General features: G+C 28.6%; 56 protein-coding genes and 1 other RNA gene (2 of these 57 cut by a window edge). 50 read left to right on the top strand and 7 right to left on the bottom strand.

What is annotated here, in order from left to right; all coding sequences use genetic code 11:
• The 7 genes from addA to Q3287_RS07715 all read left to right on the top strand — a co-directional run.
• Positions 1 to 1107, top strand: the end of a protein-coding gene (gene addA, locus Q3287_RS07745; RefSeq protein WP_407963807.1) for a helicase-exonuclease AddAB subunit AddA. The gene continues 2718 nt to the left of window position 1, outside the view; the window shows 1107 of its 3825 coding nt (coding positions 2719–3825); the start codon falls outside the window, past its left edge; it ends in the stop codon at positions 1105 to 1107.
• Positions 1108 to 1151: 44 nt separating this feature from the next.
• The gene (locus Q3287_RS07740; protein ID WP_054269957.1) at positions 1152 to 2363 is read left to right on the top strand and encodes an exonuclease SbcCD subunit D; all 1212 of its coding nucleotides are present in this window, start codon (positions 1152 to 1154) and stop codon (positions 2361 to 2363) included.
• Entirely contained in the window at positions 2350 to 5877 is a 3528-nt protein-coding gene (locus tag Q3287_RS07735; RefSeq protein ID WP_407963806.1) for an AAA family ATPase, read from the top strand. Before Q3287_RS07740 ends, Q3287_RS07735 begins: the two co-directional genes overlap by 14 nt.
• Before the next feature lie 129 nt (positions 5878 to 6006).
• Positions 6007 to 7260, top strand: coding sequence for an HlyC/CorC family transporter (locus Q3287_RS07730; RefSeq protein WP_054269593.1), 1254 nt, complete (start codon positions 6007 to 6009; stop codon positions 7258 to 7260).
• Between the two features lie 150 nt (positions 7261 to 7410).
• Positions 7411 to 8463 carry a sporulation integral membrane protein YtvI gene (gene ytvI, locus Q3287_RS07725; protein WP_054269594.1) on the top strand — a complete coding sequence of 351 codons (1053 nt, stop codon included), beginning with the start codon at positions 7411 to 7413 and terminating at the stop codon, positions 8461 to 8463.
• A gap of 89 nt (positions 8464 to 8552) precedes the next feature.
• Positions 8553 to 9779, top strand: coding sequence for a peptidase T (gene pepT, locus Q3287_RS07720; RefSeq protein WP_407963805.1), 1227 nt, complete (start codon positions 8553 to 8555; stop codon positions 9777 to 9779).
• A gap of 204 nt (positions 9780 to 9983) precedes the next feature.
• The gene (locus Q3287_RS07715) at positions 9984 to 11036 is read left to right on the top strand and encodes a cell wall-binding repeat-containing protein (RefSeq protein WP_407963804.1); all 1053 of its coding nucleotides are present in this window, start codon (positions 9984 to 9986) and stop codon (positions 11034 to 11036) included.
• Positions 11037 to 11208: 172 nt separating this feature from the next.
• On the opposite strand, the gene yfcE is transcribed toward Q3287_RS07715, so the two are convergent.
• The gene (gene yfcE, locus Q3287_RS07710) at positions 11209 to 11778 is read right to left on the bottom strand and encodes a phosphodiesterase (protein ID WP_407963803.1); all 570 of its coding nucleotides are present in this window, start codon (positions 11776 to 11778) and stop codon (positions 11209 to 11211) included.
• A 24-nt stretch (positions 11779 to 11802) separates the two neighbouring features.
• Positions 11803 to 12603, bottom strand: coding sequence for an NAD(+)/NADH kinase (locus Q3287_RS07705; protein ID WP_054269598.1), 801 nt, complete (start codon positions 12601 to 12603; stop codon positions 11803 to 11805).
• Positions 12604 to 12740: 137 nt separating this feature from the next.
• Between Q3287_RS07705 and Q3287_RS07700 the strand changes: the two genes are divergently transcribed.
• The 12 genes from Q3287_RS07700 to Q3287_RS07645 all read left to right on the top strand — a co-directional run bounded on the left by Q3287_RS07700 (position 12741) and on the right by Q3287_RS07645 (position 24272).
• Positions 12741 to 13601: an ABC transporter ATP-binding protein gene (locus Q3287_RS07700; protein ID WP_054269599.1), complete on the top strand. Its 861-nt coding sequence runs from the start codon at positions 12741 to 12743 to the stop codon at positions 13599 to 13601.
• Positions 13601 to 14287 carry an ABC-2 transporter permease gene (locus Q3287_RS07695; RefSeq protein ID WP_407963802.1) on the top strand — a complete coding sequence of 229 codons (687 nt, stop codon included), beginning with the start codon at positions 13601 to 13603 and terminating at the stop codon, positions 14285 to 14287. The genes Q3287_RS07700 and Q3287_RS07695 overlap by 1 nt, the downstream gene beginning before the upstream one ends.
• A gap of 51 nt (positions 14288 to 14338) precedes the next feature.
• A complete protein-coding gene (locus Q3287_RS07690) occupies positions 14339 to 14881 on the top strand; it encodes a hypothetical protein (protein WP_407963801.1) in 543 nt (180 codons plus the stop codon).
• An 87-nt stretch (positions 14882 to 14968) separates the two neighbouring features.
• Positions 14969 to 15436 carry a YbaK/EbsC family protein gene (locus Q3287_RS07685; RefSeq protein WP_407963800.1) on the top strand — a complete coding sequence of 156 codons (468 nt, stop codon included), beginning with the start codon at positions 14969 to 14971 and terminating at the stop codon, positions 15434 to 15436.
• A 716-nt stretch (positions 15437 to 16152) separates the two neighbouring features.
• Positions 16153 to 17289 (top strand): acyl-CoA dehydrogenase, encoded by a 1137-nt coding sequence (locus Q3287_RS07680; RefSeq protein ID WP_054269603.1) that lies wholly within the window; start codon positions 16153 to 16155, stop codon positions 17287 to 17289.
• Between the two features lie 55 nt (positions 17290 to 17344).
• Positions 17345 to 18127: an electron transfer flavoprotein subunit beta/FixA family protein gene (locus Q3287_RS07675; protein ID WP_054269604.1), complete on the top strand. Its 783-nt coding sequence runs from the start codon at positions 17345 to 17347 to the stop codon at positions 18125 to 18127.
• 18 nt (positions 18128 to 18145) lie between these two features.
• Positions 18146 to 19156: an electron transfer flavoprotein subunit alpha/FixB family protein gene (locus Q3287_RS07670; protein ID WP_054269605.1), complete on the top strand. Its 1011-nt coding sequence runs from the start codon at positions 18146 to 18148 to the stop codon at positions 19154 to 19156.
• Between the two features lie 18 nt (positions 19157 to 19174).
• On the top strand, positions 19175 to 19972 hold the full coding sequence (locus Q3287_RS07665) for an enoyl-CoA hydratase-related protein (protein WP_407963799.1): 798 nt from the start codon (positions 19175 to 19177) through the stop codon (positions 19970 to 19972).
• A 99-nt stretch (positions 19973 to 20071) separates the two neighbouring features.
• Positions 20072 to 20917, top strand: a complete 846-nt coding sequence (locus Q3287_RS07660) for a 3-hydroxybutyryl-CoA dehydrogenase (RefSeq protein ID WP_021383883.1) — start codon at positions 20072 to 20074, stop codon at positions 20915 to 20917.
• Between the two features lie 81 nt (positions 20918 to 20998).
• Positions 20999 to 22174, top strand: a complete 1176-nt coding sequence (locus tag Q3287_RS07655) for an acetyl-CoA C-acetyltransferase (protein WP_054276199.1) — start codon at positions 20999 to 21001, stop codon at positions 22172 to 22174.
• A 177-nt stretch (positions 22175 to 22351) separates the two neighbouring features.
• Positions 22352 to 23254 carry an RluA family pseudouridine synthase gene (locus tag Q3287_RS07650; protein WP_054269608.1) on the top strand — a complete coding sequence of 301 codons (903 nt, stop codon included), beginning with the start codon at positions 22352 to 22354 and terminating at the stop codon, positions 23252 to 23254.
• 13 nt (positions 23255 to 23267) lie between these two features.
• Positions 23268 to 24272 carry a nucleoid-associated protein gene (locus Q3287_RS07645; protein WP_054276200.1) on the top strand — a complete coding sequence of 335 codons (1005 nt, stop codon included), beginning with the start codon at positions 23268 to 23270 and terminating at the stop codon, positions 24270 to 24272.
• 140 nt (positions 24273 to 24412) lie between these two features.
• On the opposite strand, the gene acpP is transcribed toward Q3287_RS07645, so the two are convergent.
• Complete coding sequence (gene acpP / locus Q3287_RS07640; protein ID WP_003418905.1) at positions 24413 to 24640, bottom strand: acyl carrier protein; 228 nt, start codon at positions 24638 to 24640, stop codon at positions 24413 to 24415.
• A 171-nt stretch (positions 24641 to 24811) separates the two neighbouring features.
• Between acpP and Q3287_RS07635 the strand changes: the two genes are divergently transcribed.
• The 5 genes from Q3287_RS07635 (at position 24812) to ccpA (ending at position 27399) form a co-directional block, all read left to right on the top strand.
• Positions 24812 to 25237, top strand: coding sequence for a hypothetical protein (locus Q3287_RS07635; RefSeq protein WP_054269610.1), 426 nt, complete (start codon positions 24812 to 24814; stop codon positions 25235 to 25237).
• A gap of 47 nt (positions 25238 to 25284) precedes the next feature.
• Positions 25285 to 25491, top strand: a complete 207-nt coding sequence (locus tag Q3287_RS07630) for a hypothetical protein (protein ID WP_054269611.1) — start codon at positions 25285 to 25287, stop codon at positions 25489 to 25491.
• Positions 25492 to 25709: 218 nt separating this feature from the next.
• Positions 25710 to 25889 carry a hypothetical protein gene (locus Q3287_RS07625; protein ID WP_054269612.1) on the top strand — a complete coding sequence of 60 codons (180 nt, stop codon included), beginning with the start codon at positions 25710 to 25712 and terminating at the stop codon, positions 25887 to 25889.
• Positions 25890 to 25923: 34 nt separating this feature from the next.
• Positions 25924 to 26130, top strand: coding sequence for a hypothetical protein (locus Q3287_RS07620; RefSeq protein ID WP_054269613.1), 207 nt, complete (start codon positions 25924 to 25926; stop codon positions 26128 to 26130).
• A 246-nt stretch (positions 26131 to 26376) separates the two neighbouring features.
• A complete protein-coding gene (gene ccpA, locus Q3287_RS07615; protein ID WP_054269614.1) occupies positions 26377 to 27399 on the top strand; it encodes a LacI family transcriptional regulator CcpA in 1023 nt (340 codons plus the stop codon).
• A gap of 121 nt (positions 27400 to 27520) precedes the next feature.
• On the opposite strand, the gene Q3287_RS07610 is transcribed toward ccpA, so the two are convergent.
• Positions 27521 to 27919, bottom strand: coding sequence for a hypothetical protein (locus Q3287_RS07610; RefSeq protein WP_054269615.1), 399 nt, complete (start codon positions 27917 to 27919; stop codon positions 27521 to 27523).
• Positions 27920 to 28130: 211 nt separating this feature from the next.
• On the opposite strand from Q3287_RS07610, the gene Q3287_RS07605 reads away from it, so the two are divergent.
• The 3 genes from Q3287_RS07605 to cdeC all read left to right on the top strand — a co-directional run bounded on the left by Q3287_RS07605 (position 28131) and on the right by cdeC (position 30745).
• The gene (locus Q3287_RS07605) at positions 28131 to 29048 is read left to right on the top strand and encodes a hypothetical protein (protein WP_074179590.1); all 918 of its coding nucleotides are present in this window, start codon (positions 28131 to 28133) and stop codon (positions 29046 to 29048) included.
• 115 nt (positions 29049 to 29163) lie between these two features.
• Positions 29164 to 29344, top strand: a non-coding RNA gene (ssrS, locus tag Q3287_RS07600) — 6S RNA.
• A gap of 183 nt (positions 29345 to 29527) precedes the next feature.
• Positions 29528 to 30745: an exosporium morphogenetic protein CdeC gene (gene cdeC / locus Q3287_RS07595; protein WP_054269617.1), complete on the top strand. Its 1218-nt coding sequence runs from the start codon at positions 29528 to 29530 to the stop codon at positions 30743 to 30745.
• A gap of 100 nt (positions 30746 to 30845) precedes the next feature.
• Here the strand turns inward: cdeC and Q3287_RS07590 are convergent, their stop codons facing one another.
• Both Q3287_RS07590 and Q3287_RS07585 read right to left on the bottom strand, forming a co-directional pair.
• Positions 30846 to 32168, bottom strand: a complete 1323-nt coding sequence (locus Q3287_RS07590; RefSeq protein WP_407963798.1) for a polysaccharide biosynthesis protein — start codon at positions 32166 to 32168, stop codon at positions 30846 to 30848.
• Positions 32169 to 32218: 50 nt separating this feature from the next.
• Complete coding sequence (locus tag Q3287_RS07585) at positions 32219 to 33013, bottom strand: histidinol-phosphatase HisJ family protein (protein WP_167640111.1); 795 nt, start codon at positions 33011 to 33013, stop codon at positions 32219 to 32221.
• Positions 33014 to 33122: 109 nt separating this feature from the next.
• Between Q3287_RS07585 and Q3287_RS07580 the strand changes: the two genes are divergently transcribed.
• The 9 genes from Q3287_RS07580 to Q3287_RS07540 all read left to right on the top strand — a co-directional run bounded on the left by Q3287_RS07580 (position 33123) and on the right by Q3287_RS07540 (position 40411).
• Positions 33123 to 34568, top strand: a complete 1446-nt coding sequence (locus Q3287_RS07580; protein ID WP_407813296.1) for a PLP-dependent aminotransferase family protein — start codon at positions 33123 to 33125, stop codon at positions 34566 to 34568.
• Positions 34569 to 34595: 27 nt separating this feature from the next.
• Positions 34596 to 34805: a DUF896 domain-containing protein gene (locus Q3287_RS07575; protein WP_054269620.1), complete on the top strand. Its 210-nt coding sequence runs from the start codon at positions 34596 to 34598 to the stop codon at positions 34803 to 34805.
• A 19-nt stretch (positions 34806 to 34824) separates the two neighbouring features.
• Complete coding sequence (locus tag Q3287_RS07570; RefSeq protein WP_054276205.1) at positions 34825 to 36219, top strand: aminopeptidase; 1395 nt, start codon at positions 34825 to 34827, stop codon at positions 36217 to 36219.
• A gap of 183 nt (positions 36220 to 36402) precedes the next feature.
• Complete coding sequence (locus tag Q3287_RS07565) at positions 36403 to 37155, top strand: GntR family transcriptional regulator (protein WP_054269622.1); 753 nt, start codon at positions 36403 to 36405, stop codon at positions 37153 to 37155.
• 24 nt (positions 37156 to 37179) lie between these two features.
• Positions 37180 to 37593, top strand: a complete 414-nt coding sequence (locus Q3287_RS07560) for a PTS sugar transporter subunit IIA (protein ID WP_054276207.1) — start codon at positions 37180 to 37182, stop codon at positions 37591 to 37593.
• 3 nt (positions 37594 to 37596) lie between these two features.
• Entirely contained in the window at positions 37597 to 38340 is a 744-nt protein-coding gene (locus Q3287_RS07555; protein WP_054276208.1) for a BtpA/SgcQ family protein, read from the top strand.
• Positions 38340 to 38810 carry a PTS sugar transporter subunit IIB gene (locus tag Q3287_RS07550; RefSeq protein ID WP_054269625.1) on the top strand — a complete coding sequence of 157 codons (471 nt, stop codon included), beginning with the start codon at positions 38340 to 38342 and terminating at the stop codon, positions 38808 to 38810. The genes Q3287_RS07555 and Q3287_RS07550 overlap by 1 nt, the downstream gene beginning before the upstream one ends.
• A 16-nt stretch (positions 38811 to 38826) precedes the next feature.
• Entirely contained in the window at positions 38827 to 39585 is a 759-nt protein-coding gene (locus tag Q3287_RS07545) for a PTS sugar transporter subunit IIC (protein WP_054269626.1), read from the top strand.
• Entirely contained in the window at positions 39569 to 40411 is an 843-nt protein-coding gene (locus tag Q3287_RS07540) for a PTS system mannose/fructose/sorbose family transporter subunit IID (RefSeq protein WP_054269627.1), read from the top strand. Before Q3287_RS07545 ends, Q3287_RS07540 begins: the two co-directional genes overlap by 17 nt.
• A gap of 188 nt (positions 40412 to 40599) precedes the next feature.
• Here the strand turns inward: Q3287_RS07540 and Q3287_RS07535 are convergent, their stop codons facing one another.
• The gene (locus Q3287_RS07535; protein ID WP_054269628.1) at positions 40600 to 41505 is read right to left on the bottom strand and encodes a selenium metabolism-associated LysR family transcriptional regulator; all 906 of its coding nucleotides are present in this window, start codon (positions 41503 to 41505) and stop codon (positions 40600 to 40602) included.
• 362 nt (positions 41506 to 41867) lie between these two features.
• Between Q3287_RS07535 and Q3287_RS07530 the strand changes: the two genes are divergently transcribed.
• The 14 genes from Q3287_RS07530 to Q3287_RS07465 all read left to right on the top strand — a co-directional run.
• The gene (locus Q3287_RS07530; RefSeq protein ID WP_407963797.1) at positions 41868 to 42602 is read left to right on the top strand and encodes a hypothetical protein; all 735 of its coding nucleotides are present in this window, start codon (positions 41868 to 41870) and stop codon (positions 42600 to 42602) included.
• A 254-nt stretch (positions 42603 to 42856) separates the two neighbouring features.
• Complete coding sequence (locus tag Q3287_RS07525) at positions 42857 to 44038, top strand: molybdopterin molybdotransferase MoeA (protein ID WP_407963796.1); 1182 nt, start codon at positions 42857 to 42859, stop codon at positions 44036 to 44038.
• A gap of 23 nt (positions 44039 to 44061) precedes the next feature.
• Entirely contained in the window at positions 44062 to 44595 is a 534-nt protein-coding gene (gene mobB / locus Q3287_RS07520; RefSeq protein ID WP_407963795.1) for a molybdopterin-guanine dinucleotide biosynthesis protein B, read from the top strand.
• A gap of 117 nt (positions 44596 to 44712) precedes the next feature.
• Positions 44713 to 44988, top strand: coding sequence for a PTS sugar transporter subunit IIB (locus tag Q3287_RS07515; protein ID WP_021383888.1), 276 nt, complete (start codon positions 44713 to 44715; stop codon positions 44986 to 44988).
• Between the two features lie 240 nt (positions 44989 to 45228).
• Positions 45229 to 46929: an ABC transporter ATP-binding protein gene (locus Q3287_RS07510; RefSeq protein WP_054269632.1), complete on the top strand. Its 1701-nt coding sequence runs from the start codon at positions 45229 to 45231 to the stop codon at positions 46927 to 46929.
• A gap of 361 nt (positions 46930 to 47290) precedes the next feature.
• A complete protein-coding gene (locus tag Q3287_RS07505; RefSeq protein ID WP_054269633.1) occupies positions 47291 to 48478 on the top strand; it encodes a hypothetical protein in 1188 nt (395 codons plus the stop codon).
• Between the two features lie 62 nt (positions 48479 to 48540).
• A complete protein-coding gene (locus tag Q3287_RS07500; protein WP_054269634.1) occupies positions 48541 to 49704 on the top strand; it encodes a M20 family metallopeptidase in 1164 nt (387 codons plus the stop codon).
• Positions 49705 to 49855: 151 nt separating this feature from the next.
• Positions 49856 to 50659: a zinc transporter ZupT gene (gene zupT, locus Q3287_RS07495; RefSeq protein ID WP_054276210.1), complete on the top strand. Its 804-nt coding sequence runs from the start codon at positions 49856 to 49858 to the stop codon at positions 50657 to 50659.
• Between the two features lie 105 nt (positions 50660 to 50764).
• On the top strand, positions 50765 to 51316 hold the full coding sequence (locus tag Q3287_RS07490; protein WP_407963794.1) for a DUF2812 domain-containing protein: 552 nt from the start codon (positions 50765 to 50767) through the stop codon (positions 51314 to 51316).
• 255 nt (positions 51317 to 51571) lie between these two features.
• Positions 51572 to 52285, top strand: a complete 714-nt coding sequence (locus Q3287_RS07485) for a LytTR family DNA-binding domain-containing protein (protein ID WP_223152867.1) — start codon at positions 51572 to 51574, stop codon at positions 52283 to 52285.
• On the top strand, positions 52279 to 53658 hold the full coding sequence (locus Q3287_RS07480; RefSeq protein WP_407963793.1) for a GHKL domain-containing protein: 1380 nt from the start codon (positions 52279 to 52281) through the stop codon (positions 53656 to 53658). Before Q3287_RS07485 ends, Q3287_RS07480 begins: the two co-directional genes overlap by 7 nt.
• A gap of 199 nt (positions 53659 to 53857) precedes the next feature.
• Positions 53858 to 56230, top strand: coding sequence for a formate C-acetyltransferase/glycerol dehydratase family glycyl radical enzyme (locus tag Q3287_RS07475; protein ID WP_054269639.1), 2373 nt, complete (start codon positions 53858 to 53860; stop codon positions 56228 to 56230).
• A 14-nt stretch (positions 56231 to 56244) separates the two neighbouring features.
• A complete protein-coding gene (locus tag Q3287_RS07470; RefSeq protein ID WP_054276215.1) occupies positions 56245 to 57147 on the top strand; it encodes a glycyl-radical enzyme activating protein in 903 nt (300 codons plus the stop codon).
• A 20-nt stretch (positions 57148 to 57167) separates the two neighbouring features.
• Positions 57168 to 57671, top strand: the 5' portion of a protein-coding gene (locus Q3287_RS07465) for a helix-turn-helix domain-containing protein (RefSeq protein WP_054269641.1). The gene runs 48 nt beyond the window's last position; the window shows 504 of its 552 coding nt (coding positions 1–504); its start codon is at positions 57168 to 57170; its stop codon lies off the right edge, out of view.

Raw genomic sequence — 57671 nt, 5'->3', positions numbered from 1 at the left:
TTATATGTTGCATTTACAAGAGCAAAAGAAAAATTGATTATAACAGGTTCTACTAGAAATGTACAAGATAGTATAAAACGATGGGCAAATGGAATTGAAGGTCTGGATACAATATCACAATATGAGATACTAAAAGGTAAAAATTTTCTGGATTGGATAATGCCTTGTGTATTAAAACATAAAGACTTATCTAATTTATTGGAAGATGTAGGTTTAGATGCAGTCTTTAATGTTGACCATAATTCAAAATGGTATGGAAGACTATGGAATAAGAATAATGTCTTAATAGAAAGAAAAACTAATGAAGAAAATGAAAGTATTGAAGAAATCCTTGAAAAGATAGATGTAGATAATCCTGATAGCAATTATTATACTGAAATAGAAGGAAAATTAAATTATGTATATCCATATGAGTTTAGCACAAGAAAACCTGCTAGTATATCTGTTACAGAAATAAAAAAAATACAAAACAACTATGAGGAAGAGTTAATAAATACTATATTTGAACAAAAAGTAACACTAAAAAAACCTCTATTCATTCAAAATGATGAAGAAAGAGAAAGGATTAATGGAGCAGAAAGAGGTACTATAGTCCATTTGGTTATGGAAGTTTTAGACTTAAAAAAAGTAAATAGTGTAAATGATATAAAGTCACAAATACAAGGATTTATTTCAAAAGGTGTAATAACAGAAAAACAGGCTAGTATAGTAAATCCATATAAAATATATAAATTTTTTGCTTCAAATATAGGCAAAAGGATGCTGAATGCTGAACTTATAAATAGAGAAAAATCCATTTATGCACAAGTGAATATGAAAGATATTTATATTTATGAAGAATTAATAAAAAATGATGATAAAAAACTCTATGATAAAGAAAGTGTCATGTTAAGAGGTATAGTTGATGCTTATTTTGAAGAAGATAATCAAATAGTTTTAGTTGACTATAAAACAGATTTTGTAAATGAAGAAAATATAAATCAAATAATAGAGAAATATAAAAAACAATTAGATTTATATGCAGATGTTATTGAAACTTTAACAGGGAAGTCAGTAAAAGAAAAATGTATATATTTATTTGGTGTTGATAAAGCTGTTTGTTATTAGTTTTTTTATATAAATTAAACATAAAGATAGAGGAAGGGGAAAAAATGAGATTTATTCATACATCAGATTGGCATCTAGGGAAATCCCTAGAGGGCCATTCTAGAATTGAAGAGCAAGCAAAGTTTTGTGAGGAATTTATAGAAATAGTAGAATCAAATGAAATAGATATGGTTGTAATTGCTGGAGATATATATGATACTTCTAATCCTCCTGCACAAGCAGAAAAACTGTTTTATCAAACTGTTTCAAAACTTGCTAATAATGGGCAAAGGTGTGTATTAATAATTTCAGGAAATCATGATAATCCAGAGAGACTTTCTGCAATAACACCTTTAGCACATGAACAGGGAATACTTATATTTGGTTATCCATCAAGTGCTACAACAAAAGCTAAGTATAGAAACTTTGAAATAACAGATGCAGTACAAGGATGCACAACACTAAATATAAATGGTGAAAGTGTTGTAATTGCTACCTTACCTTATCCAAGTGAAAAAAGATTGAATGAAGTTTTTTCGAGTGAAGATGATTTGGAAAAACAAAAAACTTATTCTGAAAAGGTAGGCAATATATTTAAAAATCTAGAAGAAAACTTTAGAAGTGATACTATAAATATAGCAGTATCACATATATTTGTAATAGGTGGAGAGAGTACTGAATCAGAAAGACCAATACAACTAGGAGGAAGTTTTTTAGTTGAAAGAAAAGATTTACCAGAAAAAGCTCAATACACTGCATTAGGTCATTTGCATAAACAACAAAAAGCTTCTGAACGTTTAAATGCATATTATTCAGGTTCTCCACTTCAATATAGTAAAGATGAAAGAGCATATACTAAAGGTGCATATATAGTGGATATAAAGGCTGGTGAAAAACCAGTAATTGGGGAAGTATACTTTAATAATTATAAACCTATAGAAGTATTTAAATGTAATGGTATAGAAGAAGCTTTAGAGATATGTGAGCAAAATCAAAATAGAGATATTTGGTCATACTTTGAAATAAATACTGATGAGATAATATCACAGAATGAAATAAAAAAAATGAAGGAATTATTAAAAGACATAATAGAAATAAAACCAATAATAACATCTTGCTATGAACAAGAAAGTGTAGATATAAAAGAAAAGTCTATGGCAGAGTTATTTAAAGAATTTTATTCTTTTAGTAGAGGTGTGGAGCCAAAAGGGGAGCTTATGGATTTGTTTCTAGATATAATAAGTGAAGAGGGTGAATCAGCAGATGAGACCAATTAGGTTAGAAGTTACAGGACTTAATAGCTACATTGATAAACAAGTTATAGACTTTGAAAAGCTAATTGAAAGAGGTTTGTTTGGGATATTTGGAACTACTGGAAGTGGAAAATCTACAATTTTAGATGCAATAACCATTGCTATGTATGGAAATATCTCCAGAAATACAAAAGAATATATAAATAGTGTATGTGATAAGGCAATTATATCATATGAATTTGAGATAGGAAGTAAAAATACTAGAAGAAGATATATTGTAGATAGAACTATTGCTAGAAGCAAAACAGGAACAAAGACTTCTAATGCTAGATTAATAGAGATATTGAATGACAATACTAAAAATGTTTTAGCTGATAAGGTTGTGGAAGTAAATGAAAAGGTAGCTCAAGTTGTAGGTCTAACAGCTAATGACTTTACTAGGTCAGTAGTTTTGCCACAAGATAAATTTAATGAGTTTCTGAGATTGTCACGAGCAGATAGAAGAGACATGTTAGAGAGAATTTTCAATCTTGAGAAATATGGAAGAAGTCTTGGAGAAAAAGTAAAAAAGAGAAAAAACCTACATTTACAAAATTTGAAAGATTTAAAATCAAAATTAAGTCAATATGATGGAATTACAGAAGAAGTATACAACAATATAAATCAAGAATTAATAGAATTAAAACAAGCTGAAAAAGAGAAAAATAAAGCTTTGGATTTAGCTCAGAAATCTTATGAAGAGAGTAAAGCAGTATATGAAGAACAATTAAAACTAGAGAAAAATGAGATTAGAAAAGATGAACTTAATTTAAAAAGCAATGAGATAAAAGAAAAGACAAGTGTTGTAGAAAATGATAATAATGCAAGAAAAGTAGACCCATACATAGGCTCTGTTCAAAATCTAGAAAAAAAAATAAATGAAGATAACTTTACTGTAAGTAATTTAGAAAAGAAATTAGTGATACTAAATCAGGAACTTGAGGTCATAAAAAATAGATATGAAAAAATAAGTAGAATTAAAAATGAAGAGGTTCCTAAATTAAGTGAAGAAAAGATAAGGTTGCAACAGGCAATAAGATTAGAAGAGGAGTTAGTTTTATTAGATAAAGAGTTAAAAGAGTTAAAAGAACATGGTGTTAATTTAAATAAGAATAAAGTAGAATTAGAAAAAGTAAAACAAGAGGCTGAATCTAGAAAAGATGCAGTAATTAAGTCCATAAAAGAAGTTGAAGGAAAAATCGATAAAGTAAATATAGGTGCTGAATTAAAACAAAAGATATTTTTAGCATATGAATATGAGAAAGATTATAATAAAGTCTTAGAAGAGAAGAATCAAAAAGTAAATAAACTAGAAGAAATACTTAAAGAGACAGAAGACATAAATTTAAAAATCAGATATATCGATAAAGATAAAAATGATACAAAACGTAATTTAGAAAATTTATCTCTTCACTTAGATGTTCTTCTTAGAAAATGTCCTGGTAAGAGTGCAGATTTACTTTTAAAATCTGAATATGTAACTGAATTAAGAAATAAAGCAAACAATACTAAAGAAAATGAAATTAAGAAGAACAATATACAAGATGAATTAAAGATAGTACTAGAAAGTAAGTTTAATACTGAAAGAGAAATAAATTTACTAAATGAGAAGCTTGAAAATAATAGAAAAAATAGAGAAGACTTAGAAAAAGAACTAGAAGAGTTAAAATATTTAAATTTAGCATCAGAGCTTAGACGTGAGTTAAAAGAAAATACGCCATGCCCAGTTTGTGGGTCAAAACATCATGAAAACCATAATATAACTAAATATGATGAGAATATAGCTTTTGTCAAAGAAAAACTAGAAAAACAGGAAAAAGAAAAATTAAGTATAAGACGCAATATAGAGGAATTAAATGCTAAAGTAAGTGGATATTTATCTGTAGAAAAAATGAAAACTAAAGAATTGGAAGATGTAAAAGGAAAACTAGGTGATATTCCATCTAGTCAATTGTTAAAAAAGCTTGATGACGAACAAAGAAAACTTGCTTTGCTTAAATCTAACATTCAAGAATGGGAGAAAGAGAAAGAAGATACCGAAAATAAGATAACATTAGTTAAAGAAGAGAAGAATAAAGTTGAAAAAGAAGAACTAAAAATAAAAGAAAGCTTGAATAACTATAAGAAATTAACGAGAGACTTAAATACAGAGATAGAAAGTCTAGAAAATAAATGTAAAAAACTAAAACAGGAGTATATAGGATTAAAGACGATTACTAAAGTTTCTAATCTATCATCAAAGGTAGAAGAAATAAGAGAAAATGAAAAAAAATTAGAATTACTAAGCACTGGATACTCCAAATTATTAAAAAATAGAGATTCATTAGACCTTAAAATAAGAGAAAATCAAAGTAAACTACATGAGATAGAGATAGAGTTAATAAGAGCTAGAGAATTATATGTAGAAAAAAAAGTGCATAGAGAAAATAAGTATAAAGAAGTTATTAACATAACTAAGGGTGATTTGGCTAAAAATCTTTTACATAATGTTGAAGAAAATATATGTAAGATATTAGAACAAGAAGAATCAAGTAGAAAAAAATTAGAAGAGCAAAGATTAGAGTATGAAAAAAATATTGCTGAAAAACACAATATAGATGGTAGACTTAAAACAGCTAGAGAACAATATAAAGAACAAAAAGTAATATTAAATGGATTATTAGCAGAAAATAAATTTGAAAGTATATATGCAGTAAAAAGAGCTTTATTAGATGGCGATGAAATAAAAAAATTAATTGAAGAGATATTAGAATATGAAGAAGAACAAAAATTATTGACATTTAAAATAAAATCATCAAAAGAAAAATTAAATGGTAGGACTGTAAAGAAGGAATACTTTGAGCAATTAAAAGACGAGATTTATAATCTAAAAGTTGAGATAGGTAATATATCAAAAGATATTGGAGCTAATCAAAATAAGCTAATAACATTAAAAGACTCTTTAGATAAGATAAATGATTTTAATAAAGAACTTAAAGTAGTTGAACACCAGGTAGATTTATTAGAGGAATTAGATAAATGTGTGCAAGGAAACAAGTTTGTAGAATATGTTTCTACAAACCAATTAAAATATATCGCTTTGGAAGCATCAAAAAGATTAGAAAGAATAACAAAAGGAAGATATGCACTTGAAATTGATTCGACGCTGAATTTTGTAATGAGAGATAATTTTAATGGAGGAGAAAGAAGAAGTATTGATACCCTATCTGGTGGAGAAACATTCTTAACTTCTCTATCACTAGCACTTGCTCTTTCATCTCAGATACAATTAAAGGGAAGTGCACCTCTAGAGTTCTTCTTTTTAGATGAAGGTTTTGGCTCACTAGATAGTGAACTTTTAGAAATTGTTATAGAATCATTGGAAAGATTGCATAGTAATAATCTAAGTGTGGGTATAATAAGTCATGTCGAGGAACTTAAAAATAGAGTTCCTGTTAAGTTAATAGTTTCATCTAGTGAGGCTGGAGTAGGTTCACAAGTAAAAATTGAATATAGTTAAAAACATATGTTAATTGAATATATTATCTAATATTTCCAAAAAATATATAATTGTGATATAATTAAAACTAATATTAAAGTTATTTATAATTAATATTAATATAAAAACATGTAATTAGGAGTGTGGTAAGTGTTGGAATCGCCCAATAATTTGATTCAGATTATATTTTTAATAGTATTACTTATGGGGTCTGCATTTTTCTCAGCATCTGAAACGGCTTTAATGTCATTGAGTAAAATCAGAATCAGATATATGCAAGATGAAGGAGTTAAAGGAGCTAAGTTAGTAAGTTCATTAATAGAAAGTCCAAATAAACTTTTAAGTTCTATATTGGTTGGAAATAACGTCGTAAATATAGCAGCAACATCCATATCAACATCTTTATTTATAGGATTAATGGGAGAAAAAGGAGTGGCACTTGCTACAGCTGTGATGACAGTGTTAGTATTAATATTTGGTGAAATTACTCCAAAGACAATAGCAGCAAGTAATTCAGAAAAGGTTTCTCTATTAGTATCCAAACCTATAAAAGTAATTATATTTATATTAAGACCAATAGTATGGATATTTAACATAATCACAAGTGTTATATTTAAATTATTCGGTATAACAAATAAAGGAGCCAAATCATTCATAACTGAAGAAGAATTAAAAACCATGGTAAATGTAAGCCATGAAGAAGGCGTCCTTGAAATGGAAGAAAGAGAAATTATAAACAATGTATTTGAATTTGGAGATATGCAAGCTAAAAATGCAATGATACAAAGAATAGATATGGTAGCTATAGATATGGAAGATAGTTATGATGAGATAATACAGGTATTTAAAACTGAGAAATTGAGTAGAATGCCCGTGTATGAAGAGACTATAGATGATATTGTAGGAATACTTAATATAAAAGACATTATATTTTTATCAGATGAGGAAATAGAATCATTTGACATTAAAAACTATATGAGAGAGCCTTTTTTCACATATGAATTCAAAAAAATAACACAACTTCTTGAAGAGATGAAACTTGAAAAAAGCCAAATGGCCATAGTTGTAGATGAGTATGGTGGAACATCTGGTCTTTTAACTATAGAAGATTTAGTAGAAGTAATTGTTGGTGATATAGAGGATGAATATGATGAGGAAGAAGATGAAATACAAGTTATAAAAGAAGATGAGTATATTGTAGATGGAAGTACTAAAATTGGTGATGTTAATGAACTTATTGGTGTAAACTTAGAATCTGAAGAATTTGATTCTATAGGTGGTTTTATAATTGGACACTTGAGCAGATTGCCAGAAGAGAATGAAGTAATTGAAGTCGATAATATAAGATTTTGTATAGAGAGCATAGAAAAAAATAGAATTAAAAAAATAAGAATATATACATAATGTAATAATGTTCTTAAATTTATTATGAGTGCATGTAATGTAAAAGTTAAATTTTATATTGCATGCACTTATTTTTATTTTATATTCAAATAAAACTAGTATGAAATGGACAAAATAAAAATATAAATTAGAAGAAAGGAGATTTTTAAGATGAGCATACTAGAAAATAATTTCTTATATAAATTAAAAAATAATACCATCTTTTTTTGTATATATACATTGTTATTTGTTTTTCTTTATAAAGCTTTTCCATACATAGCCCCATTTTTTTTAGGTGGTATAATAGCACTTATGATTAATCCTATATCACAAAAGTTAGAAAATAAATTTCACATAAATAAAGGTGTATCTACGTTGGTTTTAAGTTTTCTTGCAGTTGCTATAGTTAGTACAGTTACTACAATAATAGTAATAAACTCAGTAAAAGAACTAATGGGATTTTTAAATAATGTATCAGCTAATCCTGAAGATATAAGCAATACTATTATGTATTTCTTAAATAAAGTAAACGACTTCATGAAAACATTTCAAGAAATAGCTAATTTTGATGTAGAGCAGTTAGTAAATAAATTTAGTGGTGAAGTGATGCAAATTACAAAAAATCTTCTTACAAGTATCCTTGGATTAGCCACTTCCATCCCATATATTATAATATTTATAATTACTTTGTTTATTGCTACATATTTTATAGCAAAAGATTTAGATAAAATTGAAAATAATTTTTATAATATGTTCACTACTGATGTCAGAAAGAAAGTAAAAAATGTAAAAAAAGAAGCAGGTCTTTCTCTTGTTGGATATATAAGAGCTTATACAATACTCATGGCTATAACATTTTTTGCAATTTGGGGAAGTTTTGCTTTATTTGGATTAAAATATGGTTTAATAGTAGGATTTGTGGGAGCTTTAATGGATTTAATTCCATTTCTAGGTATTATAACAATATACCTTCCAGTAATAGTTTACTATTTTCTTATAAAAAATTATTTTATAGCTATAAGTATGACTATAATATTTTTTATCTTATCTTTAATTAGAGAAATACTAGAACCTAAACTAGTATCTGTAAATGTTGGATTAAATCCACTGGCTACACTTGCTGCAATTTTTATTGGAATCCAAGTAAAAGGAATAATTGGCGTAATTTTTTGTTTGGGTTTGGTGTGTATGCATGATATACTTAAGAAGGTGGATATTTTTTAATTATAATAACTTAGAACTTTTTTTAAATAAAAATTTATTCACTAATAAATAAAAAATTTCATTAATAGTATAAGAAAGAGGGTATATACGTGAAACAAAAAGTAGTAGAAAGATTTTTAAAATACGTATCATTTGATACAACATCCAATTCTCAATGTGAAAATTGTCCATCTTCAGAAGGTCAAAGAGTTTTAGCTAAGTATATAGTTGAAGAGCTAAAATCAATGGGTATTGATGATGTAAGTTTAGATGAAAATAGTTATATAATGGCTACTTTAAAGGGAAACACTGATGGTGTGGATACTATAGGGTTCATATCACATTTAGATACAATTGAAGATGTTAGTGGAAAAGATATTAAACCAAGAATAATTCAAAACTATGATGGAAAAGATATAGTTTTAAATGAAGAATTAAATGTTGTTACGTATATAAGTGATTCTCCAGAGTTAGAAGAATTTAAGGGAGATGATTTAATAGTTACTGATGGAACAACTTTACTTGGTTCTGATGATAAAGCTGGTATAGCTGAAATAGTAACTGCAATAGAATACTTAATAAATCATCCAGAAATTAAACATGGAGATATAAAAATAGGATTTACACCTGATGAAGAAATTGGTAGAGGTGCTGATTTATTTAATGTTGAAAAATTTGGAGCAAAATATGCATATACTTTAGATGGAGGAATAGTTGGAGAGCTTGAATGTGAAAACTTCAATGCAGCAAATGCAACTATTACTATACATGGTAGAAATGTTCATCCAGGGTCAGCTAAAAATAAAATGGTAAATGCTATACATATAGCTGCTGAAATATCAGAAATGTTTCCAGCAGATGAAAGACCAGAAACAACAGAGGGATATGAAGGTTTTTGGCATCTAAATTCTATAGGTGGAAATGTTGAAAATGTAAGTATGGCTTATATTATTAGAGACCATTGTAGAGAACAGTTTGAACAGAGAAAGTCTATTATGATAGAAAATATAGAAAAAATAAATAAAAAATATGACAATAGAGTAGAATTAGACTTAAAAGATTCTTATTATAATATGAAAGAAAAAATTGAACCAGTTATGTTTATAGTTGATATAGCTAAAGATGCTATGGAGGAATTAGGTATAAAGCCACGTCTAGTTCCTGTAAGAGGAGGAACTGATGGAGCAAGATTATCTTTTAATGGATTACCTTGTCCAAATATATTTACTGGAGGATTAAACTTCCATGGTAAAAATGAATGTATACCAGTTAGTTCTATGGAGAAAGCTACTCAATTAATTATAAGAATAGCTGAAAAATATGCTGAAAGAGTTTAGTTAAAAGTATTTAAAAACTAATCATTTAAAGTTATAATAGCTATATCATTCTTTATAAGTCAAACTGATTATGAGTTTGTATTGTATTTGAGATGATATAGCTATTTTTGTAATTAGTTTTATAAAGGATAATTATTTTTAATTGTGTGTATCGATAAAAGGTACAGATAGCAATAAGTATTAATATTAAAAGGGGGAATTATATTGAAAATTAAATCTAAAAAAATAATAGCATTTGCACTTGTAGTGGGAATTATGATGCCAAGTTGTGTATATGCAGACATCACTGATAAAAATCAAAATACACAGACAGGTATGAATCATTATCTTAAAAACAGAAAGTCTCCAAAGGGAGAGACCTTAATTGGTGAAGATAGATTTGATACGGCCATAAAAATATCTCAAAGTGGATGGAATAATGGTTCAGAGAGAGTATTTCTAGTTAATTCAAATTCATTGCCAGATGCATTGGCTTCAACTCCTTTAGCTAGTAAGTTGGATGCACCAATACTACTTACTAATAAAAATAGTATGCCAGATAATGTTACAGATGAAATAAAAAGACTTAATCCAGAAGAAGTTATTTTAATCGGAAGTGAAGGAGCTATTTCATCGAGTGTAAAAGAATCTCTTGAGGACATAGGAGTGTTAGTAAGCAGAATTGGTGGAGCAGATAGAGAAGAGACTTCATTACTTCTTACTAAGCAACTGGATGATACAGGAGATTTAGGTGTTTCAAAAGTAGCAGTAGTTAATGGATACAATGGGTTAGCAGATGCAACTTCAATATCAAGCCCAGCAGCAAGTGATAATATGGCTATAATATATACAAGTAAAGATAGTATAAGAAGTGGAGCAAAGAGTTTTATTACACAAAATTCAAATGAGACTTACATAATAGGTGGAGAATATAGTATAAGTAAAAACCTTGAGGGACAATTAGCCAATTCAGAAAGGCTAGCAGGTACAGATAGAAAAGATACAAATGCCAAAGTCTTAGAAAAGTTTTATGGAAAATTAAGTAAAGTTAATAATATGTATTTTGCAAAAGATGGAAGTGGAAGAGAAGCTGATTTAGTTGACGGACTTGCTGCTGGAGTATTAGCATCAAAGACAAAATCACCTGTAATCCTTGCAAGTGGAAGTTTAAGTAGTGCGCAGAAAAGTTTTATAAAAAAAGTAAAGGCTGATAAATTTGTGCAAGTTGGTGGAGGTAAGAATAGTAAACCATATACAGAAGCATTAGAATTACAGTAATACAGATAAATCAATGACAACATATAATAAAAACAAGTAAACTAAGTTAGATTTAATTAGAGGTCTAGGATATTATCTTTAAAGTTCTAATTAAGATATAAATAGCAGAGTTTACTTGTTTTTTTTGTTCATTTAAAAGAATTAAGTTTGATTTATTTTTATTGAAAGTTTATTATTCGTTAATATTTATTATATTTCCAGTATTGATGTCAACTAAGTTGATATCAAGTTCAAGTTCATCTTCATCATCAGTTTTTATAATATCTATAATTGCTACAGAGTGGCTTCCATCTTTAGGAATAGAAGTACTTCCTGGATTTATAACTATTAAATTATCATCCATATATAGTTTCTTTATATGGGTATGACCTAAAACCAATATGTCAGCACCCATTTTTTTTGCCTTGTCAATAATTTCTTCTTCTGATTCTGTATAGCCATGATTTAATATAATTCTAATTTCACCAAATTGACTCATGACATAAGGACTTTGAATAGGATGTTCTATTACCATCTGGTCAACATCTGCATCACAGTTTCCTTTTACAATCATAATATTTTCTAACTTATTTAATACTTCGATAAATTTTTTAGGATTGTATCCTTCTGGAATCTCATTTCTAGGTCCATGATATAGGACATCTCCACCATGTAAGAGAATGTCACAATCAGATAATACATTTAATGCTTTTTCAAAGTAAAGCAAGCTACCATGAGTATCACTCATTATTCCTATTTTCATATTTAAAATCCTCCTAATTGCAGTCTATAAAAATTTTTCAGATACTCTATGCCAAAACTCATAATTTGACATCCTAAGTAATTTTATTTTTGCATCAGATATACTAACTTTTATATTTTCGATTTGTCTAAATCTGTGTTCAACTCCATCAACTACAATTAATACTGAATCTTCAAATCTGTATTCTGGTGCAATTTTTATAATAGATTCATTTGAACATATTATACTTGATGTAAAACACCTATATGCGTTGGTGTTTATTGGGTGTAAAGGTGTAATCTGCATAAGTTCAAGATTTATATCAACAATACTACCTCCGGCAGAATAGTTATAGGCTGTTGAACCTGTGGAAGTAGAAATAATCATACCATCTCCACTAAAATTTTGTATGTGTCTATTATCAAGGTTTAAATTTAGGTGTATAGTCCTAGACTTGTCCCCCCTTATAACAACCTCATTTACAGCAAGCATGTTAGAGCCACTAGTAGTTGTGTATACTTCAGCATTAAGAAGTGACATTTCTTGAATAATATAATCTTTTTTTAGATAAGCTTCAATAAAGTTATCGATTTTATCTGGTAAAATATCAGGAAAAAAACCTAGATGTCCTGTATTTATACCCATTATAGGAATTTCAGGAAAATCGAAATCTCTAACTGTCCTTAAAAAAGAGCCATCACCGCCAATTGATATAATGAGCTCTGTATCTGGATAAACATCTGAATACACTTCAAAACCAGCATTGGTAAGTTTTCTAGTTAAGAGTTCTTTAGTCTCAAGGGACTTATTTAATTGGTTTGTATTTATAGTTATAATTCTTTTCATATATTCACCTCTTCATACTTTGTATTATAACATAGTTTTATAATTCTTAATTTATAAATTTATAAATGACCTAGCTTGTTGTGAATGTGTTAAAATATGTATAGGCGGGTATAAAAACATACATAAGAGGTGACGATGTGTTTGAAGTAAAGAATATCACAAAAAAATTAGGTAAATTCAAGTTGAATGATATAAACTTGAAGCTAAATGAAGGGGATATTGTCGGCATTATAGGTCCAAATGGCTCAGGGAAGACGACTTTAATAAAAATTATAATGGGAATTATTGATGCAGATGAAGGAGAAATTAAACTTTGTGATGAGACTATTGACGATTCTCCAATAAGTTTTAAAAACAATATTGGTTTTGTATATGATTCTTTACAATTTTATCCACACTTAAAGGTTAAAGAATTTAGAAGAATAGTATCATTGTTTTATAGTGATTTTGATAGAGAAAGATTTGATGAATATCTTAAAAAATTTGACATAGAAGAAAATATGCATATTAAGAATTTATCTAAAGGTCAATCTGAGAAACTTATGTTGTCAAATGCACTTAGTCATAATGCTAAATTATTGATTTTGGATGAGCCAACTGCTGGAATAGACCCAATTGTAAGGTCTGAAATAATGCAGTACTTAAAAGATTTCGTAAAAAATGGAAACAGCAGTGTAATAATTTCTACTCATAACACTGATAATTTAATTAAAGTTGCTGATTATCTCGTTTTCATAAACAAAGGAAATCAGATTTTTACAGTTAAGAAAGATTTAATAGAACAGGAATATAAAATAATTAGAGCAAATAAAGCAGAATTAGAAGAAATTAAAGAAAATATAGTTGGGGTAAAAGAGTATAAATATTATAATGAGGCACTTGTTAAAGTTGGAGACAGTTTGAAAATAAAAAGTTTGTTGGTAGAAATTGATAAGCATAAGGTCAAAAATCCTACTATAGAAGAACTAATGTATTATTATGTAAATGAGGTGAAATAATGTTTAATTTAATAAGGAAAGATTTAATAATAGGAATTAGTTCAGATGGTATACGGAATTTAAAGTACATAGTATTATTTTTTGTTTTTTATTTTTTCCTTAATTCAATTTCATATTATACAGTAAGTATTGTTGTGAGTTATCTAATGTTTATAAATACATTTGAGTGTGATTATGAAAATGATTCAAGGATTTTTATAAGAAGTATGCCAGTTAGTATAGAAGATATAGTATACTCAAAATATTTATTAGGTGTGGGTTTAATAATTTCTGTAACAATAGTTGTGTCTTTAATAAGCAAATTGACATCACTAGTATTTTTCAGAAATATGGTTTTAAATGATGTATTTTTCTCTATAAATATATTCTTAGCAATTTTAGCGATTTTACTTCCTTTAATTTTTAAATTTGGATATGGCAAAATGAAAGTTTGTAGTCTAATAATAAGTATTTTAATCTACTTTGCATATGGGGGTCTTTTAAAGATGATTAGCATGGTTGTATATCAAGTAAAGCATTTTAATTATAGTAAAATTGGAGGAGTATATCTTTCAAATTATGTAACTGATATGGTTAATACTAAATACATAAACCTGTATAGCATTACGTTTTTAACAATAATAATTTTTATAATATCGATGTATTTTTCTATTAAGATTTCAAAAAAGAATAAGTTTAATTATTAAAATTTAAATTAATATTATAGCACAATAGCACAAAATATAAGGAGACTAGAAATGAATAAGTTTATAAAGGTTTCATTTTTTATTTTTGGGATTTTTACACTATTCATAGCTATAAATAAATTAGTATATAGAGATATGGTAAGTGTCAAAGATTATGAAATAAATCATTTAGAGGAAATTGGTTTTGATTTTGATAGCAGGAGAAGTAGAGATGTTGGTACTATTGTAAGATTTAAAATAAGTAATAATAGTAGATATAGTTATAGGCTAAGAAGTGCTAAAATGAAGTTTGAAAACTGTGTAGAAAATAAAAAAGGAATAAATAAATGTTCTTCATATGTAAATATAGATTTATCTAATGAAAAAAATTCTGTAACTGGAAAAACTCTAAAATATGGAATAAAGCCAAACAATCAAGGTTATGTTGACTTTATAATTCCAAAAGGGTTAAGTTTTGATTATAGATACTTTAATCAGTCTGGCATGAGTGTCGAATATAAGGGAGAATACATTGTCGATATTCCAATGGCAGAAGGTTTATATTTAGTAGTTGGCAAAAATAATGATGTATGGAACTCTACTATTATGGAATAATTTTTAAAAATTGAAAAATCAACCAATCATATATATAATTAAGAATAATATGAGGTTTATAAACATTCAGATTAGGAGGGGTATTTGATGTCAATAAGTAATGTAAGAGAGTATTTTAAAGGATTTGGAAGAGAAGAAAGTATATTGGAGTTTGAACAATCTAGTGCTACTGTAGAGCTTGCAGCTGAAGCAGCAGGTGTTATTCCAGCAAGGATAGCTAAGACACTTTCATTTAAGATAGGTGATGATGCAATATTAATTGTAACAGCTGGAGATGCTAAGATTGATAATAAGAAATATAAGGCTGAATTTAGTTGTAAAGCAAAGATGTTAACACCAGAAGAAGTGCTAGAGTTTACTGGACATGCTATTGGAGGTGTTTGCCCATTTGGTTTAAAGAATCCTTTAAAAGTTTATTTAGATGACTCAATGAAAAGATTTGATACAGTGTTCCCTGCATGTGGAAGTAGTAATTCTGCAATAGAACTTACTTGTGATGAAATGGAGAAGTTTTCTAATTGTGAAAAATGGATAGATGTTTGTAAGAATTGGTAAAAAATATAGTAAATTATAGTAGAAGTTTGTAAAAAACTATCCCTGTATAAATCGTATACAGGGATAGTTTTTTTGGTGAAATATTTATAAATCTAATGGGAAAATCTAATTTAAACTAATAATCCAAAATAAAGTTAAAAAATTCTGATTTTTCTTCTAAATTAAAAAAAAATGACAAAAAAATGGAAAAAATGTAGTAAATATTGTTAAAAAAATAATTAGAAATTATTGAAAAATTATCCTTTGAGTGATACTATTATAAATGTAAGATATTTAAAAAACAAAATAATCATAAAAAAGCAAGATTATTTAGCTCTATTAAAATAATTTTGATATGAGAAAAAAATTTTATATGGGTTAAAAATAGTAGTGAAAGTAGCAATGTATATACTCTTTACTATTGAAATACCCTAAAAGTAAATATCATAAACAAATTATTTTATCTATGACCATTGTGAGAGAAGTCTTATTTTAGCTTGAAATTTCACAAAATTCCAAAAAGCGAGATTTTTTTTAAGTGTAGTTGATTTTAAATTAACAATTTATAATTAAATTAATGTCATAATTGGTTAGTATAATTGCATATAAATATAGAGCTGACTTTAATTAAGGTTATAAATTTCTCGACGTATGTTCAAATACTTTATTATAGATGCTGCCGAGATTTTAATTAATAAATGAAAATAAAATATTTATAAAATACTGAGGAGGCTATTATGGATTTAAATTCTAAAAAATATCAGATGCTTAAAGAGTTATATGCAAGCTTCGCTGAAAATGAAGTTAAACCTTTAGCAACAGAACTTGATGAAGAAGAAAGATTTCCATACGAAACAGTGGAAAAAATGGCAAAAGCAGGAATGATGGGTATACCATATCCAAAAGAGTATGGTGGAGAAGGTGGAGATACTGTAGGATACATAATGGCAGTTGAAGAATTGTCTAGAGTTTGTGGTACTACAGGAGTTATCTTATCAGCTCATACATCTCTTGGTTCTTGGCCTATATATCAATATGGTAACGAAGAACAAAAACAAAAATTCTTAAAGCCATTAGCAAGTGGGGAAAAATTAGGAGCATTTGGTCTTACTGAACCTAATGCTGGAACAGATGCGTCTGGACAACAAACAACTGCTGTTTTAGATGGAGATGAATACATACTTAATGGCTCAAAAATATTTATAACAAATGCAATAGCTGGTGATATATATGTAGTGATGGCAATGACTGATAAGTCTAAAGGGAACAGAGGAATATCAGCATTTATAGTTGAAAAAGGAACTCCTGGATTTAGCTTTGGGGTTAAAGAAAAGAAAATGGGTATAAGAGGTTCTGCTACTAGCGAATTAATATTTGAAGATTGCAGAATACCTAAAGAAAATTTACTTGGAAAAGAAGGACAAGGATTTAAGATAGCGATGTCTACTCTTGATGGTGGTAGAATTGGTATAGCAGCACAAGCTTTAGGTTTAGCACAAGGAGCTCTTGATGAAACAGTTAAATATGTAAAAGAAAGAGTACAATTTGGTAGACCACTATCAAAATTCCAAAATACACAATTCCAATTAGCTGATATGGAAGTTAAAATACAAGCGGCTAGACATCTTGTATATCAAGCAGCTATAAACAAAGATGAAGGAAAACCTTATGGAGTAGAAGCAGCGATGGCAAAACTATTTGCAGCTGAAACAGCTATGGAAGTTACTACAAAGGCTGTACAACTTCATGGTGGATATGGATACACTCGTGACTATCCAGTAGAAAGAATGATGAGAGATGCTAAGATAACTGAAATATATGAAGGAACTAGTGAAGTTCAAAGAATGGTTATTTCAGGAAAATTATTAAAATAGATAAATACAATATACACAATAGGTCGATATTAAAATAGATATGGAGGAAGGATTTATGAATATAGTCGTTTGTATAAAACAAGTTCCAGATACAACAGAAGTTAAACTAGATCCTAATACAGGTACTTTAATTAGAGATGGAGTACCAAGTATAATAAACCCTGATGATAAAGCAGGTCTAGAGGAAGCTATAAGATTAAAAGAAGAAATGGGTGCTCATGTAACTGTTATAACAATGGGACCTCCTCAAGCAGATATGGCTTTAAAAGAAGCTTTAGCAATGGGTGCAGATAGAGGAATATTATTAACAGATAGAGCATTTGCAGGTGCTGATACTTGGGCGACTTCATCAGCATTAGCAGGAGCATTAAAAAATATAGATTTTGATATTATAATAGCTGGAAGACAGGCTATAGATGGAGATACTGCACAAGTTGGTCCTCAAATAGCTGAACATTTAAAACTTCCATCAATAACATATGCTGAAGAAATAAAAACTGAAGGTGAATATGTATTAGTAAAAAGACAATTTGAAGATTGTTGTCATGACTTAAAAGTTAAAATGCCATGCCTTATAACAACTCTTAAAGATATGAACACACCAAGATACATGAAGGTTGGAAGAATATACGATGCATTTGAAAATGATGTAGTAGAAACTTGGACTGTAAAAGATATAGAAGTTGACCCTACTAATTTAGGTCTTAAAGGTTCTCCAACTAGTGTATTTAAATCATTTACAAAATCAGTTAAACCAGCTGGCACAATATACAATGAAGATGCAAAAACATCAGCTGGAATTGTAATAGATAAATTAAAAGAGAAGTTTATCATATAATTTAAGGGGGGATAAAGAATGGGTAACGTTTTAGTAGTAATAGAACAAAGAGAAAATGTAATTCAAACCGTTTCTTTAGAATTGCTAGGAAAGGCTACAGAAATAGCAAAAGATTATGATACAAAAGTTTCTGCATTACTTTTAGGAAGTAAAGTAGAAGGTTTAATAGATACATTAGCACACTATGGAGCAGATGAAGTAATTGTAGTTGATGATGAAGCTTTAGCAGTGTATACAACTGAACCATATACAAAAGCAGCTTATGAAGCAATAAAAGCAGCTGACCCAATCGTTGTACTATTTGGAGCAACTTCAATAGGTAGAGATTTAGCTCCTAGAGTATCTGCTAGAATACATACAGGACTTACTGCTGACTGTACAGGTCTTGCAGTAGCTGAGGATACAAAATTATTATTAATGACAAGACCTGCTTTTGGTGGAAATATAATGGCAACAATAGTTTGTAAAGATTTCAGACCTCAAATGTCTACAGTTAGACCAGGAGTTATGAAGAAAAATGAAATCGATGAAACTAAAGAAGCTGTAATCAATCGTTTTAAAGTAGAATTTACTGAAGCTGACAAATTAGTTCAAGTTGTAGAAGTAATAAAAGAAGCTAAAAAACAAGTTAAGATAGAAGATGCTAAGATACTAGTTTCTGCAGGACGTGGAATGGGTGGAAAAGAAAACTTAGACGTACTTTATGAATTAGCTGAAATCATAGGTGGAGAAGTTTCTGGTTCTCGTGCCACTATAGATGCAGGATGGTTAGACAAAGCAAGACAAGTTGGTCAAACTGGTAAAACTGTAAGACCAGACCTTTATATAGCATGTGGTATATCTGGAGCAATACAGCATATAGCTGGTATGGAAGATGCTGAGTTTATAGTTGCTATAAACAAAAATCCAGAAGCTCCAATATTTAAATATGCTGATGTTGGTATAGTTGGAGATGTTCATAAAGTACTTCCAGAACTTATCAGTCAATTAAGTGTTGCAAAAGAAAAAGGTGAAGTTTTAGCTAACTAATTTCTTGGGGAGGATATTATGAGTACAAGTGATGTTAAAGTTTATGAGAATGTAGCTATTGAAGTAAATGGAAATATATGCACAGTGAAAATGAATAGACCTAAAGCCCTTAATGCAATAAATTCTAAAACTTTAGAAGAACTTTATGAAATATTTGTAGATATTAATAATGATGAAACTATTGATGTTGTAATATTGACAGGGGAAGGAAAAGCATTTGTAGCTGGAGCAGATATTGCATATATGAAAGATTTAGATGCTGTAGCTGCTAAAGATTTTAGTGGCCTAGGAGCAAAAGCTTGTGGAGAAATAGAAAATAGCAAAAAAGTAGTAATAGCTGCTGTAAATGGATTTGCTTTAGGTGGAGGATGCGAACTTGCAATGGCATGTGATATAAGAATTGCATCTGCTAAAGCTAAATTTGGCCAACCAGAAGTAACTCTTGGAATAACTCCAGGATATGGAGGAACTCAAAGACTTACAAGATTGGTTGGGATGGCAAAAGCAAAGGAACTAATCTTTACAGGTCAAGTTATAAAAGCTGATGAAGCTGAAAAAATAGGGCTAGTAAATAGAGTAGTTGAGCCAGAAGTTTTAATGGAAGAAGTTGAAAAATTAGCTAAGGTAATAGCTAAAAATGCTCAACTTGCAGTTAGATACTCTAAAGAAGCAATACAACTTGGTGCTCAAACTGATATAAATACTGGAATAGATATAGAATCTAATTTATTTGGTCTTTGTTTCTCAACTAAGGACCAAAAAGAAGGAATGTCAGCTTTTATTGAAAAAAGAGAAGCGAACTTTATAAAAGGGTAAAAAATCTAATTAAAAATATATTTGCTGTTAACTAGATTAAATAAATATTTTAATCTAGTTAGCAGAATATAAATACTAAAATAACAGGAGGTTATAACTATGAAATTAGCTGTAATAGGTAGTGGAACTATGGGAAGTGGTATTGTACAAACTTTTGCAAGTTGTGGTCATGATGTATGTTTAAAGAGTAGAACTCAAGGTGCTATAGATAAATGTTTAGGCTTATTAGATAAAAATTTAACTAAGTTAGTTACTAAAGGAAAAATGGATGAAGCTACAAAAGCAGAAATATTAAGTCATGTTAGTTCAACTACTAACTATGAAGACTTAAAAGATATGGATTTAATAATAGAAGCATCTGTGGAAGATATGAACATAAAGAAAGATGTTTTCAAATTATTAGATGAGTTATGCAAAGAAGATACTATTTTAGCAACAAATACTTCATCTTTATCTATAACAGAAATAGCTTCTTCTACTACTAGACCAGATAAAGTTATAGGAATGCATTTCTTCAATCCAGTTCCTATGATGAAATTAGTTGAGGTTATAAGCGGTCAGTTAACATCAAAAGTTACTTTTGATACAGTATTTGAACTATCTAAGAGTATCAATAAAGTGCCAGTAGATGTATCTGAATCTCCTGGATTTGTAGTAAACAGAATACTTATACCTATGATAAATGAAGCTGTTGGTATATATGCAGATGGCGTTGCAAGTAAAGAAGAAATAGATGAAGCTATGAAATTAGGAGCAAACCATCCAATGGGACCACTAGCATTAGGTGACTTAATAGGATTAGACGTTGTTTTAGCTATAATGAACGTTCTATATACTGAATTTGGAGATACTAAGTATAGACCACATCCACTTTTAGCTAAAATGGTTAGAGCTAACCAGTTAGGAAGAAAAACTAAGATAGGATTCTATGATTACAATAAATAAGAGGTTAGAAATTTAAATAGCATTGTTTAAGAAATAATTTCGGAAATCTGATAAAAATCTAATTTAATGGGGGTAATGAATATGAGAGAAGTAGTAATTGCCAGTGCAGCTAGAACAGCAGTAGGAAGTTTTGGAGGAGCATTTAAATCAGTTTCAGCAGTAGACTTAGGAATAACAGCTGCTAAAGAAGCTATAAAAAGAGCGAATATAACTCCAGATATGATAGATGAATCACTTTTAGGAGGAGTACTTACAGCTGGTCTTGGACAAAATGTAGCGAGACAAATAGCATTAGGTGCAGGAATACCAGTAGAAAAACCAGCTATGACTATAAATATAGTTTGTGGTTCTGGATTAAGATCTGTTTCAATGGCATCTCAACTTATAGCATTAGGTGATGCTGATATAATGCTAGTTGGTGGAGCTGAAAACATGAGTATGTCTCCTTATTTAGTACCAAGTGCTAGATATGGTGCAAGAATGGGTGATGCTGCTTTTGTTGATTCAATGATAAAAGATGGATTATCAGACATATTCAATAACTACCACATGGGTATTACTGCTGAAAATATAGCAGAACAATGGAATATAACTAGAGAAGAACAAGATGAGCTAGCTCTTGCAAGCCAAAACAAAGCTGAAAAAGCTCAAGCTGAAGGAAAATTTGACGAAGAAATAGTTCCAGTTGTTATAAAAGGTAGAAAAGGCGACACTATAGTAGATAAAGATGAATATATAAAAGCTGGTACTACAATGGAGAAACTTGCTAAATTAAGACCAGCATTTAAGAAAGATGGAACAGTTACTGCTGGTAATGCATCAGGAATCAATGATGGTGCTGCTATGTTAGTAGTAATGGCTAAGGAAAAAGCTGAAGAATTAGGAATAGAGCCTCTTGCTACTATAGTTTCTTATGGAACAGCTGGTGTTGACCCTAAGATAATGGGATATGGACCAGTTCCAGCAACTAAAAAAGCTTTAGAAGCTGCTAATATGACTATAGAAGATATAGATTTAGTTGAAGCTAATGAAGCATTTGCTGCTCAATCTATAGCTGTAGTAAAAGACTTAAATATAGACATGGCTAAAGTTAATGTTAATGGTGGAGCAATAGCTATAGGGCATCCAATAGGTTGTTCAGGAGCAAGAATACTTACTACACTTCTATATGAAATGAAGAGAAGAGATGCTAAAACTGGTTTAGCTACACTTTGTATAGGTGGTGGAATGGGAACTACACTAATAGTTAAAAGATAGTTCTAAATTATAATCTTTTAAAATTAAATATTTAAACATGAATGTAACCTGTAAGAGTAACTATTCGTTATTCTTACAGGTTTTTATAGTTAAAAATAATTATTATCTATTAAACAAAAATAGTGTAAAATATATAATATCATGATTTTGAAGATATAAAAGAAAGTAGGTAAAGGATTGTTTAAAAAAGAAAATCAAAGATATAATATAATATCATATACAAATGAAGAAGAAATGACTTTAAAAGAAGTTTTATTGGACAAACTGAATTTCTCAGTTAGGTCATTATCAAAAATGAAGAGAGAAAAGAGTGTTCTAGTAAATGGAGTATATAAAAAACCAAGCATAAAAGTATATTGTGGTGATTTGATAGAGGTAAAAATAGAAGAAGAAAAAGCAAAATTTGAACCTCAAGATTTAAATTTGCAAATAATATATGATGACTTTGATATAATCATGGTAAATAAACCTCCATTTATGGTAGTTCATCCAACCAAAAGCCACTATGATAAAACAATAGCAAATGGTGTCAGTTACTATATAGATAATCAAAAGGAAAATGTAAAAATACGATTTGTAAATAGGTTAGATATGAATACATCAGGACTTGTCATAGTAGCGAAAAATGCTTATGCACATCACACTTTGTCTATAGCAATGAGTGAAAATAAGGTTAAAAAAACTTATATAACAGTAGTTGATGGAATTATAGAAGAAGATGAAGGAACTATAAATGAGCCGATTTATAGACAAACAGAGGACTCCATAAAGAGAATAATAGATGAAAGAGGACAGGTATCTATTACTCATTATAAGGTGATAGAGAGATTAAAAAATGCAACTGTACTAGAAGTAAGTTTAGAAACTGGTAGAACACATCAAATAAGGGTTCATATGGCTCATATAGGGCATGGAATAATAGGTGATGAGTTATATGGTTGTGTAGATGAAAATCTTATAGATAGGCAAGCACTTCATGCTTATGAGTTGGAGTTTGAGCAACCAAGAACAAAAGAAAAATTGAAATTTAAAGCAGATATACCAAAGGATATGAAAGAGTTAATATCGAAATTAAGATAATGGGGTGATATATATGATAATACATAAATTTATAATACATGTTTTAGATAAAAATAGTGATGTTCCAATATTAAATGATTTTGAAGGCAAGGTTAATCAAGAAGTGGATGGATTTTTTCAAAAAGCTATAAAGAGAATTGCGAAAGATGAGGATTTAAGAAAAGGTATTTTTAAAGATTATAATGATAATTTAATTAAGAATTGTTGCGAGCAAATAATATATGATGAAAGTTCTTTTTTAAAAAATTCTAAAGAAATTGCATCTTACTTGTTTGATGTTATGAAAATCAATGCTGCATTAGAATCTTGTGATTTGGCAATTTGTTTATATACTATTAAAGATGAAAAGAGTGTAGCTATATTAAAATTAGATTATAAAAAATTGTATACTCATTCAATTGAATTTGTAGATGATAAATTCAATATTCAAATGGTTTCAAATGAAATTGGTATTCCAGAGACTCTAAGACAAAAACAAGGAGCTTTAATTAGTTTAAGTGGAATGAATGATGAGTTTCATCTAAGACTTTTAGATAAAGATGCAGAAAAAGAAGGGTCAGAATCAAAGTTTGTTACAGAATTTTTAAATGCTAAAAAAATTGATGACGATAAGTATAAAACAAAAGTGTTTAAAAACACAGCTGAAAATTGGATAACGAATGCCCTTAGTAATGATATAAAACAAGCAGAGGATGTAAGAAGTATATTAAACTATACATTAAAGGAAAAACATGAGGTTGATATAAATGACTTTGTTGATAATTCAATTAAGGATGAGGAGCTAAAGGATAGCTTCAAAGAACATATGGAAGAAAAAGGTCTTGATGAAGGTTTTAGTATAGATAAGAAATGGGTTGAGAAAAAGCTTAAAAAAAGAAGTATAAAAACGGATAATGGGTTTGATATAAAAGGAAATTTAACTGATTTTGAAGACCCAATGAAATATACTGTAAAACAAAATCAAGATGGAACCATAGATATAGTAATAAAGAATGTAACATTTTATGAAGAAAAGTAACTTTAATTTGAGTAATTTATATATGAAAATTGAATATTTTCTATAATTGTAAATAAACGTAATATAGTCTGTGTAAACTTCGATATAAATTATTATATAGAAGTTTACACAGACTATTTATATTTGTAGACAAAACAATATTATTTGTTTTCTTCGATATATTTACATATATCACCGATACATTTAAAATTCTCAGCTTCTTCGTCTGGTATTTCTATTCCAAATTCGTCTTCAAGGGCCATTATAATTTCAACAGCATCTAGTGAATCAGCTTCTAAGTCATCCATTAAAGACGCTTCCATAGTTATCTCATCTAAATTGTCTACCCCTAATTGTTCTGCTATTATTTCTTTTATTTTTTCAAACATTTTAAGCCTCCTAAAGCAGTTTTAATTAATTTTAATGTTAGTTTAATATAATATCGAGAATTTTTCAATATGGAATCCATAAAAAATAATAAAATTTTATAAAGGTAGTAATAAAGTATTATTTGATGAATAAACTTTATTGATAACAAATATAACTTAGGAGGAAATGCTATGAAATATGTAGGACTATTACTAGCATCAGTAGGAATGTTTTTACTTATAGCAGTAAATTTTTATTATAATTCAATAACTTTAGATATGCAACGTATAGAGGATTATGTAATGGAAACCAATTTAATCCTTGAAGATGTAGCTGAAAAAGAAAGCTATGTATCTAATGAAAAAGAAGATTACATATCAAGATTAATGCATGTGAAGAAAGGGATAGAAAGTTCAAAAACATCCTTCTTGATAGAAAGATATAAAGAGTACAAAGTAAAATCAATAGAAAGTTTAATTTATACTATATCAGAAGAAAAAAAAGACTATCTAGATGAAGTTGATAGATACAATAAACTGGGCGAAAAAGAAATAAATAAACTAATCAATAAAAACTTTTTAGAAGTAACTTATCTGTCTATTACTACATATATTTAATTAAAGAGACAGAACTTAGTCTCTTAATGATTCAAGGAGGATTAGTTATGACAAAATTAGAAGACAATATGGAACGTTTCTTTGGAGGATGCGAAGGTTTTTTTAGTAATAAAATGTTGATAATAATAGTTGTAGTATTCTTATTATTATGTACAGACATTTTAGAAGACTTATTATGCGATGACAATATATGGATATGGGTTATACTAATAGTATTGTTGTTATTTAACTTCGATGATGGTTGTTGTTGCTAAAAAATATTGATTATTAAATAGGCAAAGCCAGTAACTTATACAAGTTGTGGTTTTGCCTTTTTTAGTTTAGATTATAAGATGAATGTACAAACCTTACTTTTTTAGGATGAGAAAAAATTAAAAAAATAATGAAAATACATTAGCAAAATGGAAACCAAATGCATAGTATATGTTAGGAGCGAAAAGCTCAACAAAATATCAACAGGAGGTAACGTGGAATGTTAGATAGATTCTTTGGAGAAGAAGGATGTTTTGGTGGAGGAGGATGGTGGATAATAGTACTATTCTTCCTATTCTTAGCTTTTGGAGAAAGCTGGGCAGAATTTGACATAATGGCATGGATACCATTCCTAATAGTTTTATTAATACTTTGCTGCTGTGGTGGATGCTTAGAGTAAAGATAGTAGTTACTAAAAAAAGGAGGGCTTTGTTATGTTAGATAGATTTTTTGGAGAAGAAGGATGCTTTGGTGGAGGAGGATGGTGGATAATAGTACTATTCTTCCTATTCTTAGCTTTTGAAGATTGCTGGAGAGATATTGACATAATGTCATGGATACCTTTCTTAATACTATTATTAATAACTTGTTCATGTGGTGGATTCTTTGATGGTGATGGAGGCTGTGGCTGCGGTTGCTAATACTAATATCATTAAAGTGGAAAAATGCTGGTATAAAATACCAGCATTTTTTTATTTTGTTTTTTAATATGATTTAAATTAATAATGAATATTATTAAATTTGTTGAATATAGGGTATAATATAAAATATAATGTATTTAAATGTACTTGCTTTTATGGTAAAATAAAAACTTATATAAATATAGTTAAAATAGGAACCTTCATAAATTTGGTTCAGTTTTAGATAAATTTAGTAAAATAAGGAGGATGAAGATGAAAGGCAATATAACGATAAAAGATGTTGCTAAACAAGCAGGCGTGTCAATATCTACAGTATCTAGAGTTATAAATGATTCAAAACCTGTGACTGATGAAGTCAAACAAAAAGTTTTAGAGGTTATAAAAGAAACTGGATATATACCAAATCCGCTTGCGAGAAGTTTAGTAACTAAGAAGAGTCAATTAATAGGGGTAATAGTTCCAGAAGTTTCAGATTCTTTTGTTAATGAGGTATTAAATGGGATAGAGGAAGTTGCTAAAATGTATGATTATGACATCCTTTTAGCTAATACATACTCTGATAAAGAACAAGAACTTAAGAGTATAAATCTATTGAGAGCAAAACAAGTGGAAGGTATAGTTATGATTTCATGGGTGGTTGAACAAGAACACATCAACTATATACAAAATTGTGGTATACCAGCAACATATATAAGTAAAACTGCTAGAGATTATGATATATATACAGTAAGTACTAGTAATAAAGAGGCTACTTTTGATATGACAGAACATCTTATAAAGAAAGGTCATGAAAAGATAGCTTTTATAATGACGAGTAAAGATGATACTGTTTTAGAGATGGAGAGACTCTCAGGTTATGAGAAAGCACTTTCAAATAACAACATAGAATTAGACCAGAGTTTAATTAAATATGGTGGAACTGATTATGAAAGTGGATACAACAGTATGAAAGAATTATTAGATGATGGAATAATACCTCACGCAGCTTTTGTAACAGGTGATGAGGCCGCTATAGGTGCTATAAATGCTATCTGTGATGCTGGATATAAAGTTCCAGAAGATATATCAGTTGCAGGATTTAATGATGTTAAGATAGCTAAAATGTATAGACCTAAACTTACTACAGTATATCAACCTTTATATGATATGGGAGCAGTAGCAATAAGAATGGTTATAAAATTAATAAATAAAGAAATAATTGAAAATAAAAAAATAGAATTACCTTATAGAATTGTTGATAGAGAAAGTGTTATAGAAAGAAAAAAATAAAACTATTAAAGTAAATCAGGTAGCGCTTAAAGCACTACCTGATTTTTTATGTCAATAATATCAAATTTAAGAATAGTTTAAAAAAATAATTGTTTTAATATCTAAATGGTTTACTTTTTATTTACTCATGAGGATTGGATTTCTTAGTTTTCTTAAATAAACCTTTAGATTTTTTTTGTTGACCATTTGGTGTATTTTTTGGTGCAGGTGAACTTGGTTTACCTTTAGTAGGTTTAGTTTTCTTAGTCTTAGTTGCCTTAGTGTCTCTTTGAGTTTCTGCATCTGAGATTTTTTCCATTATATTATCTAATTTTTTACGTTGATTTTCATCTAAAAATGCTTTGAATTTTGATACTACTTCATCTCTTCCATCCAAGTTTTTACCTATCTTTATAAGTTCCTCCATAAGTTCGTTTTCTGACTTTCCTTTGTAATTATCAGCAATCTTTTCTATCTTATCCTTGTCAATATTTTTTTGTTTAGCCATTTTTTCTAATGACTCTGTATCTAATTTTTTCATAAAAAAACCCCTTTCTATAAATATATATTGAATTATATTCATACTATTTATATATAGAAATAATATTGAAGTGGTGAATTGTGAGTGATATATAATATAAATAAAAATTCTTATAGATAATATATATGCACTGAGCTTTAAAAATGGAACATTAAAATATGAAAAACATACTTTAATATAGGGCAATTATATAATATAAGGGGGAATTGTCTTGAATAATTTACTATTTTTGATTGGAGTGATTGCATTGAGTAATGGTAATATCTCTATATTTGATGATAAAAATAAATCAAAAGGAAATAATAGAGTTAGAAAAAACAAAAAAAATGCAAATGATAAACTATCACAATCTACACATGGAAATTTAAGGTTTGATGCAAATGATATAAAAAGAGGTTTAAGGCTTATGGATTTGAGTGAAGAAGATTTAGAAATGGGAATGGAAATAATAACTAGAACTAAAAAATACATGTCAAGAGATGAAAGAAAAATACTAATAAAAATAGAAAGTGTTTTAGACTTAGTTAGAGGCATAAAAAAATTAAATAATATAGATTTAGTAGATACAGAAGATGAGACAGATTTTTTCAGAAAAATGGATAGTGATGATAAAAAGAATATGATGATAAAAGAAATTATAGATGTATTCCCAGAAAAGAGAAAAAATTCAGTTGAAAAAGCTATAGGAATGAAAAAGAAAATAGACTTATTTGCAGAATTATTTTTGCCAGATGACTTTGGAGAAGGTGGATTCAGTCTAAGTTCTTTGGCAAATATAAATAATCTAGGAAGCATGAGTAATCTTAAATTGCTTGGTAGCCTTTTAAGAGGTGATGATAATAATGAAGATGAAGATAACAATGAAGAATTAGATTATGAGGATGAGGAATCAGATTATGAAGATGAAGAAGATTGTGAGAACGAGGAATCAAACTATGATGAAGAGCTAATAGACGAAAATGAAATATATGATGAAGAATTAATTGAAGATGAGGAAACATACTCTGAAGATGTCGAAAATGATGAAGATATAGTGCATGATGAAGAATTATATAATGTAAATGAGCAAAAATCTGAGCGTAATTATAATGAAAAAAATACTAAGAATAGAACTAAGAGAAAGAGATAATTTAACTAACTACATAAAGAGAAAAGGAAGAAAAAGTAAGACTAGAATAAGTTTATCTTAATTACTATATAAAACCACTTTAAAAAATTCGAAATTTATTATATAATAATAGTATGAAATCCTGAAACATACGATAAGGCTTTTTTAAATTCAACCTACAAATGAAATACGGGAGACCGTGTCTAGTAAATTATAACATGCCTGTTTAGTTTGGACGTTAAAAGTTACTGGCAAGTCACCCACCTGGGAGTGCCTAGGGTGTGAATTTACTTAGCCACCGGTGTTTCGGGACAAAAAAAGTGCTACTATTTCAAATAGTAGTACTTTTTTTATTAAAATGCATTTTTCTACTAAATATATCTAATTATTGATAAATTTAAAAAGCGAAGTAACAATTAAGTTTATAAGAGCATAGTATTAATTAGGCTTCAAAAAGCCGAAGACTTAATTACAATAGCTTACAGGGAGGGCAATGAAAAATGCAAGATTATAAAAAAAATAAAAGAAGAATGATAAATCAGCCAATGCCTACAATTAGTGAGGAAGAAGTGTATACAGAGGAAATGAGTTCAGAAGATATGAGAGGATTTAAAAAATCTCATCATCACAATAATGGATGTAATAATGATAATAAGTGTGAATGTCATGATGATTGCAAACCTAATCCATGCAATCCATGCAAACCTAACCCATGCAATCCATGCAAACCTAATCCATGTGATGACCATTGTGAATGCCATGACCATTGTAAATGTGATTGTGAACCATGCCAAATGGATTCTGATGAATGTTTTGAAAACAAATGTGGACCAGATTGCTGTAATCCTATATCACCAAAAAATTTCTCAGTATCAAATGCAGTGCCATTTGCAATAGAGGCTAGTAGAATATTTGATACTATGCAATTCCAAACATTTACAGATGCAACTGGACCAAATGGAGAGCCATTAACTTTTGAAACAGAAGTAGTAGAAGTATTTGGTTCAGTTCCAAGTGCAGGTCAAGCAAGTGTAACTATAGAAAAAATATGCTTAAGTAATGATGGAATAGTTATAGACACAGGAATGACAACTTTAGAAGATTTCGATTTAGACCCATTAGGAGATATAGTAGGAAGAAACTGTGAAACAACTTTTGAATTTGCAGTATGTGGTGAAAGAAACGCTGAATGTTGTAGACAAGGAAAAGGCAAATCAGTAGCTTATAAACAAAGAGGATTAACTGTAGCAGTTCGTAATTTAGTATTAGAACTAAGAGGTAGATGTGGATGTACAGAATTCGTTGCATTAGCTTTCCCAGCAGTCAGAGCAGGAGGTGGATGTAAGAGAAGAGTTGATTATGTAGAATTTACTTTTAACACACTTTCAGCACCAATATGCTTACCAGCTGACGGAAGAGCTGTTACTCTAAGACAAGAATATCAAACTAACTTAACTGTAGATTGTATAGGAAAATCTATATTAAAATTAGAATGTAATGAATGTTGTGAACCTTTCTATGAATTAATAATACCAAATGATATAGATTTAGTACTTTGCTTACAAGAAACAGTTAGCACATTAATAAGTGAACAAATAGTAGTTTTAGCATCACCAAATCCAATCCAACCAAGACTTGTTGATACTTTCTCTAAAGTATGTGATTTTTCGCAATGTGGACCTCATCATGGAAGTGGAAAGCCTAGTTGCCACAGATAGATAGGTAGATATATAGACAGTTTAAATTATAAATAAAAATCATCTTAAGGAAGGCTACCAATGTAAATTATTTACTTTGGTAGCCTTCACGTTTTTATAACTAGTGTATAGATTTTAGTGATTTAAAAAGTACTATAGTATGTAATAGACAAGTAAATATTGATACTATTGTCATTGTGTATATGTATGCATAGATATTAAGTCCAGGTATAGGAAGAAATACGTATAGAGCCACAAGTTGAATTAACATACCAGTGATAGTATTTATACTTGAAGCCAACTCTTTTCTTATTGAATGTAAAATGCCAGACAGAGTTTGGTTTAATGACATAAATAGTGGAACTAAAAACATAGCTTTTAAATATTCTCCAGCAAGTTTATTTTTAAATACTAGTACACACAAATCTTTTCCAAAGAAATAAAAAAATATTGATGATAGTATACCTACAAACAAAGTTAGAAGTACAGAGTATTTGATTTTTTTCAATACACTCTTACGTTTTCTTAAAGCCATTTCTTGAGATATAGTAGGTATCAAGTTTACAATAAGTGCTGAACCAACAGTAAAAGGTAAAAATATAAAAGGCATTACCATTCCGCTGACAACACCATACATACTTAATGACTGCTGATAAGTAATTCCTGATAATGCTAATCTTGATGGTATCATCATAGAGCTGATAGACTGTAAAAGTATGTTTGACATTCTATTGCAAGTTATGGGAATGGACATTTTTAATGTTTCCATTGAAGAATTATAAAAATCTTTAATACTTATAATATACCTATTGTCAAATGATGAATCTCTCCATAAGCAAATAAGCATGAATATAATATTACTCAATTCACCAATCGATATACCTAATAGGGCAATATAACAATTCATAGATTTATTATTTATGTACATAACCAGTAAAAAAACGAATAAAATTTTACCAATTTGTTCAATAATTTGTCCAATAGCAGGGATTTTTACATTCTTTATACCATAATAATATCCTCTTAGTACATTTGAAAGAGTTATTATAACTATCGCAGGACAAACTGCTAGTATAAATAGATTTAATTTGGCATCTTTTAAAAACTTAAGTGATAAAAAAGAACTATTAAAAGATGCAACTATAGATATAACTAGCGCTACGAAAAATGATATATATAAAGTTGATATAAATAAAGCATTAGTGTTGTGTCTATCGTTTAAAGCTTTTCTCTTTGCGACTAAACAACTGAGTGCAGTAGGTATGCCTGTTGTTGTAACAGCTAAGCAAATCATTAAAAAGTTAAAAATCATATGGTAAATACCTAGACCTGTTTCGCCTAAAGCCCTTGATAAGAATATTTTATATAAAAAGCCAAATATCCTTACAATAAAATTAGATATAAATAGAATAACTGTTGATAGTACTAAATAAGGTACTTTCAAAAAAATCACCTCCTTATCTTTTAAATATATTCACAAGGAGGCGTAAAAATTTATAATTTTATAAATTCTGGTTTCAATTTATTAAATTTAGATACATATTTAAAGCCCATATTTTTTAGCAGTGTATATATGTAATCGAATTCATAGGCAATTTGACTTACATGATGTGAATCTGAACCTGTAGTTATGATTTCTCCTCCTAAGTCTTTATACATTTGAAGGATATATCTAGATGGAGTCAAATCTGGAAGGTTGTATCTGTAGCAAGATGTATTTATCTCAATACCTTTACCATCATAAATAGCTTGTTTAAGAATTTCCTCAATTATATCAGAAAACAATCTATCATCTAAAATAGTATCATAAGGAGCATATCTTTTAATTAAATCTAAGTGACCTAAAATAGAGTAATCCTTGTAATTTTTAACAATATTATATAAGTAAAGGTAGTAATTTTCATAAACTTCATGCTGAGTTTTATCTTTAAAATAGCTACCAAGATATAAGTCCATTGTATCTATAGCATGGATAGAACATATTATAAAGTCTAATGGATATTGATTGGCTTCTTTTCTATAGGTATCCATTAATTGAGTCTGAACTCCAAACTCAATTCCCTTTTTTATTGATATTTTATCCTTATATTTATTTTGAAGAGTTTCTAGACTTTTAAAATAATCTTCATAGACAATTGAGAAAGAATCATCAGCATAAACATCATAATCAACATGGTCTGTGAAACAAATTTCATTTAAACCAAGTTCAATAGATTTTTTTATCATTTCTTCCATTGTAGATTTTCCATCAGTAGAGAAACTTGAGTGCATGTGATAGTCATAAAACATAAATATTTCCCCTTTTTATAAAAATTTTGGTATTATATATACATACTAAATAATATCAAATATATGGGAAAGCATCAATAAAATATAAATACAATGAGCGGTGATAAATGTGGAAAAATACAGAATAGATTTAAGTGAAAAGAAGTTAACTAAATATATACAGATATTTAATCATATAAAAGAATTGATAATAGATAAAGAGTTAGTTGAACATGAAAAACTGCCTCCAATAAGAAAACTATCAGAATTTCTACAAGTAAATAATACTACTATAGTTAAAGTATATGAGCTTTTAGAGAATGAAGGGTATGTATATAAAATTGTAGGTAGTGGAACATTCGTGTCAAGTTCAAATTCTTATAAAAGTGGTGTAGACAACAGAAAAAATAAAAATATTGTACAAAGAGATGATTTAATTCATTTTGACAATGGAAATCCATCTAATGATATGTTTCCTATTGATTCATTTAAAAATGCTGTAAATATGGCATTATCTAAAGATGGCAGTTCGATATTTGATTATGATGAAGGTCTTGGCTCTGAAGAATTAAGAGAAAAGATGGTAGAGTATCTAAGTGATGGAAGTATAAAAACGACTAAAGAAAATATTCAAATAATATCAGGTGCTCAACAGGGTATAGATATAGTTTGTAAAGGGCTTATAAGTTATTCAGATGTTGTCTTTATGGAGGAACCTTCTTATAATGGAGCGATTGAAGTGTTCAAAAGTAGAGGTGCAAAAATAATATCTATACCTATGTTAGATGATGGAATTGATATAGGTATTTTAAAATTAAAATTGGAAAAAATAAAACCAAGACTTATATATATTATGCCTAATTTCCAAAATCCAACAGGAATATCTTATTCAACATATAAAAAAAAGAAGTTAATAGAACTGGCAGAAGAACATGATTTTTATATAATTGAAGATGATTTTATAAGTGATTTTACATTTGAATCAAAAGACAATAGGACTGTTAGAAGTTATGATGACAAAAATAGAGTGGTGTATATAAAGAGTTTTTCAAAAATACTTATGCCGGGTCTTAGGATAGGAATTGTAGAAATGCCAAATGAACTGCTAAAAAAAGTTTTATGGGCTAAATACTCTTCAGATATATCAACACCAGGCCTTATTCAAAAATCAATGTATTACTATATGGAGAATTTTGATTGGAAAATTTATTTAAGCCATATAGAGAAGATATATACTGATAAGTACAAATTGGCAAAAAGCTTGATTAATAATAAATTGAGTGGTAAATTAAAAGTTAGAAAATCTTGTGGAGGAATAAACTTTTTTTTAGAATTACCAAGAGGATATACATCCCAAGCATTTACAAGCTTTATGTTGAACAAGGGTGTGTCTATGCTTCCAGGAACTTATTTTTTTGACAATTTAGTAGATGATAGATTTTTTAGGATAAACATAGCTCGTCCAAGCATGGAAGAGTTAGAAAAAGGAATAACCATAATCAGTGATAATATAGATGAATTTTTTTGTGAATATAAAAACAAGTTAGATATAAAAAGCAATAAATTATTTTATTAAATAAATAGAAGTCTTTAGGAGGAAAACATGTTTGACAAAAAGAAATTAGATAGGATTAATGAATTAGCAAAAAAAAATAAAGAGGGAGTTCTTTCAGATGATGAAATCAAAGAAAGAGAACTTTTAAGAAAGGAATACTTAGAAAATTTTAGGGCACACTTTAAATCAAGACTTGACAGTGTCAAGGTGGTTTCACCAGAGGAATATGAACAATATATGAAAAATAATAAAAATTAAAACTTAATAGGAGGAAAACATGAACTTAAAGCATGAATTTAAGAATGCATGGGATGTTGAAAGAAAAGAAAATGCTATTGAACAAGTTATGCAATATTCTCGCAATTATATGGATTTTTTAAGTAAATCAAAAACTGAAAGAATTTCAGTAAAAGAAATTATAAAATTAGCTAAAGAAAATAATTACATTTCAATAGATGAAGCTATGGAAAAAGGAAGTATAGGTAGTGGTGACAAAATTTATGTTATAAATAAAGACAAGGCAGTAGCACTTTTTGTAATAGGCAAAAATTATATAGAAAAAGGTATGAAAATTATAGGAAGTCATATAGATGCTCCAAGATTGGATTTAAAACCAAATCCACTATATCAAGAAGGAAATCTAGGTTTTTTTAAAACTCATTATTATGGAGGAATAAAAAAATATCAATGGACAGCTATTCCTCTTGCTTTACATGGTATAGTTATATTAAATGATGGAACGAAAGTTGACATATCTGTTGGAGAAGAAGAAAGTGACCCAGTATTTTGTGTAACTGATTTATTAGTTCATTTAGCTGGAGACCAAATGCAAAAGAAATTATCTGAAGGAATTAGTGGTGAAGCTTTAAATATATTAATTGGTAATATGCCTTTAAATGATGAAGAAAAAGAGCCTATAACAGCAAATATATTAAAGCTTTTAAATGAGAAGTATAGTATAGTTGAAGAAGACTTATTAAGTGCTGAAATTGAAGTAGTTCCAGCTGGGAAAGCTAGAGATTTAGGTTTTGATAGGTCAATGGTATTAGGGTATGGTCATGATGATAGGGTATGTTCATATGCTGCTGTGAAGGCCATATTAGAAACTGAACAACCAGAATTTACATCAGTTACATTGTGTGTGGATAAAGAAGAAGTTGGTTCTCAAGGAAATACAGGTATGCACTCAAAGTTTTTTGAAAATACTGTAGCTGAATTAATTGCTTTGGAAGGTGATTACTGTGATATTAAAGTAAGAAGAGCTCTAGCAAACAGTAAGGTTTTATCAGCTGATGTCGCTGCTGGATATGACCCAAATTTTAGAGAAGCGTATGAAAAGAGAAATTCCGCATATATGGGAAATGGGATAGTTTTAAATAAGTATACTGGTTCAAGAGGCAAAGGCGGATGCAATGATGCAAATGCAGAATTTATGTCAGAAGTAAGAAGAATTTTTAATGAAGGAAATGTAGTATGGCAAACTGCTGAACTTGGAAAAGTTGACCAGGGAGGCGGTGGAACTATAGCCTATATATTGGCCAATCAAGGTGCAGAGGTTATAGATTGTGGTGTTGGAGTTCTAAACATGCATGCACCATATGAGATTGTTTCTAAGGTAGATATATATGAGATGTATAAGGGATATAAGGCATTTTTTAATATCAATTTGTAAATAAATATAAGAATAATAAGTGAATAAAGGCTGTTGTATAAACAATTTTAAATTGTTATACAATGGTCTTATTTTTTTGTAAAATAATAAAATAAATTGACAACGATTTCATCTTGTTATAATATGTAATAAAGAACTTGTTATATAATGTTATAAAAAATGTTACATAGGGAGGTGAACAAAATGGATGAAAAGAAACAAAGAAAAGAGATGGATTTAGAAGTAAATTCATTTGTTCCTTTATATCAACAGCTGTATGACAACATAAAAAAACAAATAGCATCTGGTATATATAAGCCAGGAGATAAACTTCCATCTGAAGGAGACTTATGCAAAGAATTTAATATAAGTCGTATAACTGTGAGAAATGCACTGAATGAACTTGTGAAAGAAGATATACTGTGTAAAAAACGTGGTAAAGGAACGTATGTAACGATACCAGAGAGAATAGAAGCTACATGTGCAGGAAATAGTTTTACTAATTCTTGTCATCGTATTAATGCAAAACCAAGTACACAAATAATATCTGTTTTAATAAAAAAAGCTGATAAACAAGTTGCTGAGGCTTTAAGTATTGAGTTAGAAGAGAAGGTAATATGTATTAAAAGACTTCGATTAATAGATGAAGTACCTGTTATCTTTGAAGTTGATTATTTTAGGATAGATTATATGTTTTTATTAAAAGAAGAATTAGAAGATAAATCTTTAATGGAAGTTATATCTAATAATATAAGTACATTACCTAAGCGTGTAGAAAATATATTTGAAGTAAAACATTCAAACAAAGAATATTCCAACCATCTTAAGTGTGCAAGTAATATGCCATTATTGAAAGTAAGACAATCAGTGTATACAGAGAATAATGATGTTTTATATTATAATGAACAATTTATAAGAAGTGACAAGTATAAATATGCAGTATCAGCAGAAATATAGTCTATATTTAGTAGGAGGACAGATATGAGAAAAATAATATTAGCATCTCATGGAGAATTTTCAAAGGGTCTTTTAGATTCAGTAAAAATGATAGTAGGAGATTTAGCAAATTGTGTTAGTTCATATAGTTTGTATCCTGGCCAAAGTGCTTCAGATTTTGCCTTAGAATTAGAAAAAATAATATTAGAAGATAAAGAATGTGAATACATAATTTTATCTGATTTATATGGTGCGAGTGTATGCACTGCAATGTTGAGATTAACTAACTTACATAATGTTAATTTATTCTCTGGAATGAACTTGAATATGGTATTAGAACTTCTTACAAGATTTTCTGATAAATTGACAGCTAAAGATGTAGAAGAATTAGTGAAAGAATCTAGAATGGGAATACAAAGTGTGACATTACAAATTAAAGAAGAAGAAGAGGTATTTTAGTTTATGGAAAAAAAGGGAATATTATCAGTATTTAAAAATAAGAAGCCAATTATAGCAATGATACATTTAAAAGGAGATACTCCAGAAGATATCTTTGAAAGAGCTAAAAAAGAAATCACAATCTTAGAGGAAAATGGTGTAGATGGAATAATGTTAGAAAACTACTATGGCAATTACTATGATTTAGAAAGAATACTTGAGTATGTATCAAACGCTGATTTGTCAATACCATATGGAGTAAACTGCTTAAATGTTGATACTATGGGATTTGAACTGGCAACAAAATACAATGCAAATTATATACAAGTTGATTCTGTAGTAGGCCATGTTAAACCTAGAGACGAGGCAACATTAGAAGAATTTTTTAAATTACAACGTTCAAAGTGTCCAGCTTATTTAATTGGGGGAGTTCGATTTAAATATCAACCAGTATTATCGGAAAAAACAGTTGAAGAAGATTTAAAAATAGGTATGACAAGATGTGATGCCATAGCAGTTACAGAGAATGCTACAGGACAAGAAACATCAATGGAAAAGATAGAGTTATTCCGTAAAAACTTAGGGGATTTCCCATTAGTTATAGCTGCTGGAGTTACTTTAGAAAATGCAAAAAAACAACTTGAATTAGGAGATATGGCAATAATAGGAAGTTACTTTAAAGATAATTACAAGGATTTTGGAGATGTTAGTGTAGAACACGTGAAAACATTCATGGATGAAATAAAAAAAATTAGGGAGGAACTATAATGATTAAATTAGTAAGAGTAGACCACAGACTTATACATGGGCAAGTAGCATTTACATGGACAAAATTTTTAAGTACGGATTGCATATTGATAGCAAGTGATGAGCTATTAAAGGATGAATTAAGAATGGCAGGACTTAGAATGGCAAAACCATCTAATGTTAAACTTGTAATGAAGAATATAGAAGATTCTATAAAAGCACTCAATTCAGGAGTTACTGATAAATACAATTTATTGATACTTTGTGAATCTGTAGAAGATGTTTATAAGCTAGCCAAAGAAGTAAAAGCCATTAAATCTATAAACCTTGGTGGAACAAAATCAGATGATAATCGTGAAAATATATCTAAAGCAGTGCATGTATCAAAAGAGGATATAAATATGATTAAAGAATTAGATTCAGAAGGCGTAAATGTATTTGTACAATTGGTTCCTGATGATGATGCTACAAATGTAATGAAATTAATATAATTTTAGGGGGATGAAAATGGAATTTACACAAGTTATTCTGATAACTCTAATTGCATTCTTTGCATATATGCATTGTTTTGTAGGTTCTACAATGCATAATAGACCGATAGTTGTTGCGCCACTTGTTGGTTTAGCACTAGGTAATCTACATACAGGTATAGTAATAGGTTCAACATTGGAGCTAGTATTTATGGGTGCATTTCCAGTTGGAGCAAGTAACCCTCCTGACTTTGTATCTGGTTCTATTATTGCCACAGCATTTGTAATATTAACTGGTCAGGATGTGTCAGCAGCAGTTGTACTTGCAGTTCCTATAGCGACTTTAGTATTGCTTATAGACAACTTCTTAATGACAGTAGTACTTACATGGGGAGCTCATATTGCTGACCGTTATGCAGAAGAGGGTAATATTGAAGGTGTAGAGCGTGTGCAATTATTATTTGGTATAGGAAATAAATTAATATTAGCAATAATAGTAGGTATAGGATTCTCATTAGGTGTTCCAGTAATAGAAAAAATACTTTCATTTATACCATCATATGTAACTCATGGAATGGATGTTGCAGCAGGTGTTATACCAGCAATAGGTTTTGCTATGTTAGCTAGAATGATGCTTAATAAGAAAACAGTAGCATTTTTATTATTAGGATTTATATTGGTTGCTTATCTAAATATAACAGTAACAGGAGTTGCATTATTTGGATTAGCAATAGCTTTAATATATGTTAACTTTGTAGGAGAGAAGGAGGTAGTAGTAGATGACAACGAATTCTAAGAAATTGGAGACAATTTCACCAGACAGTAAAATAACGAGGAAAGACTTTTGGAAATGTTTTAGAAGGTCTTTAACATTAGATTCATCTTGGAACTATGAACGTATGCAAAATATAGCATATGCATATATGATGGCACCAATAATTCGTAGAGTATATAAAGATGATAAAGAAAAAAAATCGAAGGCTTTAAAAAGACACCTTGAATTCATGTCAGTTACTCCTCATATAAGTACTCTTTTGGTAGGTATATCTGGAGCTATGGAAGAAGAAAATGCAAAAAATGAAGAGTTTGATGCAAATAGTATAAATGCTGTTAAGTCAAGTTTAATGGGACCAATTTCTGGAATAGGAGATTCATTTTTCTGGGGGACATTGAAGCTTATAGCAGCTGGAGTTGGTATAGCTTTAGCTTCACAGGGAAATATAATGGGACCAATTCTATTTCTTTTAATAATAAACATTCCTCATTTTATCATTCGTTATATATGTTTAGATAAAGGATTTAAGTATGGAACTCAATTTTTTAAAGATGTAAGTGGTTCAAATATAGTTTCAAAAGTTATGGAAGCAGCTTCAATGTTAGGGCTTATGGTAATTGGAGGAATGACTGCCTCTAATGTAATGTTAAAGCTCAGTGTTAATGTAGGTAGTGGAGAGTGGGCAGAGCCCATTCAAACTTATTTAGACCAAATAATGCCATGTATGCTTCCAGCTATGATATTTGGTATTATGTATTGGTTATTAGGAAAAAAAGTCAAGACAACTACAATATTAATTTCTGTTATAATTATTTGTATAGTGCTAGCTGCTATTGGAATAGTATAAGCAGAATTAAGGATATGATTTCTAAAGTATTAAAAAAATCCCAAGTTCATTTGAACGAGGGCTTTTTTTTACTAAATTAACTAGAAAGAAAATTTTTATATAGTAATTTATGACTATTCATGTGACAATTACAATTATTTTATTCATTAGTTATATAGTATAGAATTAAGTATCTTATATTATAATTATTATATTATGATTTCAAAGTACTCACATAATCTGTTTAAGAATTTATCTTCCAATGGAGAAAAAGTTTTCTTCTTAGAATAAATAAAGAAAAATTTTCTAGTAAAATCAACATTTTTTATTTTATAACATTTAATTTTACCTGCATTTAGATAATCAATAGCTGATATATAAGATATAAAAGAGACACCAAGACCCAGTCTAACCATTTCTTTAATAGCTTCATTTGATTCCACATGTGCTATTATATTTAATTTATTTACAGGAAAGTTATTTTTGCTAAGTGTGTTTAGTATTAAATTTCTAGTACCAGAGCCTTCCTTTCTCATAATAAAATTTAAGTAAGCCAATTCTTCTATATCAATTTTATTATCTTTATTGTCAATTTTAAAATCTGAAGGAGTGATAAGAACAAGCTCATCATCTAATAAGTCTAGGTATTCTATTTGAGGATTGTTAACTTTAGAACCAACCAATCCAAAGCTTATTCTTTCATTTAAAATTTCTGATATAGCATATTGAGAATCATAATGGCTTATGGAAAATTTTACGTCTGGGTAACTCATGGAAAAACTCTTCATAAAATCAGGTAAAATATAGGTTTCAGGTATAGAACTACATGCAATATCTATAATACCTTCTATTTTTCCTGAATATTCTTTTATATCATAAATTGCACGTTTACAGTTGTTTAATATATATATAGCATGTTCATAAAGAATTTCACCAGATTTTGTGAGTGTAATCACTTTGTTACTTCTATTTATAAGTACAGTTTCTAACTCTCTCTCTAAATTTTGTATATGTGCACTTACAGTAGGTTGAGTTAAAAAAAGTTCTCTTGCAGCTTTTGAAAAACTTTGATGTTTTGCAACAGCAACAAATACTTCAAGTTGTTTAAAATCCATTATTTAATCCTCCTTAAATTATCTAAAACTATTATAACATATTTGATAAATTAATAGTCAAAGGTGATTTTTAAAATAGAAAACCTTAAAATATTCATGGAGTTTTTGATTGTTTAGGAATAATTTGGTATAATGTTATAAGGATATTTACCTTTAAAATATCGTAAATTGAATTTTCAAAATTCAACTTTAAAATATATTTTATTACAGAAAAATTACAAAGAGCTTCTTAATCTTATTAAATTCAAATAAATATTATATAATTATTTTATAATACAATAAATATAATTATTGAAAAAAGAGATAATCGTACATCGAGATATAGATAAATATTATAAAATTTAAGAAAGGAGGATTGATTTATGAAGTTAAAAAAGTCATTAGTTTGTGTAACTATTTTAGGTATTGTACTTGTTGGATGTCATAAAGAAACCACTAAAGAGAAAAACCAAGTAGCAAATAAAGCAACACAACAAAAAACTATGACAAAAGTTCAAAATGATGTTAATGAAATTATGAGTAAGGATTATAAGTTTGTTATAAAAAATATGGGAATACCTTATAACACAATTTATTATATAAAACCTAAAGATTTAAAAGAATCAGATACAATGCAAGATATAAATACATCAAGTTATATGACATTAGTTTACCCTAAATATACTGGAAATAATGAATTAGATGGAAGTGCTTTATACATTGATATTAATAAAAATAAAGTTGTCAATGTTGAAACAAACTCGTTTTCATCACAAAGTACTATTGATATTGATGCTAATGCCAGTATTATGATTGAAAAAAGCGACCATGAAAAATCAGCTGTGTCACTAGAAAATTTTAGAAAGATTGACTTAGGAGAGTATATTGGAGTTGATGAGTCTAGAATAAATGAAGTTGTTGGAGAAGCAAATTATGAGCTAACAGCATATAATCATGAAGGTAACAAAGTGGTTAAAAGTTATAGATTAAAAGAAGACAATAAATTATTAAAAAATGAAGTGCTTACAATAAGTATTGTGGATAACAAAATAAAATCTATAAAAACTATTGAAGGTGATAAAATTGTAAAAATAATAAAAGGAGCTTTAATAGAATAATGGATTCTAAAGCATACAAGGCTGTTTCAAGATAGAAGTAAATTTCTAGCTGGAAACAGTTTTTTTATAAGATTTATAAAATTTATTGAATATTAGTTAGAAATTATTTTATAAGCTTTATTAAATTTGAACTGCACTTACAGATAACAATTGGTTATAATTAAATATAAGATAAAATTATTTCTAAATTTTTCAATCTATAACATACTACATTGAAATGTTTTAAATAAAAAATATATTGGGGAGTATTTAAAATGATAGAATTAGCAGATGCCATAAAAATTATTGAAGAAAATGTTGTACCAATAAGTAGGGTGAAGAGAGTAAATCTTATAGATGCAGTAAATAAGGTAGTTGCAGAAGATATATATTCAACAATTGATAGCCCTCCATTTGATAGGTCACCATACGATGGTTATGCATATAATGCAAATTCTGAAAATAGAAACTTAAAGGTTATAGGGACTTTATATGCAGGAGAAGTATTTGAAAGTGTATTAAATAAAAATGAAGCAGTGAAGATAATGACTGGTGGTAAAATACCAAGGGGTGCAAACTGTGTAGTAAAAAAAGAAGATGTAACTGTTGTAGATGATATGATAATTTTAAATGTAAAGTTAAAGGAATATGATAATTACATATTCAAGGGTGAGGATATAAAAAAGGGGCAATTGATTATTAATAAAAATCAGAATATAGGGTATGATGGCTTAGGAGTGCTAGCAAGTCTTGGAATATCTACAGTAACAGTGTATGATGATTTAAAAGTCGGAATCTTGAATACAGGAACAGAATTACAAGATATAAACGAGCCTTTAGAGGATGGTAAGATATACGATAGTAATAGATATACATTATATTCGAAACTTATAAAGCTTGGTATACAGGCAGATACAATATGTAATTGTTCTGATGATATATTAGAGTTAGAAAAAATAGTAAAGAGCATGTTGAAAAAGGTAGATTTTTTAATTACAACAGGTGGTGTGTCTGTTGGAGATAAGGATTTAATTCCAGATGTATTTAGAAAAATAGGTGCAAAAGAGTTATTTTGGAAAATAAACATTAAACCTGGAGGAGCTTGTTATGTAGCTACATTGGGAGAAAAACTACTATTTGGTCTTTCTGGAAATCCACATGCAGCAATTGTGGTATTTGATAATGTAGTAGTTCCTGTGATTGAGTATTTGACATATAAGAAAAGGGAGCATTATATAAAAGCTATATTTAAGGGGGAATTTAATAAACTTTCAAATAAGGATAGATTTGTAAGTGGTAAATTATATACAAGTGAAGGTAAATTATATGTAAGGTTAAATGATAAGAAGGATGCTAAAGCTAGATTGTCAGCAACATTGAGAAGTAATTGTATGATAAAAATAAAAAAGGAAGAAACTATAAAAGAAAATCAGTTAGTAGATGTTGTTATTAGATAGTTTTATGAAAGGAAGTAAATTTTATGTATAATATATTGTCAGTTGTATCCTATTCTGGAGTAGGAAAAACTACATTAATTGAAGGTATAATAAAAGAATTAAATAAAGAAGGGTATAATGTTGGGGTTATTAAGCATACATGTCATGATTTTGATATTGATGAAGAGGGTAAAGATACTTACAAACATAGAAAATCTGGTGCTAAAAAGGTATGTATAATATCAGATAAACGAGTGGCATATATTGAAGAACTAAAAGATAATAATCCATTATATGAAATGATTCAGTTGTATAGAGACATGGACTTAATTATTATAGAAGGATATAAAAATTATAGGTTTAGAAGATTGGAGATAACTAGAGAGAATAAATATAAGGATATTTTATCAAATAGGTCTGATTTAATAGGAATTGTTAGTGATATAGAATATGATTTAAATATTAAACAATTTGATTTAAATGACTATAAAAATATATCAAATTACATAGAGTATTGTATGAAAAATGAGATTTTAAGTATAAATGATACTGAAATAAAAAACATATTAAAAGAATAATTTTAAGATACTCTTTTGATATAAAATGGTATAATTATTTATATAAATAAAGATATGAGAAATTTATCAATCGTATTTTGAATTATAAAATATCAGAGAAATCTTAGGAGGAAAAATATGAAAAAGATATTAGTAGCATGTGGGGCAGGAATTGCGACATCAACAGTAGTTTGTGATAGGGTAGAAAGATTAATTAAAGAAAATAACATACAAGCAGAAGTTATACAATGTAAAATTGCTGAATGTGCAACAAAACAAGAAGGAGCTGACTTAATAGTATCTACTACTATATTGCCAACAACTTATGATATACCTGCGATAAAAGCAACAGCGTACATAACAGGTATAAATACAGCTGCCTTAGATAAGAAAATATTGGATGCTCTGAAATAGTTTTGTATTTATAAAAAAATATTTAGTATTAAATATAGAGTTGTGTCTTTGTAAGAATTTATTTATAGAGATATAGCTCTTTTATATTGTTTTAAAGGTAGAGTTAATAATATAAGTATTCAATTTTATGAAAAATATTGATTTATATTGTAAATTTATAAAAGATTTAAAATTGTTGTTATGTTATACTAATTTATGGGTATTTTTTAGAAGTATCAATGGAGGAGGGATTTAATACTTATGATAAAACAATTTATAAAATATTATAAGCCGTATAAGAAAATTTTCACACTAGACCTTATAGCAGCTTTTTTATTTTCCTTATGTGATTTAGTTTATCCTATGATAACTAGAAATATAATGGATGATATTGTTCCAAATAAAAATTTAAGAATGTTAGTAGTTTTTGCAGTAGTACTTATACTTATATTTATAGCAAAAGCAGGGCTTAACTATTTTATGCAGTATTGGGGGCATGTTATAGGTGTAGATATGCAAGCTGATATGAGAAATGAAGTATTTACACATTTGCAGAGACTTCCAAATACGTATTTTGATAATAACAAATCTGGGGTAACTATGTCTAGAATAGTAAATGACCTAATGGATATAACAGAACTTGCACATCATGGGCCTGAAGATTTATTCATTTCTATAGTAATGTTAGTGGGTTCATTCTTTATACTTATAGATATAAATATTCCTCTTACTCTCATAATATTTGCTATATTACCATTTATAATTTGGTTTGCAATAGCTAAAAAAGATAAGATGAATGTTGCTTTTATGAAGAGTAGAGTTACTATAGGTGATGTGAATGCTACCTTAGAAAATAGTATAGCAGGTATGAAAGTAACTAAGTCTTTTTGTACTGAAAAAGAAGAATTAAATAAGTTTGTAAGAAGTAATAAGTTATTTAGAAGAGCAAGACAAGATTCTTATAAAGTAATGGCAGAATATTATTCTGGGATGAACTTATACATGGATATTTTAGAGTGGGTAGTTGTCATAGCTGGTGGTTACTTTACTTATCTTGGAAAAATTACATTGGGTGATTTTGCTGCTTATATACTATATGTAAAAATGTTTATACAGCCTATGAAAAAATTGATAAACTTTACAGAGCAATATCAAAATGGTATGACAGGTTTTAAACGATTCATAGAAATAATGGAACAAGACCATCAAAAAGAAGCTAAAAATCCTGTTGAGCTTGAAAATGTAAAAGGTAATATTGAGATAGAAAATATATCTTTCACATACGAAGATAAGACTCAAGTATTAAATAATTTGAGTTTATCTATAAAAGCTGGCAAGACGATAGCATTAGTTGGACCTTCTGGAGGAGGAAAGACTACATTATGCAATCTATTACCAAGGTTTTATGAATTTGATGAGGGTGATATAAAAATTGATGGAAAGAGTATAAAAGATGTTAGTTTAAAATCATTGAGAAAAAATATAGGCATAGTTCAACAAGATGTATTTTTATTTACAGGAACTATAAGAGATAATATTCTTTGCGGGAATCCTAATGCTACAGATGAAGAAATGATAGCAGCAGCCAAAAAGGCGAGAATACATGACTTTGTAGAGACTTTACCAGACGGATATGATACTTATATAGGTGAAAGAGGAGTAAAATTATCAGGTGGACAAAAACAAAGAATATCAATCTCGAGAATCTTTTTAAAGAATCCTCCAATAATAATATTGGATGAGGCTACATCTGCGTTAGACAATGTGACAGAAAGGGAAATTCAAGAGTCTTTAGAAGAATTAAGCAAAGATAGAACAAATTTAGTTGTCGCACATAGATTAACTACTATAAAAAATGCTGATGAAATCATAGTATTGACAGATAAAGGAATTGAAGAAAGAGGTACTCATGAAGAGTTAGTAAACAAAAATGGAGTATATAGTAGATTACACAATAACTAGTGTATAAATTTTATACCATAACTAACATATACACTAAATTTATAAACATAGAATATATTAAGGTTCATAAATCAAATTCATCTTATATTAATGAGTTGTTTTATGAAAAAATGTATTCTATGTTTTATTTTTTGCAAATTACAATTAATTCTATTTATAAGAATAGTGATAAATAGCCATTAATTAGGATAACGTTTTTCTAAAAAGAATAATTTAGAAAGCTAACTTTAATTTATAGAATTTATAGAATTTTATGAAAAAAATCGGATTTTGACTTGAAATGTTTTTCAAAAGTAGTAAAATAATGGATAACTATACATACATTGTATACAAATATATTTATTATGAGGGGGGATTTTGTATGGAGGCAATAACAGCTTTTTGTCTGGTTTTAGTGTCACTGACGATAGGAGATGTAGTTTCAGCAAAAACTAAAGCTTTTGTTCCATCAGTTTTTGTATCAGCAATTATATTTATAGTAGGATTTTGGACTTTTTTCCCAGAAAATATAGTAGATTTAGCTGCTTTAGGAACACCATTAGCCCAATTGGGAATGCTTTTATTAATAACACATATGGGAACTATGATGAGTATTAAGGAATTAGCAGGTCAATGGAAAACAATCGTAATAGCTTTAGCAGGAATAGTAGGCATATGTGTAGGCGCTTTAGCATTAGGTACAGTAGTATTTGGATGGGATACAGCAGTAATAGCTACACCTCCTCTTACTGGAGGACTAGTTGCATCTATAATGATGGCAGATGCTGCTACAGCAAAAGGTCTTGCAAGTTTGGCAGTACTTGCAATTTTAATGTATGTTGCACAAGGATTTGCAGGTTATCCGATTACAGCATTGATGCTTAAAAAAGAAGGAAAAAGACTTTTATCAGATTTTAGAAGTGGAAAAGTAACTGCAAGTAAAGTTGAAGAAAAAACTGAGAATGTACCTGAACAAAAAAGTAGATTTAAGATAATTCCAGATTTACCTGAAAAGTATGATACAACATATATGATAATACTTAGATTAGGATTGGTAGCATGGTTAGCAGTACAATTTACAAATCTTACACATGAAGTTGTATCTAGATATGTTATATGTTTAATATTTGGTGTAATAGCATCAGAACTTGGAATAGTTGATAGAAAACCTCTTAACAAATCTGGTTCATTTGGATGGTTAATGACATCATTGATGGCTTTTATATTTGCAGGTTTAGCAAAGGCTACACCAGCAATGCTTGCTGAAATGGCAGTTCCTCTTGTAGGAATTATAATATTTGGTGTAATAGGTATGGGGATATTCTCTATTATAGCAGGTAAGCTTTTAGGCGAAAGTAAAGAAATGGCTTTTTCAGTTTCACTTACAGCACTTTATGGTTTCCCACCTAACTATATATTAACTGAAGAAGCAGTAAAAGCTTTAGCTGAAACACCAGAAGAAAAAGAATTTTTAATGGATAAGATGCTTCCAAAGATGCTTGTTGGAGGATTCACTACAGTTACAATAGCTTCTGTAGTAATAGCAGGTATATTTGTAAATCTAATCTAATATTTAACTGATAATGATAAAAAATATTTTAAAGAAGAATATGTACTACCTGGAGGTCTGGAATGGATATTAAAGAAATAACAAAGAGTTATAAAGACTATGTGATTAAGCTTAGAAGGGAATTTCATGAAAATCCTGAGAAGAGTATGGAAGAAGTTAGAACATCAAAGAGAATCAAAGAAGAACTTGATAAAATTGGAGTGCCATATGTATCAGCTGGAGGCACAGGTGTAATTGCAACTATAAAAGGAGCTAAGCCAGGAAAGACTGTAGCACTTAGAGGTGATATGGATGCTCTACAAGTTGTTGAATGTACTGATGTAGAATATAAATCGAAAAATGAAGGGCTTATGCATGCTTGTGGTCATGATGGTCATACATCAATGCTTTTAGGAGCAGCGAAAGTACTAAATGATATTAAAGATAGTATTAATGGAACTGTAAAATTATTTTTTCAACCAGGAGAAGAAGTTGGTAAAGGTGCAAGAGCTATGATTAAAGATGGTGCAATGGAAGGTGTAGATAGCGTATTTGGGATACATCTTTGGACTGATGTGGAATCTGGAACTATATCAGTAGAAGAAGGACCAAGAATGGCTTCTGCTGACTTCTTTAAAATCACTGTAAAAGGTAAGGGTGGTCATGGCTCACTTCCTCATCAAGGTGTTGATGCAGTACTTGCAAGTTCAGCAATAGTTATGAATTTACAATCTATGGTTAGTAGAGAAGTAAGTCCTTTAGAGCCATTAGTTGTAAGTGTTGGAGTTTTAAATTCTGGAACCAGATTTAATGTAATAGCAAGTGAAGCTATCTTAGAAGGTACAATAAGACTATTTAATCCAGAACTTAGAAAACAAATTCCTTCAATTCTAGAACGTATAGCAAAATCTACAGCAGGAGCATATAGAGCAGAAGCTGAATTAGAATATGGATATCTAACTCCAGCAGTTATAAATGACAAAGAATGCTCAAAGATAGCAACTGATGCAGCAATTAAGCTATTTGGAGAAGAATGTATAACAATGTTTGAAAAAGTAACAGGAGCAGAAGATTTGGCTGAATTTATGAATATTGCACCTGGTGCGCTAGCCTTTGTAGGAGCTAGAAATGAGTCAAAAGGTGCTTGTTACCCTCACCATCATGGTTGTTTTAATATAGATGAGGATGCGTTAGAGATTGGAACTGCTTTATATGTTCAATATGCAGTGGACTTCTTAAATAAATAAATTTAATATACTATAAGGAAAAAGCAGAGACTAAGTTTATATCTCTGCTTTTTTATTGTCTATAATTTTTATAAGGATTGACTATATAAAATATATATGATAGGATAAAAGAAAATGATAATCAATATCAAATAAAAAGAAGGTGATTTATTTGAATAATGTAGTGTTTGCATTTTTGATAACATTATTGGCAGGTTTGTCTACAGGTATAGGTAGTTGTATAGCCTTTTTTGCTAAAAAAACTAACACGAAGTTTCTTTCTATAAGTTTAGGATTTTCTGCTGGTGTTATGATTTATGTGTCTATGATAGAAATTTTTCCTAAAGCACAAGATGCTTTGACAAAGTCTATGGGAGAGAAAATGGGAAGCTGGTCAACTGTAATAGCTTTTTTTGCAGGGATGGCTATCATTGCAATTATTGATAAGTTAATACCTCAAGAAGAAAATCCACATGAGATAAAGAAAATGGAAAATATAGAGGAACAAAATATCAAAAGAAATAAATCTCTTTTGAGAACAGGTATATTTACAGCAATGGCTATAGCAATTCATAATTTTCCAGAAGGTTTAGCGACATTTATATCAGCTCTTGACGATGTTACGATAGCTATACCAATAGCTATTGCAATTGCTATACACAATATACCAGAAGGTATATCCGTATCTGTACCAGTTTATTATGCTACAGGAGATAAGAAGAAAGCTTTTTATTATTCTTTTTTATCTGGTATGTCTGAACCATTAGGAGCAATTATTGGATATGCACTTCTTAGAAATTTCTTAAATGATATAACTCTTGGAATTGTATTTGCAATTGTAGGGGGAATCATGGTATTTATATCACTTGATGAACTATTGCCATCAGCTAGAGAGTATGGTGAGCATCATTTATCCATTTATGGTCTAATTGCAGGGATGGGTGTTATGGCTATTAGCTTACTGTTATTTAAATAAGCTTTTAGATGTCTGATTGTAACCTAAAATTAATATCAAAATGATATAATTATTTAAATAGATTTTTTAAGATATTTAAAAATATCATTTTGGAGAGTGAGTATTATGAAAAAGAAAATAAGGTTTAAATTTGACTGGTATAGCTCACCTGATAAGATAGAAAAATGGTTAGAGGATATGGAGATTAAAGGATATAATTTATATAAGATAAATAAACTTGGTGGAATATTTTACTTTTATAAAGGAAGTCCAAGAAAAATAAAATACACTGTTGATTACTACTATGATGCAGAAAATAATTATTTTAATGAACATAAATCAAAAGGTTGGAATCTTGTTTTTAGGAGTATTGGAAGTTTTATGGGGACATCTTCATGGTATGTATGGTCTAAAGAATATGAAGATGCACCTCCTAAATTATATAGCGATTTTGATAAACTAAATAAAGTAAAATCAATTTTGTTTATGAACGTATTTATATTCTTTTTGTTAGTGGTAATCTTTATATATTTATTGTATGTTGAAGTAAGTAATCTATCTAGTGGTTATGGCGTATCAATAACTGCTATTGTACTACAGATTATGTTATTAGTTTTATATATAGTACAGTTATATAAGAGACTAATGTATTATCTAAGGCTTAAAAAGTTTAAATAAATAGAAGAGGGTACCTTGAAATGATTTTAAAAAAACTTTTAAGGTACTTTCTTTTGTTCATGAATACTGTTTTTTAATACTGTTGATTTTTATTGTGAAATTGATATATCAAAATAACAATTGCATAAAATTGAGTATTGATATAAATAATTTGAAAATGTTATTCTAAAGTATCAGATGTGTAAAATCACATCTGAGTAAATTAATTCAAATATTTTAACTGTATTAATTAAAAATCGTGCAAGGAGGAATTTTATGATTAATATAGCAGTTTGTGAAGATGAAAAAGAAACTCAACTTTTAATAGTAGACTATATTGAGAATATATTAAAAAATATAAGTATAGAATACGAAATAAAAAAATATTTATCTGGAGAAGAGTTACTTGAAAACAACTTAAAAGACATAGATATACTATTTCTTGATATAAAGATGGAAAAACTAAATGGAATGGATACTGCAAGAAAGATTAGAAAAATGGGTAGTGAAATGGAAATAATATTTATAACCTCCTTGATAGACTATGTACAAGAAGGATATGAGGTAAGAGCTTATAGATATTTGCTAAAGCCGATAGAATTTGAAGAATTAAAAAAACATATGCTGACTTGTATTAAGGATATAGAAACAAACAAGGATAGTTATATCATAATAAAAGATAAGTCAAACACATATAAGATTTATTTAAATGAAATTAAATATATAGAAGTTCAAAAAAAAGAGATGCTAATACACACTATAAATAAGAATTTTTATATAAGATATAGCTTAAATAAAATAGAAAAAGAATTAAATCTATCTAGATTTATAAGATGCCATAAAAGTTTTATAGTAAATTTAAGCCATGTTGAAAATATAAAGTATAATATTGCAATATTGGAAAGTGGTGAGGAAGTACCTATTAGTAGATATAGGTATAAAGAGGTTAAGGAGAAGTTTTTGAGATTTCTTGGTGATACAATATGTTGAATTTCATGACTGAGCTATTATTAATTTTATCTATATTTATAAGATTTACTATAATGAAAGATGTATTAACTTACAAAGAAGAACATAAAAAAAATGAAAAAATAATATTCTGTATTCTGTTGTTCTTAATTTATACTATGCTCCAAGTAACTAGATTATTGAATGAAGGAAAATATTCTAATAATATAAACTATTTATTTCCTATTGTAGCATTTGTTGTATGGGGAGTATATTATAATTATTTTTACAAGATAAGTATTATTAAGTATACTGTTTTCTTTTATTTATTTAGTGTATATTATGAATGTTTAAACGATGTTGTGTATAGGGTACTATTTTTTGTGATTACAGGTAATGTCATATCGTCTAAGGAATATTTATTAGCATCTCAACTAGATTATATAAAAATTCATATATATAGTAACTTAATAATGATTCTTATATACATGGTATTTTATTTTTTTAGAAAGTATATAAAATCAATTACTCAGGATAAGAGAAATTATGTATATTTATTATTTGCTTTATTATCTAATACAACTAATGTATTCACAAATTATATATTAAAGAAGTTAGAACGGTTTGGGTCATTATATTCGGAAGGATACTATTTTGATAATTTTGTGAATCCAAAGTTAATAGGAGCTAGTAGTATACTTCTTATACTAGTATTTAAAGAAATAATAAAAGAAAATAGATTAAAATCTCAAAATGAATTAATAAAAAATAAGTTAGAGATGCAATATGCATATTATTTAGCCATTCAAGAATCCCATATGAAGGTTAGGAAACTTTACCATGATATAAATAATCATATTTATTGTGTAGAGAAGCTCAAAAATAATAGTGAAGAAATAGATGAATATGTGAGTAATTTAAAAGATGAAATTAAATCATTTAAATATATTTATAATACAGGAAATATGATACTAGACATTATAATTAACGAAAAGAGCGAAATATGTGCAAAAAAGGGAATTAAATTTAATTGTTGCATAAATTTTTCAAAAATAAATTTTATGAAGCCTATAGATGTCTCAAGCATTTTTTCTAATATTTTAGATAATGCTATAGAAGCATGTGATAAAATCATGGATGAAAATAGTAATAAATATATCAAAATTAAAGGAACTATAACGAAGTCATTTTTTGTACTTAAATGTGAAAATAGTAAGATAAATTCTATTACTATAAATAGAAGTATATTATTGACAGATAAAATGGATAAATTTATGCATGGAATAGGAATTCAGAGTATTAAATCGTCTTTGCAAAAATATAATGGAGAACTATTATTTGAAAATAATAAGGATAAGTTTATGCTGAATATATACATACCATTAAACCAAGATACTGACAGTTGGGACGATTAAGTTACTAGTTGGACTATACAAATTTTATATTTCAAATCATTAGCATATTAGTTTACTATAAAAATTCATAACAAGATAGAAATAGATTATATATAAATTATTTGTGCTTCCATTTTATGTAAAAGGACAGTATAATATAATTAAAGTATGTTATAACATACAAAAAGATAATAGATATTTATCTAAAGGGGGATTTTAAATGAGTCAAACTAATAGAATAGAAGAATTTAGACAAGAATACATTAATTCTAAGCCTATGATATGTTGTGAAAGGGCTAGAATTTTTACAGAATCGCATAAAAAAACTGAGGGAGAAGCTATATGTATAAGAAGAGCTAAAGCTTTTTTAGAGACATGTAAAGGACTTCCTATAAAAATATTTGAAAATGAATTAATTGTTGGGACAGCAGGTAAGTTTAGAAGAACAGGTATATTGACACCAGAATTTTCTTGGCAATGGGTAGATAAAGAAATGGATACTTTTGACGAAAGAACTCAAGACCCATATGTAATATCAAAAGAACAAATAGAATTTATAAGAAAAGAAATATTCCCATATTGGAAGGGAAAATCTTTGGAAGAAGTTTTTTTAGCAAGAATCCCAGAAGATACAGCTAAGATATTGGTAGATACAGGTATAATAGACAATGACTCTAAGTGGAGACAGGCAGTTGGTGAGGTAACACCAGATTATCAAGATATACTATTTGTAAAAGGATACAAAGGAATTAAAGAAGATGCAGATAAAAAAATAGCAGAATTAGATATATCAATTTCAGAAAATATTGAAAAAATAGATTTCTACAAATCTGTTTCTATAGTAGCAGAGGCTATTATGACACTGGCAAATAGATATTCAAATCTTGCAAAAGAAATGAGTGAATCTGAAACAGATGAAAAAAGAAAAGCAGAACTTTTAAAAATAGCAGAAATATGTATGAATGTACCAGCAAATCCTCCAACTAGTTTTTATGAAGCAATACAATTTGTATGGTTTGTACAATTAGGTGGTGTTTTATCAGAAAATCCTCTAGCATTAAATTTAGGTAGATTTGACCAATATATGTATCCATATTATGAAAATGATGCTAAAGAAGGTAAGATAACTGAATCAGAAGCTCAGGAACTAATAGAAGCTCTTTGGATTAAGTTGTCAGAATGGGTATGGACTATATCAGCAAATACAGCCAATTATTTTGCAGGATATAATCAATTCCAAAATCTTACTGTTGGTGGCAAAAAGAGAAATGGTACTGATGGAACAAATGCTATTTCATATATGTGTTTAAAGGCTACAGAAAGTGTAAAAACTCATCAGCCAGGTTTAAGTGTTAGAATAAGTCAAGGAGCACCAGATGATTTCGTTATGGCAGTTGCAAAACTAGTAAAACAAGGGACTGGTTTCCCTGCTATACACAGTGATAGTGCAGGGGCACAAATGTTATTACAAGATGGATATGATGCAGAAGATGCAAGAGACTGGAGTAATTGTGGTTGTGTAGTTCCTCATTTTAGAAAAACAGGACAATGGACTTCAGCAGTAAATATAAACTTTGCAGCAGCTTTAGAATATGCCATGAATGAAGGTAAAAGCAGATTGACTGGAGAAACAATGGGGTTAGATGCAAAGAGTATCACAGAATTTACTTCTTTTGAAGAACTTAAAGATGAGTTTTTAAAGCAATTAGCATACCTTATCAAAAATTCTGTTATAGGAACTACTGTTGCACAACAAATTCATAAAGAAATGGTACCAAGACCATTTTTGTCTACTTGTGTAGATGGATGTTTAGATAAAGGTACTGATTTAAGTAAAGGTGGAGCAAAATATAATATAGGACCTGTATTAACTGGTATAGGGCTAGGAGTGGTTTCAAACTCACTAGCAGCCATAAAAAAATTAGTATTTGAAGATAAAGTTACTACACTAGAAGAGTTAACAAAAGCACTAAACAATGATTGGGAAGGTTATGAAGATTTAAGAAAACTTGCACTTGATGTTCCTAAGTATGGAAATGATAATGATTATGTAGATTCATTAGCAATTGAAGTTTCTGATTTTTATTATACAGAAACTAGAAAATATAAAGATATATTTGGTTCAAAATTTAATAGTGCATTTATGGGAATATCAAACTATGTGCCAACTGGAAAAATTGTAGGTGCAACTCCATGTGGAAGAAAAGCAACAAAACCTTTGACAGAAGGTGTTTCTCCATTCGTTGGGACTGACACAACAAGTCCTCTAGCAGCTATGAAATCTGCATCAAAAATAAATCATGATGTTCATACTGGTGGAACTCTTTTAAACTTAAGACTGAATCAAGATTTAGTGGAAACAGAAAGAGGACTTAGAAATCTATCATCTATGGTAAAATCATACTTTGCTCTAGGAGGATTCCATGTACAATTTAATACAATATCAAACGATATTCTATTAAAGGCTCAAGAAAATCCAGAAGAATATAAAGATTTACTAGTGAGAGTTGCTGGATATAGCACTCAATTTGTTAATTTATCAAGAGAAATGCAAGATGCTATAATAGCTAGAAATGCACATAGTAAATTTTAATTACGAGGTATATTATGAGTAAAAAAGGCAGAGTTGTAAAAGTGCAACATTTTTCAGTAAATGATGGAGATGGTATAAGAACCACTATATTTTTAGAAGGATGTAAATTAAAGTGTAAGTGGTGTTCTAATCCAGATTCTTGGAGTAATATAGTCAAGTTAGGCGTCATGAAAGATAAATGTATATCTTGTAATAGATGTATAGATGTTTGTCCTCAAAATATAAGCTCACTATTTGATAGAGCTCAAATAAATAGTAAGTGTAATTTATGTGGAGAATGTGTCAAGGTATGCCTTAAAGATGCTATCTGTATAATGACTGAAGAAATGACAGTTGAAGAAATTATAAAGGAAGTTGAAAAAGATTTTATATTTTTCTTTGAGTCTAATGGAGGAGTAACTTTTTCTGGAGGAGAGCCAACACTTCAAATTGATTTTTTAAGAGAATTAGTGGATGTATTTTATAATAAAGGTATAAACATAGCAATTGAAACTTGTGGATACTTTGATTGGAATAAAGTGAATGATGTATTTGAGAAAATAGACCATATTTTTGTAGATATAAAATCGATGGATGACAATGTTCACAAGGAACACACAGGAGTAAGTAATAAAATTATATTGGAGAATATATGTAAGCTTTCAAAGCTAAATAAATCTATGGTTATAAGAGTTCCAATTATTTGTGGAGTTAATGATAGTGAAGAAAATATAAGAAATACTGCATTATTTGTAAAACAAAATGTTCCAGAGGGAAAGATGGAATTACTTCCATATCATAAATTTGGAATTGATAAATATAAGGCATTAGGGCTTGAGGATTATATATATGAATTTGATGAAATTTGTAATAATCATATGTTAAAATTAAAAGAGATAGTAGAACTTACAGGAGTAAAAATCATAGAATACAAATAAGCTATCAGGAGGATTTTAACATGGATAATAAATTTCCTAATGTGGGAGAAAATTTAAGGTTATTAAGACAAGAAATGGGCATAAGTTTAGATAAAGCTTCAAAGATGACAGGTGTCAGTAAAGCAATGCTTGGTCAAATTGAGAGAGGGGAATCTAGCCCAACAGTATCTACCTTATGGAAAATTTCATCTGGATTTAAAATAAATTTTACAACACTATTAAGTGAAAACACAAATACTTATGAAGTCATAAAAAAAGAAGAGGTAGAACCTATTATTGAACAGAAAGGGAATATGAAGTTATATCCAATATATCCTTTCAGCCCTCAGAGGAGGTTTGAACTCTTCATAATTGAACTTGAAGAGAATTGTACTCATGTTTCGTCTACACACAGTCATGTTTTAGAAGAGTATGTACTTGTAATAGAAGGAAAACTTGACCTTAATGTTGATGGAAAAACTTATATTTTGGAGTCTGGACATTCTATTAGATTTGATGGAACCTTAGAGCATATATATAAAAAT

This window comes from Clostridioides sp. GD02404 (genome assembly GCF_045898275.1).
GTDB classification, from domain to species: Bacteria; Bacillota; Clostridia; order Peptostreptococcales; family Peptostreptococcaceae; genus Clostridioides; species Clostridioides difficile_A.
Note: the sequence above shows the minus strand (reverse complement) of the source record. Positions and strands in the feature narration are given on the sequence as shown.

Coding starts and splice junctions, on each gene's coding strand:
- Q3287_RS07645 (WP_054276200.1), top strand. CDS start 23,268: ATGATAATACATAAATTTATAATACATGTTTTAGATAAAAATAGTGAT.
- Q3287_RS07660 (WP_021383883.1), top strand. CDS start 20,072: ATGAAATTAGCTGTAATAGGTAGTGGAACTATGGGAAGTGGTATTGTA.
- Q3287_RS07665 (WP_407963799.1), top strand. CDS start 19,175: ATGAGTACAAGTGATGTTAAAGTTTATGAGAATGTAGCTATTGAAGTA.
- ccpA (WP_054269614.1), top strand. CDS start 26,377: ATGAAGATGAAAGGCAATATAACGATAAAAGATGTTGCTAAACAAGCA.
- Q3287_RS07695 (WP_407963802.1), top strand. CDS start 13,601: ATGTTTAATTTAATAAGGAAAGATTTAATAATAGGAATTAGTTCAGAT.
- Q3287_RS07475 (WP_054269639.1), top strand. CDS start 53,858: ATGAGTCAAACTAATAGAATAGAAGAATTTAGACAAGAATACATTAAT.
- Q3287_RS07510 (WP_054269632.1), top strand. CDS start 45,229: ATGATAAAACAATTTATAAAATATTATAAGCCGTATAAGAAAATTTTC.
- Q3287_RS07610 (WP_054269615.1), bottom strand. CDS start 27,919: ATGAAAAAATTAGATACAGAGTCATTAGAAAAAATGGCTAAACAAAAA.
- Q3287_RS07570 (WP_054276205.1), top strand. CDS start 34,825: ATGAACTTAAAGCATGAATTTAAGAATGCATGGGATGTTGAAAGAAAA.
- Q3287_RS07685 (WP_407963800.1), top strand. CDS start 14,969: ATGTCAATAAGTAATGTAAGAGAGTATTTTAAAGGATTTGGAAGAGAA.
- acpP (WP_003418905.1), bottom strand. CDS start 24,640: ATGTTTGAAAAAATAAAAGAAATAATAGCAGAACAATTAGGGGTAGAC.
- Q3287_RS07585 (WP_167640111.1), bottom strand. CDS start 33,013: ATGTTTTATGACTATCACATGCACTCAAGTTTCTCTACTGATGGAAAA.
- Q3287_RS07500 (WP_054269634.1), top strand. CDS start 48,541: ATGGATATTAAAGAAATAACAAAGAGTTATAAAGACTATGTGATTAAG.
- Q3287_RS07560 (WP_054276207.1), top strand. CDS start 37,180: ATGAGAAAAATAATATTAGCATCTCATGGAGAATTTTCAAAGGGTCTT.
- yfcE (WP_407963803.1), bottom strand. CDS start 11,778: ATGAAAATAGGAATAATGAGTGATACTCATGGTAGCTTGCTTTACTTT.
- Q3287_RS07480 (WP_407963793.1), top strand. CDS start 52,279: ATGTTGAATTTCATGACTGAGCTATTATTAATTTTATCTATATTTATA.
- Q3287_RS07625 (WP_054269612.1), top strand. CDS start 25,710: ATGTTAGATAGATTCTTTGGAGAAGAAGGATGTTTTGGTGGAGGAGGA.
- Q3287_RS07525 (WP_407963796.1), top strand. CDS start 42,857: ATGATAGAATTAGCAGATGCCATAAAAATTATTGAAGAAAATGTTGTA.
- Q3287_RS07740 (WP_054269957.1), top strand. CDS start 1,152: ATGAGATTTATTCATACATCAGATTGGCATCTAGGGAAATCCCTAGAG.
- Q3287_RS07705 (WP_054269598.1), bottom strand. CDS start 12,603: ATGAAAAGAATTATAACTATAAATACAAACCAATTAAATAAGTCCCTT.
- Q3287_RS07655 (WP_054276199.1), top strand. CDS start 20,999: ATGAGAGAAGTAGTAATTGCCAGTGCAGCTAGAACAGCAGTAGGAAGT.
- cdeC (WP_054269617.1), top strand. CDS start 29,528: ATGCAAGATTATAAAAAAAATAAAAGAAGAATGATAAATCAGCCAATG.
- Q3287_RS07735 (WP_407963806.1), top strand. CDS start 2,350: ATGAGACCAATTAGGTTAGAAGTTACAGGACTTAATAGCTACATTGAT.
- Q3287_RS07505 (WP_054269633.1), top strand. CDS start 47,291: ATGGAGGCAATAACAGCTTTTTGTCTGGTTTTAGTGTCACTGACGATA.
- Q3287_RS07550 (WP_054269625.1), top strand. CDS start 38,340: ATGATTAAATTAGTAAGAGTAGACCACAGACTTATACATGGGCAAGTA.
- Q3287_RS07470 (WP_054276215.1), top strand. CDS start 56,245: ATGAGTAAAAAAGGCAGAGTTGTAAAAGTGCAACATTTTTCAGTAAAT.
- Q3287_RS07575 (WP_054269620.1), top strand. CDS start 34,596: ATGTTTGACAAAAAGAAATTAGATAGGATTAATGAATTAGCAAAAAAA.
- Q3287_RS07565 (WP_054269622.1), top strand. CDS start 36,403: ATGGATGAAAAGAAACAAAGAAAAGAGATGGATTTAGAAGTAAATTCA.
- Q3287_RS07540 (WP_054269627.1), top strand. CDS start 39,569: ATGACAACGAATTCTAAGAAATTGGAGACAATTTCACCAGACAGTAAA.
- Q3287_RS07675 (WP_054269604.1), top strand. CDS start 17,345: ATGAATATAGTCGTTTGTATAAAACAAGTTCCAGATACAACAGAAGTT.
- Q3287_RS07690 (WP_407963801.1), top strand. CDS start 14,339: ATGAATAAGTTTATAAAGGTTTCATTTTTTATTTTTGGGATTTTTACA.
- Q3287_RS07490 (WP_407963794.1), top strand. CDS start 50,765: ATGAAAAAGAAAATAAGGTTTAAATTTGACTGGTATAGCTCACCTGAT.
- Q3287_RS07530 (WP_407963797.1), top strand. CDS start 41,868: ATGAAGTTAAAAAAGTCATTAGTTTGTGTAACTATTTTAGGTATTGTA.
- Q3287_RS07630 (WP_054269611.1), top strand. CDS start 25,285: ATGACAAAATTAGAAGACAATATGGAACGTTTCTTTGGAGGATGCGAA.
- Q3287_RS07485 (WP_223152867.1), top strand. CDS start 51,572: ATGATTAATATAGCAGTTTGTGAAGATGAAAAAGAAACTCAACTTTTA.
- Q3287_RS07545 (WP_054269626.1), top strand. CDS start 38,827: ATGGAATTTACACAAGTTATTCTGATAACTCTAATTGCATTCTTTGCA.
- Q3287_RS07670 (WP_054269605.1), top strand. CDS start 18,146: ATGGGTAACGTTTTAGTAGTAATAGAACAAAGAGAAAATGTAATTCAA.
- mobB (WP_407963795.1), top strand. CDS start 44,062: ATGTATAATATATTGTCAGTTGTATCCTATTCTGGAGTAGGAAAAACT.
- ytvI (WP_054269594.1), top strand. CDS start 7,411: ATGAGCATACTAGAAAATAATTTCTTATATAAATTAAAAAATAATACC.
- Q3287_RS07635 (WP_054269610.1), top strand. CDS start 24,812: ATGAAATATGTAGGACTATTACTAGCATCAGTAGGAATGTTTTTACTT.
- Q3287_RS07620 (WP_054269613.1), top strand. CDS start 25,924: ATGTTAGATAGATTTTTTGGAGAAGAAGGATGCTTTGGTGGAGGAGGA.
- Q3287_RS07535 (WP_054269628.1), bottom strand. CDS start 41,505: ATGGATTTTAAACAACTTGAAGTATTTGTTGCTGTTGCAAAACATCAA.
- Q3287_RS07515 (WP_021383888.1), top strand. CDS start 44,713: ATGAAAAAGATATTAGTAGCATGTGGGGCAGGAATTGCGACATCAACA.
- Q3287_RS07555 (WP_054276208.1), top strand. CDS start 37,597: ATGGAAAAAAAGGGAATATTATCAGTATTTAAAAATAAGAAGCCAATT.
- Q3287_RS07680 (WP_054269603.1), top strand. CDS start 16,153: ATGGATTTAAATTCTAAAAAATATCAGATGCTTAAAGAGTTATATGCA.